We start from the raw sequence: 57,671 nt of genomic DNA on the forward strand, positions 1-57,671 counted from the left end.
CCCCGCGGGGGGGTGGCCTTTTGTCCCCGCCGGCGCCCGGGGGGGGGGGTGGGGGGGGGGGCGGGGCGGGGGGGGGGGGGGGGGGCGCGGGGGGGGGGCCCCCCCCCCCCACGCCGCACCGGTGGGGGTGTCACCACTCCACGCGGACGTCGTACTCCTTCACCCACGCGTCGAACTCGACGAGGCGTTCCATCACGGCCCGCATGCCCCACAGGCCGCCGAGACCGGCGTAGGATTCGATGGGTTTGTCCAGCAGCTTGCGGATGCCCTCGGCCGGCACGAGGTCGAGCACGGGGGAATCGTCCAGCAGGGCCTCGACCTTGGCGCGCAGGGCCCGCACGTACTCGATGTCCTGGGTGGACGGGTAGGGGCTCTTCTTACGCTCCAGCACCGACTCGGGCAGGACGTGGCTCGCGGCGGCGCGCAGCAGGCTCTTCTCACGGCCGTCGAAGGTCTTCATGGCCCACGGCACGTTGAAGACGTACTCCACCAGCCGGTGGTCCGTGAACGGCACCCGGACCTCCAGGCTCGCGGCCATGCTGATGCGGTCCTTGCGGTCCAGCAGGAAGTTCTCCCAGCGGCTGATGTTGAGGTACGACAGCTCCCGCATCCGCGCCTCGTCGGCGGACTCGCCCTCCAGGCGCGGCACTTCGGCGAGCGCCTCGGCGTACCGCTTGGCGACGTACTCGTCGAGGCCGAGCCGGTCCCAGAGGCCGATCTCCTTCATGGTGTCCAGGCCGCCGAGCCGGCGCCAGGCGTCGTACCAGGGGAAGGTGTCGCCCTCCACGGCCTCCTTGTCGAAGAACCAGTTGTAGCCGCCGAAGAGTTCGTCCGCGGTCTCGCCGGACAGGGCGACCGTCACCTGCTCCTTGAGCGCCTTGCACAGGTGGTAGAGGGAGTGCTCCATGTCGCCGGTGGAGATGGGCAGGTCCTGGGCGCACAGCACCCGCTTGCGCACGTCCTCGTCGAGGACGTGGTGGTTCTCCAGCTCGACGATGACGTGCTCGGCGCCGGAGCGGCGGGCGACGTCGATGGCGTACGGCGTGTCGGGGTCCATCCAGATGCCGTTGCCGCGGAAGTTCTCCTCGTTGTTCTTGAAGTCGATGGAGAAGGCCTTGATGCGTTCCTGCTTGCCCTGGTCGCGGAAGACCTTGGCGGCGAGCGCGGTGATGGCGCTGGAGTCGAGTCCGCCGGAGAGCAGGGTGCCCACCTTGACGTCGGCGATGAGCTGGCGTTCGACGATGTCCTCGAGGAGTTCGCGGATGCGGGTGACGGTGGTGTCGAGGTCGTCGGTGTGCGGGTGGGCCTGAAGCTGCCAGTAGGTGCGGGTGGTCTGGCCGCCGCGGTGGAAGCGCACGACGGTGCCGGGCACGACCTCGTGCATGCCCTTGAAGACGGCGTGGCCCGGGGTGTTGATGATGGCGAAGATCTCCGCCAGGCCCTCCGCGTCGACGACCGCCTCGGCGTCGGGGTGCGCCAGAATGGCCTTGGCCTCGGAGCCGAACAGCACGCCGTCGGCCGTCGGGTAGTAGAAGAGCGGCTTGACGCCCATCCGGTCGCGGACCAGCAGCAGCTCCTCGGTGCGCGGGTCCCACACCGCGAGGGCGTACATGCCGTTGAGGCGTTCGGCGAAGTGCTCGCCCCACTCCAGGTAGGCGTGCAGGACGACCTCCGTATCGCTGGAGGTGCGGAACGCGTGGCCGAGGCCGGCGAGTTCCTCCTTCAGCTCGCGGTAGTTGTACACCTCGCCGGTGTAGACGAGGACGGGCAGCCCGTCGCCCTCGCGGGTGACGTGCATGGGCTGGCGCCCGCCCTCCAGGTCGATGATGGAGAGACGGCGGTGGCCGAGGATCGCCTGCGGTGAGATCCACACGCCGCGGTCGTCGGGTCCCCGGCACGCCAGCGTCTCCGTCATGGCCGACGCCGTCCCGCCGTGTGCCGACAGATCGTGGTCGTAGGCGACCCAGCCTGCGAGTCCGCACATCGAAGTCCCAGTCCTTTCGTTTCAGTGGTGGGGTCTGGTCGGGGATCAAGTGGTGGTGGTCAGGGCTGCGGCACCAAGTCGGCCCGGTCCCAGTACGCCAGGTGGGGTTGGGCCGACACCGTGCCGATCCGCGCCACCCGTTCGCCGCCGAGGATCATCACGGTGGGCCGGTCCGGGGTGAACACCGGCCAGGCGGGCGTGTGTGCGCTGCTCGGTGCCGTGCCGCGGGCGAAGGAGGCCACCAGGTCGATCAGCGCGTCGGAGATCCGGCGCTCCAGTGGTCCGTCCCCGTAGGCGGGTGCGTTGACCGGCAGCGCGAACGTGCCGAAGAGGAACTTCGCGACGGCCTCGTGCGGGGTGGTGCCCGCGTACGGCGGTCTGAGCGGGTGGGCGAACTCCATCAGGTACTGCGGCGAGACGGTGGGGTCGCCCTCGCGGGCGTGCCGTTCGGCCAGCCGCACGATCTGGTAGCGGAACAGCCCGTCGCCCCACACCTGCGTCCACACCGACACCGGGTCGCGGGACAGGCCCTGCGCCTCGGACGCCTGCCGGTAGTGGGCGACGCAGTCGTCCACCTGCTCGTCCGTGACCTTGACGGCGCCCTTTTCGAGGACCTCGCGGACCGCCGCGCGCAGTCCGGCCTCGTCGGCCGGGTGCGGGCCGGGGTAGGGGTATCCCGGCCCGGTGGTGAAGAAGGAGCCCTCGGTGCGGCAGTAGATCGGCATCATGGGCACGTCCGGCGTGGGCAGCGCGTGATCGTAGCCGCGCATCCAGCGCCCGTCGACGACCGGTCCCCGGTACTCCCGCCCGCCCTGCACGAAACGCTCGGTGGGGCTGCCCGCGTACACCTCGTCCCAGGCGTCGCGCAGTTCGGCGGCCGGTACGGCACGCAGGCCCGGCACGGTCGTGCCGAAGCGGCGCGCCAGGTGTTCGTAGACCCGGCGGGACTCATCGGGGGTGGTGGAACTGGCGGGGTCCCACACGTGCTTGACGCTGATCGGGACGATCCTGCGGACGATGTCGCGCAGTTCGGGCAACAGGGCGAGCTGCCAGGTGCTGGAGCCGCCCGCCGAGGTGCCGGCGACGGTGATGTTGCCGGGGTCGCCGCCGAACACGGTGGCGTTGTCGCGGACCCAGCGCACCAGCGCGGCCTGGTCCTGCAGGCCCCAGTTGGCGAAGGAGCCGGTGCCCGGGTCGGTGAACTCCTCGTGCAGTCCCCAGCCGAACGCGCCGAGGCGGTAGTTGAAGGTGACGACGACCAGTCGGCCGTGGACGGCGGTGCGCGCGCCGTCGTAGTCGGGCTCGCTGCCCGCGCCGAGCATCCAGCCACCGCCGTGGATGTAGACGAGGACCGGCAGGCGGTCGTCCACGTCCGGGGTCCACACGTTGGCGTACAGGCTGTCCTCGCTACTGCCGGGCAGGTAGTCGCCCTGGAGGGAGGGTGCGGCGAAGCCGGTGGCGTCCCGCACGCCCTGCCACGGCTCGGGGGGCCGGGGCGAGGAGAACCGCAGGGGGCCCACCGGCGGAGCCGCGTAGGGCACGCCCCGGAAGACGGTGAGTCCGTCGGTCCGCTCTCCCGCCACTCGTCCCGCCGTCGTCCGGACGACCACTGTGCGACTGGGCATCTGCTGAACCTCACTTCCCGCCTCGGCGTTGTCGGGGGCGGCGCGCACCATGGGCGCACTGTGATCGTCGCTTTGGTGCCGAGCCGGCCGCCAACCGCCGGTCACTACTCCGTCAAGTCAGGCCGCGTCCGCCGCGCGGGTCCGGGGCGGCGGGCCGCCGGGGCCCGGCACGGACAGCAACCGGTCGGGGGAAGCGGTCAGTTCCCGGCCGGTCAGGGCGCGCAGCGCGCGGTAGGCGGAGGCGTCGCCGGCGAGCACACCGCCGCGTAGGATCCGCCCCTCCGGGTCCAGGACGAGCTTCGCGTACGTGCCGGCCCCGTCGTCGCGCAGGACGTACTCCAGGGCGCCGTCGGTCTCGGCGTGGGCGTCGCCGAAGCTGGCCACGTCGACGCCGAGGAGTTTGAGCTTGGTGGCGGTGTCGGGGTCGGTGAAGGGCGTCACGGGGCGGCCGAGCAACTGGTCGGCGACCAGTTCGGCCATCCGGTAGCCGGGTGCCACCAGCCCGTGGGTGCGGCCCCGGACGGCCGCGCACTCGCCGACGGCCCAGACGCCCGGGTCTCCGGTGCGGCACAGGTCGTCGACGAGGAAGCCGCCGCGTTCGCCCGTCGCGAGCCCGGCGGGTCCGGCCAGTTCGTCGCGGGGGCGCACTCCCGCGGAGAACACCACCATGCGGGCGTCGAGTGCGGTGCCGTCGGTGAGGGCGATCTGGCCGACCCGGCCGTCGGCGGCCGGGTGCACGGCCCGGACGCCGGTGCCGCAGTGCACCCGCAGTCCCAGGCCGGTGACGAGCCGGGTGAGCACGCGTGCTCCCCCGTCGTCGAGTTGCAGCGGCATCAGGCGCGGCGCGAGTTCCACGATGTGAGGGCGTACGCCCAGCAGCCGCAGCGCGTTGGCGGCCTCCAGGCCGAGCAGGCCACCGCCCACCACGACACCGGGCCCTTGCTCGCGTGCCGCCTCGCGGATGGCGTCGAGGTCGTCGAAGGTGCGGTAGACGAAGCAGCCGGGCAGGTCGTGGCCCGGGACGGGCGGCACGAACGGCCGTGATCCGGTGGCCAGCACCAGGGCGTCGTAGCGGGTGACGGCGCCGTCGGAGGTGATGACCGCGTGGGCCCGCCGGTCGATGCCGGTCACCGGGGCGGCCGTGCGCAGCTCCACCAGAGGGTCGGTGAGGAAGGCGTGGCCGGCGAGGGTGAGGTCGGCGGCGCTCCTGCCCTCCAGATAGGACGACAGGGCGACCCGGTTGTAGGCGGGGCGGGGCTCCTCGGCCAGGACGACGACGCGCCAGGTGCCGTGCCGGTCGTGGGTCCGCAGATGTTCCACGAGGCGGTGGCCGGTCATGCCGTGCCCGACGACCACCAGGGTGCGCGGGGTGCGGGTCATGGGTCGCTGTTCCCTCCGGTCGCCGACGCGAGGACCAGGCGCACGTCGTCCGCGCAGCCGCCGCAGCCGGTGGTGGCCCGGGTCGCGGCGGCGATCGCCGCCAGGTCGCGCGCCCCGTCGCGCCAGGCGCGGAGCAGGTCGGCCTTGGTGACGTGGTTGCAGTGGCAGAGCACCGCCCCATCGGGCAGTTCGAGGCGGGCGGGCCGTTCGCCGGTCGCGGTGCCCAGCAGGAGCGCGTACCGGTCGGACGGCACCGGCAGGCCGCGCGTGTACAGCTGGGCGAGCGCGGCGGTGGCGCGTGGCAGGCCGATGAGGACCGCGCCCGCGAGGTGCTCCCCGGACAGGGCGAGAGCGGCGTAGCGGCCCCGGGCGGCGTCGGACAGCGCGATGTGCCGGTCGGCGCCCGGCGGGGCGGGCGGGCCGAGGCAGGCCAGGTCGAGTTCGGGCGCCTTGACCCGCAGGACGGGCGGGCCGGCGCGGTGGCTCGTCTCGTGGCCGGCGAGGATCCGGGCGAGGGTCTCCGCCTGTTCCCAGGCGGTCGTGACGAGTCCGGGCACCTCGCCGCCGAACTCCGCGCAGTCGCCGATCGCGTGGATGTGCGGATCGCTGGTGCGCAGGTGCCGGTCGACCACGACGCCCGTCCGGACGGCCAGTCCGGCGCGCCGGGCGAGCGCGGTCTCGGGTTCGACGCCGGTGCACAGCGCGAGCGCGTCGGCCCGGAGGATCTCGCCGTCGTCGAGGACCAGCTTGCCGGGCCGGTACTCCACGGCGGCGCGCCCCGGGCGCAGGCGGGCGCCGGCGGCGCGCAGGTGACCGGCGACCAGGGCGCCGGCCGTGTCGTCGAGCCGGTCGTCCATGGGGTACGGCCCGGGGTGAACGAGGGTGACGTCGCGGCCGGCGCGCAGCAGCGCGAGGGCGGTTTCGGTGCCGAGGACTCCGCCGCCGAGCACCACCACGGGCCCGTCCGCGAGCCGTTCGACGTCGCCGGGGGTGCGCAGGGTGGTGGCGCCCTCGGTGAGCCGGCCGTCCGCGGTGAGCACGCCGGGCAGCCGCGGGATCCTCGGCCGGGCGCCGGTGGCCAGCACCAGCCGGTCGTAGCCGAGCGTCTCACCGGTGGAGGTGCGGACCAGGCGGCGGGCGCTGTCGACGGCGGTGGCGGTGACGCCCGGCCTGACGCGCACGCCGTCCGGCGGGGCGGGCAGTTCCAGGTCCCCGGCGGTGAGGGTGCCGGCGAGGACGGAGGTGAGCAGAACCCGGTTGTAGGCCGGCCGCGGCTCCGCGCCGAGGACGGTGACCGGGCGCCGGTGGCCGTGCCGGTGCAGTCGCTCGACGAGCCGGTGCGCCGCGGGCCCGTGGCCGACGACGAGGACCTGGTGCGAGTCGGGCATGGCGGACCTCACGACGCGTCGGTGCCGGGTTCGATCCGCACGGCGCAGACCTTGAACTCGGGCATCCCGCTGCGGGGGTCGAGGGCGGTGCCGGTGACCAGGTTGGCCCGGCCGGTCCCGGGATAGTGGAACGGCAGGAACACGGTGTCGGTGCGCATGCTGCCGACCAGCCGCACCCGCGCCACGGTGGTGCCGCGGGCCGAGGTGACACGGGCCGTACCGCCCTCGCGCAGCCCGGCGCGTTCGGCGGTGTCGGGGTGGATCTCGACGAACGGTTCCGGCGCGGCGTCGTTGAGTTCGGCCACGCGGCGGGTCTGCGCGCCGGACTGGTAGTGGGCGAGGACGCGGCCGGTCGTGGCGTACAGGGGGTGGTCGGCGTCGGGGGTCTCGGCGGGGTCGCGGTGGTCCACGTCGGCGAACCGGGCGCGCCCGTCGGGGGTCGCGAAGCCGTCGAGGAAGAGGCGGGGCGTGCCGGGGTGCGGTTCTGCGTCCGGGGTGTGCGGGCAGGGCCAGTGCAGGGTCTCCCCCGCGTCCAGGCGCTCGTAGCTGATGCCGGAGTAGTCGGCCTTGCCGCCGCGGGAGGCGCTCCGCAGTTCCTCGAAGACCTCGCGCGGCGCGGCCGGGTAGCGGTCGGCCGGCTCGCCGAGCCGGACCGCCAGGCCCTGCAGGACCTCCAGGTCGGTGCGCACACCCTGCGGCGGGGGGCGCAGCCGGCGGCGGCGCAGCACCCGGCCCTCCAGGTTGGTCAGGGTGCCCTCCTCCTCGGCCCACTGCGCGACCGGCAGGACGACGTCGGCCATGCGCGCGGTCTCCGAGGGCACGAAGTCGGCCACCACCAGCAGATCGAGGGCGGCCAGCCGGCCGGCGACGTGGGCGGCGTGGGGCGCGGACACGACGGGGTTGGAGCCGAACACCAGCAGGGCGCGCGGGCCGCCTTCGGTGCCGAGCGCGTCGAGCAGCTCGTAGGCGCTGCGGCCGGGGCCGGGCAGGGTGTCCGGTGCGATGCCCCAGACCCGGGCGATGTGGGCCCGTGCCTCCGGGTCGGTGATCATGCGGTAGCCGGGTAGCTGGTCGGCCTTCTGCCCGTGCTCGCGGCCACCCTGGCCGTTGCCCTGGCCGGTCAGGCAGCCGTAGCCGCTTCCGGCGACCCCGGGCAGTCCCAGGGCGAGCGCGAGGTTGATGAAGGCCGCGGCGGTGTCGGCGCCCTTGCTGTGCTGCTCGGCGCCCCGGCCGGTCAGCACGTAGGCGCGGCGCGCTTCGCCCAGCATCTCCACGGCGGCGCGCTGTTCTGTGACGGGGACGCCGGTGACGTGCTCGACTCGCTCGGGCCACCAGGTCACGGCCCGCCGCCAAGCCGCGTCGAAGCCGGTGGTGCGCTCCTGGACGTACTCCTTGTCGCACCAGCCGTCGCTCACGGCGATGTGCAGCAGCCCCAGCGCCAGCGCGAGGTCGGTACCGGGCACTGGTTGCAGGTGCAGGGCGGCCCGCTGGGCGGTCTTGGTGCGGCGCGGGTCGACGACGATCAGGTCCGCCTTGTTCAGGTGCCGCAGCAATGGGGGCATGGTCTCGGCGGGGTTGGCGCCGGCGAGCAGGATCGTGTCCGCCGCGTCGAGGTCGCCGACGGGGAACGGCAGTCCGCGGTCCAGGCCGAAGGCGGCGTTTCCCGCGGCGGCGGCCGAGGACATGCAGAACCGGCCGTTGTAGTCGATCTGGCTGGTCCCGAGGGCGAGCCGGGCGAACTTGCCCAGCAGGTAGGCCTTCTCGTTGGTGAGGCCGCCCCCGCCGAACACGGCGAGCGCGTCCGGGCCGTGCTCGTCGCGGATGCGCCGTAGCCGCTGCGCGACGGTGTCCAGGGCGGTGTCCCAGTCGGCCGGGGCGAGACGGCCGTCCGCGCCGCGCACCAGCGGTGTGCGCAGCCGGTCCCGGGCGTCGAGCACCGCGGGCGCGGTCCAGCCCTTCTGGCACAGGCTGCCGTCGTTGACGGGGAAGTCGGAGGGCTCCACCACGGTCCCCCGGGCGTCGTGGCCGAGGCGGGTGCCGCACTGCAGGGCGCAGTAGGGGCAGTGCGTGGCCACGCTCGTGCGCGGCGCGTTGTCAGGCACGGCTGACCTCCGACGGCTCCGCGGCTCCGCGCCCGGCCCGCTGCGGCTCGCGCGCGTCGCCCGGCGAAGTGCCGTGCATGCCGCGGAGATAGACCAGGCGGGTCACGCTCACGCACACCGCGTAGAAGGCGAGGAAGAACCAGAAGGCCGGCTCGCCCGTGCCCTGGCTGCCGTAGGACGCCCGGAAGGCCAGGTTGACGACGACGCCGCCGAGCGCGCCGACGGCACCGGCGATGCCGATGACCGCGCCGGTCAGGCGCCGGGCGCGGGCGAAGGCCTCGGTCGCGTCGCGGCCGGTGGTGACGGCGGCCTCCGCCTGCCCGGCGAAGACCACCGGGATCAGCTTGTACGTGGACCCGTTGCCCAGGCCGCTGAGCACGAACAGCACCGTGAAAGCGGCGACGAACAGGGCGAGGGACTGCTGGGCCGAGGCCACCAGCAGCAGGCCGGTGCCGGCGCCCATGGCGAGGAAGTTCCAGAAGGTGACCCGTGCTCCGCCCCAGCGGTCGGCGAGCCGGCCGCCGAGCGGCCGGGACAGCGAGCCGAGCAGCGGCCCCAGGAAGGTGTAGCCGACGGCCTCCAGCGCTGTGGAGCCGAACTGGTTCTGCAGCACGAGCCCGAAGGCGAAGCCGTACCCGATGAACGAGCCGAACGTGCCGAGGTACAGCAGCGAGATCCACCAGGTGTGCGGATTGCCCAGCGCCTCGCGCAGCGCGCCGGAGCCGGCCGGGCCGGTGTCGACGTTGTCCATGCCGAGCGCCGCGAGCAGGGCGGCGAGGGCGATCAGCGGCAGGTAGGCCGCGATCACGTAGGCGGGGTGGGTGTCGCCCGCGCCGGCGATGACCAGCAGTCCGACGAGCTGGATCACGGCGACGCCCAGGTTGCCGCCGCCGGCGTTGAGGCCGAGCGCCCAGCCCTGGTGACGCCGGGGGAAGAAGTGGGCGATGTTGGTGGTCGAGGACGCGAAGTTGCCGCCGCCGACACCAGCGGTCGCGGCGATGACCAGGAACACCCACAGGGGTGTGCCGGGCCGCTGGACGAAGTACAGCGCCAGCAGCGCCGGCACGAACAGCAGGACCGAGCTGAAGACCGTCCAGTCGCGCCCGCCGAAGCGGGTCACGGCATGGCTGTACGGCAGTCGCAGCAGCGCGCCCACCAGGGTGGGGGTGACCACCAGCAGGAACTTCTCGCTGGGGGCGAAGCCCAGGCCGATGGCCGGGGACATGAACAGCACCAGGACCGACCACATGCTCCAGATCGAGAACCCGATGTGCTCGCTGAGGACGGACAGGACGAGGTTGCGTCGTGCGACGTGCTTGCCGGTGCGCTCCCAGAACTCCTCGTCCTCCGGATCCCAGTGCTCGATCCGGCGTCGGGAGGCGCGCAGTGCCGTCATCGGGGCAACTCCTCGGCTGGGGGCGGCGGCCCGGCGCGTGACGTCGGGCCGCCGTACGGGGGGTGATGGGGGCGCGGGCCCACAGGGGGGGATGAGCCCGCGCCCCGAGGAGGTGGCGGTGCGGAGGCCGGGGCCTACGAGTCCTTCCGCTCCGCCTTCAGCAGCCGGGCCAGCTCCAGCCGCTTGATCTTGGTGGTGGCGGTCTGCGGCAGGTCGTCGAGCTTCCACTGCACGGGCTCCGCCATCGCGGGCAGACCGGCCACCGCGGACTTCCAGGCCGCGAGATCGAGCGGCTTGTCGTCGCGGGTGCACACCACGGGCAGGGGCTTGCCGTCCTCGTCCGGGACGATGATGACCTCGACGAGCTCCGGGATCCGGGCGAAGAGGGTGTCCTCGATCTCCAGGGTGCTGTCGATGCCCTCGATCTCGTCGACCTCCCGGTCGAGCAGGTGCAGGCAGCCCCACTTGGTGCGGTAGCCCAGGTCGCCCATGCGCCACCACTCGCCGTCGGCCTGCTTCTCCCAGCGCTCGTGCTCCCCGAGGTAGGTGACGATCCGTCCGTCGGAACGCACCTCGATGTAGCCGGGGTTGGACTTGGTGGGCCGCCTGCCGTCCCGGCTGACCACGCGGACGCCCGTCATGCCGGGGAACGGCGAGCCCACGCAGCGGCCGTCGGCGTCCGCGCCGCGCTTCTTCGTGTAGGTGCGCCCGGCGATCGGGCCGACCTCGCTCTGCCCGTACATCTGGATGAACTGCGGCGACTCGCGGCGTGACGCGGTGAGCATCAGGTGCACGGTGCGCGGGTGGATGGCGTCGAAGGTGCTGCTGAAGTACTTCACGTTCGCCAGCGGCCGGCGCGGGTCGTCGACCAGCACCTCCCAGCGCAGGAACGTGTTCGGGTGTGCCTCGATCAGGCCCGGCGGGGCCTGCCGGAACACCTCGGCCACGACCTCCGGGTCGTCGTCCCGGAGGATGATCATCGGGTGTCCCTGGAGGATCGTGATGGGCATGGCGGTGAACATCCGCGAGTGCACGAACGACACGTGGATGGCCACGGGTTCCTTGCGGCTCACCAGGGACGCCACGGTGCCCTGGGGGCGATAGCGCGCCTCGAAGGTGCTCCCGGTGTGGACCGCCAGCTTCGGCGTTCCGGTGGTTCCGGAAGTGTGGGTGACCAGCGTCGGGTGGTCCGGGGGCATGGTCACCGGCGCGACTCGGGTGGAGCCGGCCAGCGAGGCGAGTTCGACGGCGTCCTCGTGGCTGCCGGAGGCCAGGAGCACCTGCCGGGTGAGGCCGAAGATCTCGGCGGGCAGATGGTGGTCCAGCTTGTCCTGGTCGGTCACCAGGTACGGCCGGTCCACGCGGCGCACCAGCTCGCCCACGGTGGCGCCGTCGAGCTTCGGGGACAGCAGAACCGGGACGGCGCCGATCCTGGCTGTGGAGCAGGCGAGGAGCGTGATGTCGAACCCGTTGGTCTTGTGGACGACCACGCGTTCCCCGGGCCGGACACCCGCCGCCCACAGCCGGGAGGCCAGGTCGTCGACGAGGTCGGCGACCTCCGTCAGCGTCATGCGGCGCCCGCGCTCCGGAGCCACGTCGAGCTCATGGTCGAGAATCACGGAATTCGCCGGGTACCGGGCCGCGGCCCGGTCGAACAGCGTGCCCAGCCGAATTCCTTTGTTTCCGATGCGCTGGAGAAACATCTGCCCACCCTCTCATCCGCCGTGACTGTTCCTCAGCCGTGCGGCGTGCCGTTTGAATTCAGGCTCCCGTACGGATTGCCGGGGAAATGTCACTGCTTTTCGATGACGTCCTTGATGCGCTTCAGCGTGGCGTCGAGGTCCTGTTCGAGCTTGGCGGTCCAGTCGGCGACGAAGCGCTTGCGGTCGTCCTCGTCCAGGTCGGCGACGATCTTGTGGATGCCGGCCGTCGCCCGGCCCATGCGGAAGTGGTGGGTGAGCACGCAGCGGTCGCCGGCGGGCGCCATGTCGAAGCCCCAGATGCTCTCCTGGTCCTCGCCGGCGTGGGTGAGCATCATCCATCGGAAGGTGCGGCCGGGATCGGCGGCGGTGATGCGGCACTCGGTGTGCCAGACGCCGCGCACCAGGGGGGCCCAGGCGACCACGTCCTCGCTGCGGAGGTTCTCGCCCCGGAAGACGGCGCCGACGGTCGAGGGTTCACCGGAGACCCACGTACCACCTCGGCATTCGGGGCTCCATTCGGAACTGCGCGGCAGATCACTGACGACGGAATAGACCTCAAGAGGGGTCGCGGAAATGTGAATGTCGGCCCTGAGGTCGAACAGCGGCGACGTGTCGATGATTGACTGATCCATGTGCAGAATTCTGTCGAAGATGTCCGGCGCCGGTCAAAGAGCGGCTTTCTCATTTGTCAGGTCCGGATTCCCGCATTTCACCGGCGCGGTTCACCGCGAGCGCCTCAGGCCTCGGCGCCCACGCTCAGCACGAGTTTTCCGTGCACCTTGCCCTCCTCCAGCCGGCGGTGCGCCTCGGCGGCGTCGCTCAGGTGCAGCCGCTCGATCGCCCGGGGCCGGAGACTGCCGTCGGCGACCAGCCGGTTGATGGCACTGGCGGCCTCGGCGAGTTCCCCGGCGGTGGCGTGCGAGATGGCGAAGCCGTGGATCGAACGGTCCCTCAGGTACAGCGGCCCCACGGGCAGTACGGGCCGGGTGCGCAGGCCGGCGAGCAGCACGATCCGCCCCCGCCCCGCCAGCAGGTCCACGGCGGTCTCCAGGTCGTTCGTGCCGGAGGCGTCGAGGTAGAGGTCGGCACCCGCGGGGGCGGCGGCGCGGATACGCCCGGGCACGTCGGGGTCCCGGTAGTCGACGACGTGGTCGGCGCCGAGGCCACGGCAGTACTCGGCGTCCCGCGCCGAGGCGACGGCGACGACCCGGGCGCCCGCGGCGGCGGCCATCACCACCAGGGCGCTGCCCACGTTGCCGCCCGCGCCGACCACGACGACGGTCTCGCCGGTGCGGAGCCGGCCGTGGGTGAACAGGCCGAGGTAGGCGGTGGCGGCCGGATGCGCCAGCGCCACGGTCTCGTACGGGTCGGCGCCCTCCGGCAGGCGGTAGAGCCGGTCGACGGGCACCACCACCCGCTCGGCGGCCGCCCCCTGACGGCCGTCGTGGCCGAGGCTGTTGCACCACACCCGGTCGCCGGTCCGGAACCGGTGGACGCCGGCACCGACCGCGGCGACGGTGCCGGTGAGGTCCCGGCCTATCACGAAGGGGAAGGTCAGCGGGGTGCGCCAGGCACCCGAGCGCACGAAGGTGTCGACGTGGTTGACGGAGACGGCCGTGACGTCCACGAGGACATCGGTCGGCCCCGGTTCCGGCGTGGGCTGATCACCGTAACGGATGACGTCCGGAGATCCGAGCTGTTCAATGTAGGCAGCACGCATCATGGTCATGGATTCTGGCAAAGAGGCCCGGCCCTCGTCCGCGAGCGGCCCGGACGCCGAGGAGGATCTGTCAGATCGGAAACATGTCTGTCAGATCCGCCCCGCTCAGACCAGGTTGAGACGGGCCAGCTCCCGCCGGGAACCCACGCCCAGCTTGGGATAGGCCTTGTACAGGTGGTGCTCGACGGTCCTGCGGCTGAGGAACAGCTGCGCCGCGATCTCCCGGCTGCTGTTGCCGTCGGCCGCCAGCCGGACCACCTGCAGCTCCTGCGGGGTCAGCCGGTCGAGGACGTTCTCCGCGGTAGCCTTCGCGCCCGTCGTCGCGTCACCCGCAGCCCGCAGCTCCGCCCGCGCCCGCTCCGCCCAGGGCACGGCACGCAGCCGTTCGAAGTTCTGCAGGGCCGAGCGCAGCGAGGCACGGGCCTCGCTGCGCCGGCGGGCCCTGCGCAGCCATTCCCCGTACAGCAGCTCGGTACGGGCCCGCTCGAAGGGCCGCCGGGCCTGTGTGTGCAGCCGGACCGCCTGCCGGTAGTCCTCCTCGCGCCCGTCGACCAGGGCCCGGCACCGGTGGGCCACCGCCCGCGCCCACGGTTGGTGACCGGCCCGCGCCCAGGCCTCGAAGGCGAGCATCGGCCCCTCGGCCCGCTCGTGCTGCCCGAGCCGTACCGCGGCCTCCACCTGATCGGCGACGGTGGCCATGGCCATCGCCGTGTGGCGCTGCGGCCCGGGGCCGAGGGCCCTCTCCAGCCGGCCGAGCGCCGCCTCGTAGTGGCCGCGGGCCAGTTCGAGCAGGCTCAGGGCGCTCTCGCCGGCCACCCGGCCGACGTCGGGGACGTCCCGCGTGAGGTCGCGGCAGCGCTGTTCGTCGCCCTCGATCGCCGCGATCCGCGCCGGGACGCCGTTGAGCCAGGCGACGCGCTCGCGCAGTCCGGTGTCGCGGGCGATTTCCACGGCCTCGGCCACCGATGCCTCGGCGTCCCGGTGCGCGCCGGCCAGCACCTGGCATTCCGCCAGCAGGTGCAGGGCCTGTGGCAGGGCTCCGATGAGTCCCTGCGCGCGGCAGCGGGCCACCTCCGCGGCGGCCTGTTCCATGGCCGCGGCGTCGTCCCCGAGCAGGATCGCACTGTGCAGAGCGCGGGTCCGCGCCGTGTCCGAGCCGTCCTGGCCGGCGGCGACGGCGCGCTCCAGCAGGGGCAGGCCGCGGGCGTAGTCGTCGTCGACGAGGTACGCCATGCCCTCCACCATCGGGTCGTCCTCCCCGAGAGACGCCAGTTGCCGGGCGGCCTCCCGCACCGAGTCCGCGTCACCGGCGAACCAGCCGTACGTGGCGCCGGTGCGCAGCATCGCCGGGCCCAGGCCCGCAGTGGCCCCGTGGGTCCGCCCCAGCAGCAGGCGGGCGGCCTCCCGCTGGTTCCCCGACTCGAACATCACGGCCGCCCGGACAGGGACCAGCCGGGCCAGGTCCTCCGGTTCGGTGGCCGACCGCTCGGCCTGCTCGGCCAGGTCCTGGGCCTGGCCGGCGTGCCCGGCGTTCAGTGCGCAGGCCGCGGCGTCCGTGAGCCGGTGGACCTGCGCGCGGCGGTCGGGGGTGAGCCGGGCGGCCTGCTGGTGCAGCAGCGAGGCCGCGGCGTAGGCGCTGCGGTCGGCGGCCCGCTCGGCGGCGGCCACGAGTTCGGCCGCGACCCCGTCGTCGGGCGCGGTCGTGGCCAGCGGCAGGTGCCGGGCCCGGCAGTCCGGGTCCTCGGCGGCCTCGGCCAGCGCCTGGTGGACGGCGATCCGCCGGGCCAGTACGGCCCCCTGGTAGGCGGCGGTCCCGATCAGCGGGTGGCGGAACACGACGGTGCTCTCGGTCACCTGGATCAGGCCCGCCCGCTCCGCGTCCTCCAGGTCCTCAAGGCCCACGCCCAGCGTACGGGCCGCCTTCATCTGCAGGGGCAGATCGCCCCGCCCCTCGGCCGCTGCGAACAGCAGCGCCAGCCGTGTCCTCTCGGGGAGTCCGGCGATCTGGACCCGGTACGACGACAGCACCCGGTCGGCGACCGTCACGGGTGTGAACCTGCCGGGGTCGTCACGGCGGGCGGCCCCGAACTCGATCAGCGCCAGCGGGTTCCCGGCCGACTCGGCGATCACCTGGTCCCGCACGGCGGGGGCCAGACCCAGGTCGGCGAGGAGGCTCACCGCGTCGCCGGTGTCCAGTCGCGAGGGCCGCAGCTCGGTGAGCCCTGGCGCGGCGAAGCCCTCGTCCCGGGTCGCGAACACCATGGCCACCTGCTCGGCGGCGAGCCGGCGCGCGGCGAAGAGCAGCGCGTCGGCGGTGGCCTGATCCAGCCACTGCGCGTCGTCCACCAGACAGAGCAACGGCCCCTGCTCGGCCAGGTCCGCCAGGAGCGTGAGCACGGCCAGCCCGGTCAGGAATCTGTCCTGCGTCCGGGTGCGGCCCGTGCCGAGCACCGCCCGCAGCGCCTCCGCCTGCGGTTCGGGCAGGGCGTCCAGCCGGTCCTGCACCGGCCACAACAGCTGCACCAGCCCGCCGAAGGCGAGGTCCGCCTCCGGCTCGACCCCGGTGACCCGCAGCACCCGCATGCCGGACGCCGACGCCGACTGTGCCGCCCGGTCGAGCAGGGCGGTCTTCCCGATGCCCGCCTCGCCCCGCAGCACGAGGGCACCGCTGCGTCCCTCGCGGGCCCCCGCGGCCAGATCCTCGAGCGCGTCCAGCTCGGTGGCCCTGCCGTACAGCACGTCGGTGCCCCCAGTCGTGATGCGGCCCACCGGTAAGCAAGCCGTGCCGAAGTACGTATCCGGTTTCAGAAATCTTACCGATTCGGCCGGAGAGCCCCCCTTCCTACGGTGTGGAACAAGCCGGTTCCCCGATGGAGGAGATCGTGAGCCACTTCTTCGAAACGCTGCCCCTGGGAAAGCTGACGCTGCCCAACCGGCTCGTCATGGCGCCGATGACGCGCAGCCGGGCCAGGGACGGCGTGCAGACCCCGCTGGCCGCCGAGTACTACGCCCAGCGCGCCGGAGCGGGTCTCATCATCACCGAGGGCACGCAACCCTGCGTGATCGGGCAGGGATACATCGACACCCCGGGCGTGCACACGCCCGAGCACGTGCAGGCCTGGCGCCGGGTGACCGACGCCGTCCATGAAAAGCAGGGCCGGATCTTCGTACAGGTCATGCACTCCGGCCGGATCGGGCACCCGAGTCTCTACCCCGACGGCGCGCTGCCCCTGGCCCCCTCGGCGGTGGCCTCGGGTGGCCGGATGTACACGCCCGACGGCATGCTGGAGCACCCCACGCCCCGGGCCATGGAGCTGGAGGACATCGCCCGGGCGGTCGAGGACCACATCGCGGCCGCCAAGTACGCGATGGACGCCGGATTCGACGGTGTGGAACTGCACGGAGCCAACGGCTACCTGATCCACCAGTTCCTCGCCGACAACACCAACCTCCGCACCGACGCCTACGGCGGCAGTGTCGACAACCGCATCCGTTTCGCCGTCGAGGTCGCCCAGGCGGTCAGCGACGCGATCGGCCCGGAGCGGGTCGGCATCCGCCTCTCCCCCGCCAACACGGCCAACGGCATCGAGGAGAGCGACCCGGCCGCGCTGTACGAGGGTCTGATCCGGGCCCTGGCGCCCCTCGGCCTGGCCTACGTCCACCTGATGGAGTTCGGCTCCCGTGACGTCACGCGGCTGATCCGGAAGGAATGGCCGGGTGTCCTGATCCTCAACCCGCACGCCACGGGTGAAGAGGCCTCGGTGACGCCCGAGGCCGCCGCCGCGGTCCTGGAGGAGGGCCTGTGCGACGCGGTGAGCATCGGCTCGCTGTGGCTCGCCAACCCCGACCTGCCCGCGCGGATCAAGGCCGGCGGCCCCTTCAACACACCCGACCCGGACACCTTCTACGGAGGCGACCACCGGGGTTACACCGACTACCCGACGCTGGACGGCTGATTCCCGGAGCGGACGGCGGCGGGGCACGCGGTCGGCGCCCGGCCCACCCCACCCCGCTTCCGTCCCGCCCGTTCCCCGACTCCCTGGCCCGGCCGGCTCCTTTTCCCCCGAAGGGCTGCACCGCCGGTCCGGGCCAGGGTGGTTCCAGCGCCGACCGACCGCTTAGGGAGCACAGATGAGCAACTCACTCGCCGAGTCCGGCGCCCCGGGTCCCGCCGCGCCGGGCCGGAAACCCCACAAGAGCGAGGCCCGCGGCCCGTTCCGCGGACCCGCGGCCCTCTGGCTGGCCCTCATGGCCGGCCCGCTGTCCTTCGGCATCGCGGGCCCGGCCCTGGTCCTGGACGACGCCGCGCGGGACCTCGACGTCTCGACAGGGGCCGCCACCTGGACGGTGACCGCGTTCGGCTGGGGCATAGCGGTCGGCACGCCCCTGCTGGCCGGGCTGCTGGACCGCCGGGGGGCGCGCAGCGCGCTCACCGCGTGCGGTCTGCTCGTCCTGCTGGGGGCGGGCCTGGTGGCCGGCATACCCGTGCTGCCGGTCCTCGTCCTGGGCACCGCCCTCATGGGCCTCGGCACGGCCGGCCTCACGGCGACGGCCATGAGCCTCGCCGGATCACCGCGCGTCATGGGACTGGTCACCGCCTCGCTCGCCGTGGTGGGTTCGACGGCTCCGCTGGCCGGTTCCCTCGTCAACGACGTGCTGTCCTGGCAGGCCACCCTCGCCCTGCCGGTACTGAGTGCGGTGGCCGTGCCCTTCGCCGTGGCCCGGTGCCCGCACGGTGCTCCGGCCACCCGGGAGCCGTTCGACCCACTGGGCGCGGTGTTGCTGACCGCGCTGGTCACCGCGTTGGTCTTCGTGCCGCACCAGCCGCTGGTCGCCGGCGTGTGCTCCGTCCTCGCCGCGGCGCTGCTGGCGGCGCGGGTGCGCGCACGGCCGCGGGGCTTCGTCCCCGCCGTCCTGGTCCGCAACCCGGGCTTCCTCGTCTCGGCGGGCCTCGCGTTCTGCCTGGCGGTGGTCAACTTCGGCATGATGTACGCGATTCCGGAACGGCTGGAGGACCACACGTCGTGGTCCACCAGTGAGATCGGCGTCGCCATGGTGTGGCCGCTGCTGCTGGGCGGCGCCCTGTCGTGGTTCGTCGTGGCGGTCTCGGCGCGGACGGGACGCCGGGTGGTGATCATCACGCTGGTCGGCCTCTCGGTCCTGGGAGTGGCGCTGGCGGTCGCCGGCACCTCCGCCGCGGTGCTGCTGGCCGCTCAGGCGCTGACGTCGATAGCGGCGGCATCGGGTCAGGGAGCGTTTGCGGTGCACGCCACCTCGGCCGTCCCCGAGGATCAACGCCCCCCGGCCATCGGCATGTTCAACCTGGCCTATCTCCTCGGTGCGGCATTCGGCCCCGCCCTCGTCTCGCTCCTGGCGCTCTGATCGCCGGCGGTCCGATCCGGGTGCGCCGTCACACCACACAGGTGTGACGGCGCACACCGCGTTTCCCGACCCACCTCCACGTGCACCAACTGGCATAATCGTCAAGGTAATTTATGAAGCAACAGTGCGCCTGCCCGACCGGCACCGGACCGGTCCGCAGGCCACTGGATGACCATGTGGGGGCAGAGGCTGGCTCTCGGCTCGCGGAATGCACACGGGAGTTCTCCCGTTGCACCGATGGAGCTGTGGTCCGTGCGACTCGGCCGTCGTGCACCGTCACTGCCGGCGGTTGGGGAACGAGACACCGGAGGGCCTCGTGTCGCAGAAGAAGGACGAAGCGATGGCCGCCATACGGACCCTGCTGGAGCTGATGGCCGGCGAAGGGCCGGCCGACCGCTTCGAAGCGGCGGTCGAGGAGGCCCGCAGACAGGGCGTGACCGGCACGGACCTGCGCGTGGTGGAACAGAGCAAGCGGCTGGTCCTGGGCATCCAGGCCCGGCTGGAGCGCCGTCAGCAGTGGAGCGCCGACCTGGCCACGCTCGTCGACACGGCCTCCGATCTGGGGAGCCCGCACACCGTCGAGGACACCCTCAAGATCATCACCCGCCGGGCGCGGTTGCTGCTCGGCGCCGACGTCTCCTGGGTCACCCTGCCCGTCGCCGACGACGACGAGGGCTTTCGGCTGCACTCGCTCGACGGTCACGTCACGATGCTGAACGCGCGGCTGCGATTACCGAAGGGAGCCGGGCTCGCGGCCGCCGTACGGGCGCACCGCGCGCCGCTGTGGACCTCCGACTACCTGACGGACGACAGTTTCCGGCACGCCGGCGAGCTCGATCAGTGGATCAGCGCCGAGGGGCTCCACGCCGTCCTGGTCGTGCCGTTGGGCCGGGCCGCCGGCACCCAGGGAACGCTGCACGTGGCGGACCGCAGTGTGCGCCACTTCTGCGCCGACGAGATAGCCCTGGTGAACATGCTCGCCGAGATCGGCGGCGTGGCCCTGGACCGGGCCCTGCACCTGGACGAGACGCGTGAGGAGATGTCGGCCCTGCGGGAGCGGGTGCTGCGCGCGGAGGCCGAACTGGCCGACGCACGCGGACTGGCCGCGGCACAGGGATCGCTGCTCGACCTGGTGGTCGACGGCTGTGACCCGCAACTGCTGGTCGAGGAGTGCCATCTCAGACTCGGTGCTCCCGTGCTGCTGTGCGGTCGGCACGGCACGGCGATCGCCGCGGCCGGGGACCTGTCCGAGCACGCCCGTGAGGAGTTCGCTCGCGTCGCGCAGGACACCGCCCTCCTGCCGGATCCCGCACCCACCTTCCAGGAGGACGGGATCTGGTCCGTGCCGGTCCTCGCCGGCAGTCACCACCTGGGGGTGCTGTACGTCCAGGCCGGTCCCGCGCTCGCCGACGGCACAGCGGAACTGCTGCGGTACGCGGCCCGGGTGGCCGCGGTGCTGCTGTCCCTCCAGGAGGGCGGGAGCGCGGTCGCGGAGGGGCAGTTCCGGGACGAGTTGCTCGGGGATCTGCTGATCGGTGTACCCCGGCCCCGGGAGGTGCTGGAGCGGCGGGCCCGCAGGCTGGGCCTCGGCCGGGATCAGCCGCACGTCGTCGTGGTCGCCCGTCCCGAGGGGGACGCGCAGGCCCACGCGGTGACCCGGGCGTCTTCCTGCGCGCGCCGTTTGAACGGGCTTCAGACGACGCACGAGGGCGACCTCGTGCTGCTGTTGCCGGGCACCGACCCGGGGGCCGCGGCCCGGACGGTGCACGAAGAGCTGTCGTCCCTGCCCGGCGGTCCGCCCACGGTCAGCGGCTCCGGACCCGTGCCGGACCCCGGATCGGTCCTCCAGGGGTACCGGGAAGCAGCCCGCTGCCTCGACGCGATGACCGCCCTGGGCGTCACCGGAACCTCGGCCTCCACCCACGAGATGGGGTTCGTGGGCCTGCTGTTGTCGGAGCAGGTGGACGCCGAAAGGTTCATTCAGAGCACCATCGGAGCGGTGCTCGACTACGACGAGCAGCGCCTTACGGAGCTGATCCGCACGCTGGACGCCTACTTCGACACCGGCGGGAGCCCCACCTACGCGGCCGAGAAACTCCATGTCCACCCCAACACCGTGGCCCGCCGGCTGGAACGCATCGGTGATCTGATCGGCTCCGACTGGCAGAAGCCCGAACGTGCCCTGGAGATCCAGCTCGCGCTCCGGATCTCCCGGATACGGCGGGTACTGCGGGAGCGCGGGAGGCCGGCCGGGGACGCGGCCGGGGATCAGGACGCGTAGTCGAGTTCACCGTCGTCGGTGTCGCCTAGGGCCGCCAGGAGGTGCGCGGCCGACGCGAGGGTGACGTGCCGGTGCCAGCCGCGGTAGGACCGTCCGGCGAAGTCGCGGATCCCCACCCGGTCGGCGCCCCGGACGAAATCCTGGTCGACCCGGCGGACCATCCCCCGCAGCCGCATCAGGAACGCGGGCGGAACCGACGTCAGGTCGGTCAGCCACACCTCGCGCGGCCGGCGCCGGTCGTTGTTCCCCACCCCGAGCAGGAGCAGCTCGCACGGCCCGGTTCCCGTCTGCCGGCGCGAAGCGGCGGGCAGCGCCACCCGTACGGCGGTCACGAGCCCGGAGCGCCGGACCGTCCCCCCGCCGTCGCCCGGCCACACCACCGGGCGCTGCAGGCCCCGGCTCGCGCTCATGATCTGGCGCACCGGCCTGGGGGTGGTGTCGAAGCCCTTCAGGGCGGGGTCCACCACCGACAGGCGCAGGGAGTCGTCCACCCTGAGCATCATCGGCATGCCCCGGCCGAGGATGGCGGACACGGTCGAGGCGACGTCACCGCCGCGGGCGTCCATCACCACGGGGCGGGACGGCAGTTGCCACGCCGCCGCCTCCAGATAGGCCCGGAGCGCGCATTCGCCGAGGGTCTCAGCGGACGCGTTGTCCGGTATCGACGCACGGCGCCGGCGTTCCTCGGCGAACCAGACCGGGGAGAGCTGCAGCCGCCAGTTGACCGGTGCGCTCATCTCCTCGGTGACCGCCCAGACCCCCACGGCCTGCTGGGCGTTGAGCATCTGGCCGTGCTCCGGGAAGAAGCGCCGCTCCACTCCGACGGAGTGCCGCCCGGCCTTCGGGATGACCATGGGCCGCACCACCCACGCCTGTGGCGGGGCGACACTCACCACGTACCGGGCCAGGGCCCGTCGCACCGGCCCCCACTCCCAACTGGAGTCGCTGATGAAGTGATGCAGGCTCTGTTCCGTCGCCTGTCCCCCGACAAGCGCGGCGATGTTGCGTATCGACTTGCGTCCCGGCACCTCCAGCAGACCACGTATGTACTCCATGCCCTTGCGACGTTGGTCGCTGCGCGGCAGGGAGGCGAAGAGCAGTGAGCACAACTCCGGCAGCGACACGTTGCACGGAGGTGCGTACGACGGTTCAAACATGGTCGAACTCTGTGCTTGGTCAGGGCTCAGCGCGACCACACTCATGAACGGACCCTCCATCAAAGGTAGACGAAGACGATCCGAAGGGCTGCCCGTCCAATGTGCGGCAGATGGGCTGCCGGTCCCAGGTACACAGAGCACAGGACTTGTGATGGACGGCGGTGGCCGGACCACCATCGTGTCCCTCTCGCCCCGGCAGCCCTGTCCGTAACGGCCCTCGGGACGGTGTCCGGACCACCGCCCCGGCCCACGGGCCCTTCTTCCGGGACCGTTCCGGGGGGACTTGACAGAATGGCACCGGCATCGGGCGCCGAGTCCCGCAGGCACGTCACCATGGAATTCCGCGCAGCGGCACACACGACGGGGACCCCGGTGTGGTCCCGCTACCAAGGAGGACACCATGAGCGCTGCCCCGGAGCCACGGCCCGTCACCGTCTGGTCGGACCTGGGGTGCCCCTGGGCCACCCTCGCCCTGCACACGCTCCGCACCACGGCCCGGGCACGCGGGCAGGACCTCCTGATCGACCACCGGGCGTTCCCCCTGGAGTTGTTCAACCACCAGCCCACGCCCAAGTTCATCGTGGAGCCCGAGATCGTGGTGATCTCCGCGCACCGTCCCGACCTCGGCTGGCGCCTGTGGGCGGGTCGGGAGTACGACTACCCCTCGACGATGCTGCCCGCGATGGAAGCGGTCCAGGCCGCCAAGGATCCGTCCGTCGGCGGCCTGCGCGGCAGCGACGAACTGGACGCCGGCCTGCGGCACGCGTTCTACGTCGAGAGCCGGTGCGTCAGCATCCCCTCGGAGATCCTCGACGTCGCCGCCCGGTGCGAGCACGTGGACGAACAGGCCCTGGCCCGCGCCCTGGAGCGCGGCGCCGGACGTGCGGAGATCTACGAGCAGTTCCGCACCGCCCAGGGCCCCGGCATCCAGGGCAGCCCCCACCTGTTCGCACCCGGAGGGTACGCGGCCCACAACCCCGGCGCGCACGTGCAGTGGACGAAGAACCCCGACGAGGGTGGCGTGCCCCGCCTCGACCGCTACGACCCGTCGTGGGCCGGGGAGTTGCTCGACCTGCTGGCGGAGGAGAGGCAGCCCACCGGTGCCTGAGACGACGGACCTCAGCATCTCGACGGCCGCGTACGACCGCTTCGCGGCGGCGGCCGCGGCCGAGGGGGTGTCCGTGCGCGCGTACCTGGAACGGATCGCGGACCGGATGGCCCAGGGACTTCCCGGGCATGGTGCGGACCACGCGGCGGCCAGGCCGGAAGCGGACCCGCGGCTGGTGGCGCTGGGGATCGGCGACCCACGGACGGACGTGTGTGACCGGACATAGCCGAAAGGCCGTATCGGCACTCTCCGATACGGCCTCGGGCCTGCTGTCTCAGCAAGTCGGGACGACAGGATTTGAACCTGCGACCCCTTGACCCCCAGTCAAGTGCGCTACCAAGCTGCGCCACGTCCCGGTGCGCCTCGCGCGGGGTGAACCGCGTGATCGCGCAGGTCAACCCTACCGCATGCGGGAAGGGGGGTCAGCCGCGCGGGGGCGGTGGTGTGGTCCGGGTGGCCGGTGCCGGGCGCGGGACGGTCGGGCGGCTGCTCGCCGGGCGGTACGGGTTCGTCCCGGGGGCCACGCCGGCCGCCCATCCGCGCGCCGGTCCAGCCGGCGAGCCCCGCGGTGGACACGGCGACCGCGAGAACGGCCCACCAGGGCAGTTCCGCCTTGGTCGCGTGCCCGGCGCAGGCCGCCACGGCGAGGAGTGCCGTGACGGCACCCCCGGCCGCCTCGACCCGCCGGGTACGCCGGTCCCCCGCCTCGTCCACTCTGTGGCCCCCTTCGCGCTCGGTCGCCCGGGCATCCGCTTCCAGGCATATGCCGCACACCATAAACGGGCTCCAGAGGCACATCCGACCAGGGCGTACGGCGGGATGGGCCACCGGGCGCGCGCTGTCGCGCCGGCGGATGTAAGTGCGCGCCCTGTGCGGAGGCACACGCGATCAGTGCGCGCCGACGAGTGTCCGCTCCGCGCTGTCACCGGTGGTCCTCCATGTGCCGTCATCGGCCTGGCCGCGGTCGCGGCGAGCAGCTGCCCGGTGCCGAGCGGACCCGTGAACCGCGGTTGCGGATCCGCTCGACCGGGAGGCCGTGGTCGGCGCAGGACGCGCCGGCGGGGTGATCGTCATACGGGTCGTGCCGTCCGCCGCCGTGGCATGCGGTGCCACGCTCGCGCCATCACACGTTGTCGTCACCAGCGGCGCGTCCGCGGACCAGGCCCGAGCACTTACGGGGTGCCGCTCAGCCACCGAGCGCGGTGTCGGCCTGCGGCCCCGTCGTCCCCCGGATCTCCAGGGTCGGTGCGGTCAGGTGGAGCCGTCCCTGTCCCCCGGGCCGTTCCAGCCGGTCGAGGAGGAAGCGGGCGGCCCGGCGGCCGACCTCGTGGCCGGCGTTGTCGACGGTGGTGAGCCACAGGTGGCGCAGCCGGGAGATGCTCGTGTTGTCGTAGCCGGCGAGGGACACGTCGTGCGGGACGCGCAGGCCCAGCTCCTCCGCCGCCGAGAGGGCGCCGACGCAGGTGATGTCGTTGACGGCGAAGACGGCGGTGGGGCGGTCGGGACGGTTGAGGAGGCGGACGGCGGCGCGGTAGCCGCCCTCCTCGGTCATGTCGCCCGTCTCGACGACGGCTCGGCCGGCCAGGCCGTGCGCCCGCATCGTCGCCTCGAAGCTGCGGCGGCGCAGTTCGCCGACGGCTCCGTAGCCCGCGAGGTGCGCGATGCGGCGGTGCCCGAGGCCGATGAGGTGCTCGGTGACCAGCCGCGCGCCCCGCTCGTCGTCGCCGGCGACCTGGTCCACCCCGGGCGGCACGGGTTCGCGGGCGCCCGCCAGGACGACCGGCATGCGCTCGGCGACCGCGCCGAGGGCCGCCGGGTCGGGCAGGGTGCCGACCACGACCAGGCCGTCGACCCGCAGGTCCAGGAGCGGGTCGGCCGGGTCCTGGCCGGTGCGGCGGTTGAGGCGGGCGTCGGCGAGCAGCATGTGCAGGCCGTTCGCGTGCAGCAGCGAGTTCAGGCCGTCGAGGAGGTCGACGAACCAGGGGTTGCGCAGGTCGTTCAGCAGGACGCCGACCGTGCGGGTGCGCTGCTCGCTGAGGCTGCGCGCGGCGGCGTTGGGCCGGTAGCCGAGTTCCCGGGCGGCCCGGAGCACGGCCTCCCGCTTCTCGGGGCGCACCTGGTCGGAGCCGCGCAGCACCAGGGAGACCAGCGACTTGGAGACGCCGGCCCGTTCGGCGACGTCGCGGATGGTCGGCGGTCTCATGGGATGGACCGTTCCATGTGGGTCGTGGCCTTGTCAAAGGGTTGACAGGCAGGGGAAACCGCGCTCAGGGTGGGCTGGACAGGTCTGGAACGGTCCAAAGAGGGGCTCTCATGGTGGACACGCTCGGCGTCGCCGTCGTCGGTTTCGGCTGGATGGGGCGGGTGCACACCCAGGCGTACGCGCGCGTGCGGCACCACTATCCGCAGCTGCCCCTCGTCCCGGAGCTGGTCACGGTCGCCGAGGAGGTGCCGGGGCGGGCCGAGGAGGCCGCCGCGCAGTTCGGGTTCGCGTCGACCACGCGTGACTGGCGCGAGGTGGTCGCCGACCCGCGGGTGCGGGCCGTCAGCATCACCGCGCCGAACTTCCTGCACCGCGAGATCGGCGTCGCCATGGCCGAGGCGGGCAAGCACATCTGGATCGAGAAGCCGGTCGGTCTGACCGCAGAGGACGCCCGTGCGGTGGCGGACGCGGTGACCAAGGCAGGTGTGCAGGGCGCCGTCGGCTTCAACTACCGCAACGCGCCCGCCGTCGAGGCGGCCCGCGAGCTGATCGCCTCGGGGGAGATCGGCACGGTCACCCATGTCCGCATCCGGCTGTTCAGCGACTACGCGGCCCATCCCGAGGGCGCGCTGACCTGGCGGTACGAGCGGGAGCGGGGCGGCAGCGGCGTGCTGGGCGACCTGGCCTCGCACGGCGCCGACCTGGCCCGTCATCTGCTGGGCGACATCACGTCCCTGACGGCCGACACAGCGATCTTCCTGCCGGAGCGGGCCCGTCCCACCGGGGCGACGGCGGGCCACAGCCGCGCCTCGGGCGGCGAACCCGGCCCGGTCGAGAACGAGGACTACGTCAGCTGCCTGCTGCGCTTCGCCTCCGGTGCGCGCGGTGTGCTGGAGGCCTGCCGGGTCTCGGTCGGCGAGCAGAACAACTACGGCTTCGAGGTGCACGGCACCAAGGGGGCGGTGTTCTGGGACTTCCGCCGCATGAACGAGCTGGGGATCAGCCGCGGCACGACGTACCAGGACCAGGCCGTGACGACGGTGTACGTCGGCCCGGGCCACGGCGAGTTCGCCGCGTTCCAGCCCGGCGCGGCGAACGCCATGGGGTACGACGACCTGAAGGTCATCGAGGCGTACCGCTTCCTCCGGTCGGTCGCCGAGGGCGCTCCGCACGGGGCGACGCTCACGGACGCCGTGCGGAGCGCGGCCGTCCTGGACGCCGTGTCCCGGTCGGTGGCGAGCGGGGCCTGGGTGGCCGTGGACGCACTGCGGTGACGGTCAGCGGCCTGCGGAGGGGTTGCGGACCCCTCGGGTGAGCGCGTATTTGGCCGGGAAGAGGACGAGCCACCACCACATGGCCGCGGCGCCGATCGTCAGAGCCAGCGGGATGGTGACGAGGAACACCGCCACCGTCGTGGCCATGTCGAGGCCGTAGAGCCGGAAGCCTTCCTCCGGCGCCGCGCCGCCGCGCAGCCAGGGGCGGAGAGCGAGCACGGTGGCCAGCGCGAGGTGGCTGGCACCGAGAGCCGCGACGGCCGCCGCGTAGATGGCGACCGACGCGGGTTCGGCGCCGTAGTCCGAGATCAGCCTGGTGGGAAAGGGCAGCAGAGCCGCCACGCCCAGGCCGAGCACGGTCAGTGAGATCACCTGTCCGTCGACCTGCCGGACGGAGCGGAAGATCCGGCGGTGATCGCGCCAGAAACCGGCCAGCACCACCACGCTGAGTGCGTAGGCCCCCAGGTCCGGAAGAAGCTCGCGCAGAGCGCGGTGGTACTCCGCGGTGCCGAGCCCGCGGGGCACGGCGAGGTCCAGGACCAGCAGGGTGATGGCGATCGCGAACACCCCGTCGGAGAGTGCCAGCAGTCGGTCGGGCGAGCCGTCCGGGGTCGAATTCCGCATGAGCACGACGGTAGGCAGCCGGAGGGCGCCGAGCCGGGTTACACGCAGGGCGGCACCGCCGGTGTCACCGTACGGGCGGGGGCATGTTGTACGGCGTCACCACCTGGATCGCCGACGGCAGCGACGGCCCGGCCGGCGGCAGCGCCCCGTGGGCCCGCATGACGATGTGGCAGGCCTCGCGCACGTCCTGACGCAGGTCGTGGTGGAGCACGGCGGACAGGCGGTGCGCGCGCAGCAGCCGGGTGTTGTCGTGGTCGAGGTCGTGCGCGACGAACACGGCGCACTCGCGGCCCAGGTCGTCGAAGGCCCGCAGCGTGGCGATGTTGCCGCCGCCGATCGAGTACACGGCGCGGATGTCCGGGTCGCGTTCCAGCGCACCCCGGACGAGGTCGTACTGGGTGGCGTCCAGGCCCTGGCCCTCGGCGATCTCGACCAGGGTGCGCTCGGGGTGCCGGGCCCGCATGGCGCTGCGGAAGCCCATCTCGCGCTCCTCCTCGTTGCGGAAGAAACCGCTGCTGAGGCTGGTGAGGATGTTCCCCGGGCGCTCCCCCAGCCACTGGCCCGTGAGATACGCGGCCGTCGCGCCCGCCGCCCGGTCGTCGATGCCGACGTAGGCGAGGCGGGCGCTGGCGGGCAGGTCGGTCACCAGGGTCACGACCGGGATGCCGGCGGCTGCGAGGCGGCCGACGGCGGCGGTGACCTCGGGGACGTCCGGGGCCTTGAGGATCACTCCCTGCGAGCCGCGCCGGGCGATCCGGTCCAGGATCCGCACCAGTTCCGCGACCGGGCCGGTCTCGCGGAAGTGGAAGCGGGAGCGCAGCACGGCCGGGTGCAGGGACGGCAGCTCGGCCTCCAGGGCGGCGCGGATGGCGGTGGTGAAGCGCTCGGGCGCCTGCATCACGATGTCGACCATGAACGTCCGGCCGACGAGCCGGACCTGGGTGCGCTGCCGGTCCAGGTCGGCGATGGCCTGGCGCACCTCCCGGGCCGTGCTCTCGCGCACCCCTCCCCTGCCGTTCAGGACCCGGTCGACGGTCGCCTCGCTCAGGCCCGCCTGACGTGCGATCTCCCGGATCGGGAAGGGGTGGCCCATGCTCCGGCTCCTTGAGGGGTTTTTGATGGCTCGCCGCTGGTTGTTCGAGGGGTTTGTACTGACAAGAATGACAGGGCTGCGTCGCTCCGTGACCCCGAAGGGACGACGATGTCCTTCACTTCCGTACACCGCCGCGCCTGGCTGTCCGAACATGACTGCGACCTCGACGCGTTCCGCGCGCTGGTCGAGCAGGCGACCGATCCCGCCGACTACCCGCACGCCTCGGCCGTGGAGCGGAACGTGCCGGTCTACGACACCGGCCTGCTCGAAGGCGACCGGGTGGTCCAGGCCGAGCTGGTGCGCGCGCTCGCCGACGGGCCCGGCATCGTCGTCTTCCGCGGCGCCTTTCCCGACCCGGAGGTCGTGGACCGCGCCACCGCCGTGTTCGACGCCCTGATCGCCGAGCAGCGCGCCTCGGGCGCGACGGCCGGTGACCACTTCGCGAAGCCGGGCGCCAACGACCGGGTGTGGAACGCGCTGGAGAAGGCGGCCCTGTACGACGCGGAGGCGTTCGCCGACTACTACGCCAACGACGTCCTCGCCCTCGTGGCGACGGCCTGGCTGGGCCCCGGCTACCAGGTCACCTCACAGCTCAACGTGGTCAACCCGGGCGGCGCCGCCCAGACCGCGCACCGGGACTACCATCTGGGCTTCCTCTCCAACGAGGGCGCCGCCGCCTACCCCGGGCACGTGCACCGCCTCTCCCCCGTGCTGACCCTCCAGGGCGCGGTCGCGCACTGCGACATGCCGGTGGAGTCCGGGCCGACGATGTACCTGCCGCACTCGCAGAAGTACGAGCCGGGCTACCTCGCCTGGCGGCTCCCGGCGTTCCGGGCGTACTTCGAGGCGCACCAGGTGCAGCTGCCGCTCGCCAAGGGCGACGCGGTCTTCTTCAACCCGGCCCTCTTCCACGCCGCCGGCACCAACCGCTCGGCGGACATCCGGCGCATGGCCAATCTGTTGCAGGTGTCGTCCGCGTTCGGGCGCGCGATGGAGACGGTGGACCGGGAGGCCGTGGCCAACGCGGTGTATCCCGTGCTGCTGAAGCGAAAGGCCGAGGGCGCGAGCGACGCGTGGCTGGGCAACGTCATCGCGGCGAGCGCCGAGGGCTACCCCTTCCCGACCAACCTCGACAGCGACCCGCCGGTCGACGGCCTGGCCCCGCCCGCGCAGGCGGATCTCGTACGGCGGGCCCTGTACGAGGGGTGGACGCCCGAGGCGCTCCGGGTGGAGCTGCGGGCCGCTACCGCACGGCGAGAGAGCTGAGGATCTCGTGGGACTTCTCGACGACAGGATCGTCCTGGTCAACGGCGGCACTCAGGGTGTCGGCGCCGCCATCGCGCGGGCCGCGGTCCGCGAGGGGGCGGTCGTGGCCGTCACCGGGCGGCGCCCCGAACCCGGCGAGACGCTGGTGGCGGAGCTGACCGCCGCGGGCGGCAAGGCCCTGTACGTGCGGGCCGACCTCTCGGACGCGGAGCGGGCGAAGGCCGCCGTGGCCCAGGTCGTCAAGGCCTACGGCCGCGTCGACTGCCTCGTGAACTCCGCCGGGCTGACGTCCCGGGGGACGCTGCTGGACACCACGCCCGAGCTGTTCGACCAGCACATCGCGATCAATCTCAAGGGACCGTTCTTCGCGATGCAGGCGGCGGTCGCGGACATGGTCGCGCGTGGGGCGCCCGGCACGGTGGTCAACGTCATCACCTCGTCGGCGCACGGAGGTCAGCCTTTTCTGGCGCCGTACGTCGCCGCCAAGGCCGGTCTGATCGGCCTGACCCGTAACGCCGCGCACGCGCATCGGTGGGACCGGATCCGGATCAACGGTGTGAACATCGGCTGGACGGCGACGGAAGGCGAGGACGCGACGCAGCGCGCATTCCACGGCGCCGGGGACGACTGGCGCGAGGTCGCTGCTGCCCGGCTGCCCATGGGCAAGTTGGGCCAGCCGGACGAGATCGCCGACTTCGTGGTCTTCCTGCTGTCGGAGCGGTCCGGGGTGGTCACCGGCTCGGTGATCGACTGGGACCAGAACGTCCTCGGTGGACTCGACTGAGAACTCTCCACAAGAAACCCTCACTCTCTCTAGGAGCAACACCCCATGCGTATCGGAATTCTCGGGCTCGGCCGTATCGGCGCGTTCCACGCCGAGACCCTCTCCGGGCTCGACGCCGTCGAGTCCCTCGTCGTCACCGATCCGTTCGCCGACGCCGCCAAGGCCGCCGCCGAGCGGTTCGGGGCCGAGGTCGTGGACTCGCCGGAGGCCCTGCTGGCCGCCGGCGTGGACGGCATCGTCGTCGCGGCCGCCACGGACGCCCACCCCGCGCTGATCCTGGCCGGGGTCGAGGCCGGCATCCCGGTCTTCTGCGAGAAGCCCGTCGCCAAGACCATGAGCGAGGGCGTCGAGGTGCTGAGGGCCGTGCGAGGCAAGGACGTGCCGATCCAGATCGGCTACAACCGCCGTTTCGACACCGGTTTCGTCAACGCCCGGGCCGCCGTGCACAGCGGCGAACTCGGCACGCTGCACACGGTCCGCTCGACCACGCTCGACCCGGCGCCGCCGCCCGCCGCCTACATCGCCGCCTCCGGCGGCATCTTCCGCGACTGCTCGGTGCACGACTTCGACATCATCCGCTGGGTGACCGGCCGCGAGGTGAGAGAGGTGTACGCCGTGGGCGGCAACCGCGGAGCCGACTTCATCAAGGAGGCCGGTGACGCCGACACCACCGGCGCGATCCTCACACTGGACGACGGCACCATCGCGGTGGTGTCCAACTCCCGCCACAACGCCCGCGGTTACGACGTCCGCATGGAGATCCACGGCTTCACGGACTCCATCGCCGTCGGCCTGGAGGACAAGCTGCCGCTGCGCTCGGTCGAGCCGGGCGTGACCTTCCCGGCGGGCACCCCGCACGACTTCTTCATGGACCGCTTCACCGCGGCCTACCGCGCCGAACTGACCGCGTTCACCGAGGTCGTGGCCGGCACCCGCCCCTCTCCCTGCACGATCGAGGACGCCCTGGAGGCGGGCTGGATCGCCGAGGCGTGCACACTGTCACTGCACGAGCACCGTCCCGTGACGATCGAGGAGGTACGGCAGGCATGAGCGAGAAGGGCCGGGAAGCACTGCGCATAGGAGTGCTGGGAGCCGCGCGGATCACCGAGCGGTCCCTGACCGGCCCGGCCCGGGCGACCGGCCACCGCCTCGTCGCGGTGGCCGCCCGCGACCGTTCCCGCGCCGAGGCGTTCGCCGCCGAGCACGGCGTGGAGCGGGTGGCGGGTTCGTACGCCGAGCTGGTGGCCGATCCCGAGGTGGACGTCGTCTACAACCCTCTCGCCAACGGCCTGCACGGCCCGTGGAACCTGGTCGCCCTCGCGGCGGGCAAGCACGTGCTGTCGGAGAAGCCGTCGGCGAGCAACGCGCGGGAGGCGGCGGAGGTACGGGAAGCCGCCGACAAGGCCGGGACGGTCTTCATGGAGGCCTTCCACTACCTCTTCCACCCGGTCACCCGCCGCCTGCACGAGCTGCTGGACTCCGGCGAACTCGGGGAACTGCGGCACGTCGAGGCGATGGTCGCCATCGCCGCGCCGCCGGACACCGACCCGCGCTGGTCGCTGCCGCTGGCCGGCGGCGCCCTGATGGACCTGGGCTGCTACAGCGTGCACGCGCTGCGGATGCTGGCGCCCTGGGCGGGCGGCGCACCGCGCCTGGCCGGGGCCCGGGGCGGGGAGCGCCCGGGTGCGCCCGGGGTCGACGAGTGGCTGGACGCCGATCTGGAGTTCCCCGGCGGCGCGACCGGCTCGGCCCGCTGCCATATGGCCTACGGCGGGCGGGAGATGAGCATTCGCGTCGTCGGCTCGCGGGGCGAGGCGACGGCCCCGAGCTTCGTGCTGCCCCAGCTGGACGACCGGGTCGTGGTCCGCACCCCGGAGGGCGAGCGCACCGAGCACCTCGGGACGCGCTCGTCGTACACGTACCAGCTGGAGGCGTTCGCCGCCCGGGTGCGTGACGGTGCGGCGCTGCCGCTGGACGCGGCCGACGCGGTGACGACGATGCGGCTCATCGACGACTGTTACCGGGCTGCCGGGTTCGAGCCGCGGCCCCGCACCAGGGTCTGAGCACACGCCGAGCGGGCCGGGGGCGCACCCCCGGCCCGCTCGGACCGTTCACGCGTACAGCGCGGGTCTCTCCACCAGTTCGACCTCGACCCGGCCGCCGTCCTCCAGTGCCCGTACCCCCGCCTCGCACACCGCGGCGGCGGCATAGCCGTCCCAGACGCTCGGGCCGGTGACCTCGCCGCGGCGGGTGGCGTCGACCCAGGCCTGGACCTCCCGGTCGTAGGCCGTCTCGAAGCGTTCGGTCCAGTCCTGGGCGATGGTGCCGCCCCAGCGGCCGGCCATGTTCGTGACCAGGGCGTGGCCGTCGCCGATGCGGGCGGTGCCGCGCTCGCAGACCACCTCGGCCTGGACCTGGTAGCCGAAGCCGCAGTTGACGAAGATCTCCACATCGCAGAGGGCGCCGCCGTCGGTCTCGAAGACCACGAACTGCGGATCGCGCAGCCCGTCGGGGGCGTTGGCGGAGGGCGCCGGGCGCAGCACCGTGACCGCCGTGATCTCGTGCCCCAGCAGCCAGCGGGTCACGTCGGCCTCGTGGGCGACCGAGTCGCTGATGAGCATGGAGCTGGTGAAGAAGGGCGGGCTGGCGACGTTGCGGTGCCGGTTGTGCACCATCAGCGGACGGCCCAGCTGACCTGTCGTCAGCAGGGCCCTCAGCTTCGCGTACTCGGGGTCGTAGCGGCGCATGAAGCCGACCTGGACTCGGCGGTGGCCGAGGCGCAGTTCGGCTTCGAGGACGCGCAGGGCGGAGGCCGCGTCGGGGGTGAGCGGCTTCTCGCACAGGACGGGCAGATCGCGCTCGAAGGCGGCGAGCAGGGTGGCCTCGTGGGCCGGGCCCGGGGAGGCGATCAGGACGGCGTCGACATCGGCGGCCGCCAGCGCGGCGGCCGGGTCGGTGTGGGCGGTGCAGCCGTCGACGCGGGCGGCGACGGCCTTCGCGCGCTCCGCGTCGACGTCGGCGACGGCGACCACCCGTGCTCCGCTGATGACTTCGTGGATGCGGCGCACATGGTCCGCGCCCATCCTTCCGGTACCGATGACCGCGACTCCCAGGGTGGCGCGCTCAGCCATGGCCGTCCGTCCTTTCGGGTCGTCAGGCGCCGCAGGACCTCAGGAACTTGCGGGTGCGCACCGCGATCGGCAGCGGCTTGTCCGGGTCGCAGGGGTACATGTCCTGCTCGACGATGGCGAACAGGTCCACGCCCAGCTTCTGGGCGGCCGTGAGCACCGGACCCAGCTCGGGCACACCGGCGGGCGGTTCGCACATGACTCCGCGCGCCACGGCGGGGCCGAACGGCATCTCGTTCTTGACCACGTCGGCGAGGATGTCCGGATCGACCTGCTTGAGGTGCAGGTAGCCGATGCGCTCGCCGTACGTCTCGATCAGCTTGACGCTGTCGCCGCCGCAGTAGGCGTAGTGCCCGGTGTCCAGGCAGAGGTTGACCGCGTCGGAGTCGGTCGAGTCGAGGAACTGCTCGACGTGCTCCTCGGTGTCGATGTGGGTGTCGGCGTGCGGGTGGACGACGATGTCCAGGCCGTACCGGTCCTTGACCTCACGGCCGAGGCGCTCCATGCCCGTGGTGAGGTTGCGCCACTGCTCGGTGGTGAGCTCCGGGGGCTCCAGGATCTCGGCGGTCTTGTCGTCCCGCCAGAAGGACGGGATGACGACCAGGTGCTTCGCGTCCATGGCCTGGGTGAGGGCGGCGACCCGGCTGACCTGCTCCCAGGTGGAGTCCCACTCGGACGGGCCGCGGTGCAGGCCGCAGAAGATCGTGCCGGCGGAGACCTTCAGGTTCCGCTTGGTCACCTCGTCGGTGAGCCGGGCCGGGTCGGTCGGCAGGTAGCCGTACGGGCCGAGTTCGATCCACGAGTAGCCGGCCTCGGCGACCTCGTCGAGGAAGCGTTCCCAGGGCACCTGCTGGGGGTCGTCGGGGAACCAGACGCCCCAGGAGTCGGGGGCGGAGCCGACCCGGATGCGGTCGAGCGCGAGGGCCATGTCAGGACTTTCCTTCCGAAGACGTGGCTACGGGGGCGGTGAGGTCTCCCGCCTCGGGGAGCTCCTCGACGTCGACGCCGCGTACCTGGGACAACTCGTGCTTGAGGGAGGCCAGTTCGGTGCCGCCGGCCATGTGGTTGGTCAGCTCTTCGAGGGAGACGTCGCTGCGGGAGGCGGACAGTTCCATGGTGCCCAGGCGCAGCACGCTGAAGTGGTCGCCGACCATGTAGGCGTGGTGCGGGTTGTGGGTGATGAAGATGACGCCCAGACCCTTCTCACGGGCGGCGGCGATGTACTTCAGCACCACGCCGGACTGCTTGACGCCGAGGGCTGCGGTCGGCTCGTCCAGGATGAGGACGCGGGCACCGAAGTAGACGGCGCGGGCGATCGCGACGCACTGGCGCTGGCCGCCGGAGAGCGTGCCGATGGGCTGCTCCATGTCGTCGAGGACGATGCCCATCTCACGCAGTTCGTGATCGGCTGTCTTCTTCATCTTCTCGATGTCGAGCCGGCGGACGGGCCAGGGGCCCTTGGTCATCTCCGAGCCGAGGAAGAAGTTGCGCCACACCGGCATCAGCGGGACCACGGCCAGGTCCTGGTAGACCGTGGCGATGCCCTTGTCGAGGGCCTCGCGCGGGGTGGAGAAGCGCACCGGTTCGCCGTCGACGAGGAACTCGCCCTCGGTGTGCTGGTGCAACCCCGAGATGATCTTGATGAGGGTGGACTTGCCGGCGCCGTTGTCACCGAGGACGCAGGTCACTCGGCCGGGGAAGACCTTCAGGTCGACGCCGTGCAGGGCGCGGATGTTGCCGTAGGACTTGCCCGCGCCTCGGAGTTCGACGAGGGGGCGGTCCTTCTCGGGCGGCGTGTCCTTCAGGACGGCCCCGTGGGTGCCGGTTTCGTTGCTGGTCATTGCGGTCACCTCCGGGTCGCCGTGCGCTGGACCCACAGATTGATGAGGACGGCGCCGAGGAGCATCACGCCGAGGAAGGCCTTGAACCAGTCGGGGTTCCAGCCGGCGTAGACGATGCCCTGCTGCACCATGCCGAACATGAAGGCGCCGAAGACCGGGCCGATCGCGGAGCCGTAGCCACCGGTCAGCAGACAGCCGCCGATGACGGCCGCGGCGATGTAGATGAGCTCCTGGCCCACGCCCTCGCCGGACTGGACGGTGTTGAAGGAGAACAGCTGGTGCATGCCGACGAACCAGGCGCCGAAGCCGACCAGCATGAACAGGGAGATCTTGGTGAAGGTCACCGGGACACCGACGGCCCGGGCGGAGTGCTTGTTGCCACCGACCGCGAAGATCCAGTTGCCGTACTTGGTGCGCAGCAGCACCCAGGTGGCCAGGGCCGCGAAGACCAGCCACCACACGACGGTGATCTTGACATTGACCCCGCCGACCTCGAACGTCGACGCGAAGATCTTCTGCGCCTGGGAGAAGCCGTCCATGTCGCTGATGTCGTCGGTGGCGACGTTGCCGGTGACCAGCTTGGTCACGGCGAGGTTCACGCCCTGGAGGATCAGGAAGGTGCCCAGGGTGACCAGGAAGCTCGGGAGGCCGGTCTTGACCAGCATCCAGCCGTTGAACGCGCCGATCGCGAGCGACACGAGCAGGGCGACGATCACGCCCACCCAGACGTTCATGGTCAGCTGGTAGCTCAGCATCGAGGCGGTGAGCGCCGAGGTGACCACGGCGACACCGGCCGACAGGTCGAACTCGCCGCCGATCATCAGCAGGGCCACGGGCAGCGCCATGATCCCGATGGTCGACGACTGGTACAGGATGTTGGCCATCGAGCTGCCGTCGCGCACCGGCGGCGCCGCGAACAGGAAGAACACGAGCACGGCGACGGCGCCGAGGAAGACACCGACTTCGGGCCGGGCCAGCAACCGCAGCGCCAGGGGGCGCTGCCGTGTCCGGCCGTCGGACTGCTTCTGGCCGGGGGCCGGCGGTGTGTCCACCGCCGGCGCAGCCTGTTGGGTCATGCTCATCACCGGGTGCCCTTCGCGGCGAACTCCCCGATCTTGTCGACGTTGGACTTGTCGACGAAGGCCGGGCCGGTCAGCACGGGCTGCTCGCCGCCGCCGCTGTAGTTGCCGTTGTTCTTGTAGAGCCACAGCCCGTCGACGGCCAGGTAGCCCTGGAGGTAGGGCTGCTGGTCGACGGCGAACTGGATGGAGTCGTTCTTGATGCCCTTGATCAGGTCCTTGTTGAGGTCGAAGGTGGCGACCTTCGCCTTGCTGCCGGCGTCGCCGACCGACTGCACCGCGGTCAGCGCGAAGGGGGCGCCGAGCGTGACGACGTAGTCGATGGACGGGTCCTGCTTCAGCTTGGCGGTGATCGTCGACTTCACCGACGGCATGTCGGTGCCGTTGACGTTCTGGGTGTCGAGCTTGCCGTCGAAGGTCTTCTCGACGCCGTCGCAGCGCTGGGTCAGGCCGACGTTGCCCTGCTCCTGGACGACACAGAGGGCGTGCTTGGCGCCGACCTCGTTGAGCTTCTTGCCGAAGGCCTCGCCGGCCACGGACTCGTCCTGCCCGAAGAACTCCAGCAGGTTGAGCTTCTTCCAGTCACTCAGGCCGGAGTTGAGTCCGACCACGGGTATGCCGGACTTCTCGGCCTTGGCTATGACGCCCTTGAGGGCGTCCGGCTTGGCGAGGGTGACGGCGATGCCGTCGACCTTCTGGTCGATCGCGTTCTGGACCAGGGTGGCCTGGTTGCCCGCGTTCGGGTCGGCGGAGTAGACGAGCTCGATGTTGTCCTTGGCGGCGGCGGCCTCGGCGCCCTTGCGCACGGTGTCCCAGAAGGTGTCACCGGGCGCCTGGTGCGTGACCAGGGCGACCGTCATACGGGGCGTGGTCGCCTTGCCGGCGGAGGCGTTCGCGGCGCCTTCCTCCGACTTCTTGCCCCCGGAACTGCTGGAGCAGCCGGCGAGGGTCAGGGCCGCCGCCGCGGCAACGGCGACAACCGGCGCGATCCTGCGGGAGCGGGGGTGAGAAGAGCGGTCCATCTTTCCTGGCACCTCACTGTGCTACTGCGGGGGAAAGGGGAGGGGATCACGAGGGATCCGTGGTCCCGGAGCCTTACGGAGTCCGGATCATGATGCCGCAAACACACTGTTGCGATGCCACGGGATCCAAGTCCTTGCCGCGCCCGCTGTCAATACTTTGTTAAGACATCATTTCACAAGCAGGTCCGAATGTAAGTACAAACTATTGACAGGGCCGTCCTCCGCGCCCTACACCTGTAGGGCGGCAGGTCCCAGGTCATCCACGCCCACGGTGTCAGGACGGCTCCGGACCCGCATCCCCAGTTTCCCGAGGAGGTCGCGCATGGCCGAGCCAGCCCAGTATTTCGACTTGATCACGATGGGCCGCATCGGGGTCGACCTCTATCCCCTCCAGACCGGCGTCCCGCTGCCCCAGGTGGAGACGTTCGGGAAATTTCTGGGAGGTTCGGCGGCCAATGTGGCGGTCGCCGCGGCGCGCCTCGGACGTCGTACGGCCGTGATCACCCGGACCGGCGACGACCCCTTCGGCACCTATCTGCACGAGGAACTGGCGTCCTTCGGCGTCGACGACCGCTGGGTCACGCCGGTCGACGCCTACCCGACGCCGGTCACCTTCTGCGAGATCTTCCCGCCGGACGACTTCCCGCTGTACTTCTACCGCCGCCCCAAGGCCCCCGACCTGGAGATCCACACCGACGAGCTGGACTTCTTCGCGATCCGCGGGGCGCGGATCTTCTGGATCACCGGGACCGGCCTGAGCGAGGAGCCGAGCCGCTCCGCCACGCTCGCCGCCCTCAAGGCCCGCGACAAGGCGGGCATCACCGTCTTCGACCTCGACTGGCGGCCGATGTTCTGGGCCGACCCCGAGGAGGCCCGCCCGTACTACCGCGAGGCGCTGCGCCACGCCACGGTCGCGGTCGGCAACCTCGACGAGTGCGAGATCGCCACCGGCGTGCGCGAGCCGCAGGCCTGCGCCGACGCGCTGCTGGAGGCCGGCGTGGAACTGGCCGTCGTCAAGCAGGGCCCCAAGGGCGTCCTGGCCGTGCACCGCGACGGGACCCGGGCCGAGGTACCGCCGGTGCCGGTCGAGGTGGTCAACGGCCTGGGCGCGGGCGACGCCTTCGGCGGCTCCCTGTGCCACGGCCTCCTGGCCGGCTGGGACCTGGAGAAGACCATGCGGCACGCCAACGCGGCCGGCGCCCTCGTCGCCTCCCGCCTCGCCTGCTCCTCCGCGATGCCCGCCGAGTCCGAGGTCGAGGATCTCCTCGCCACGGTGTCGTCGCCGAGCACGAGTCACTGAACGGAGCCTGCATTGAACATCGGCATCCCCGACCTCACCACGGTCCGGGCCCGCAATCCCGAGGCCGTCGCCGAGGCGGCCGCCCGCCGGGTGCGCCGCCCGCTGATCGGCGACAGCGGCAGGCTGATGATCGTGGCCGCCGACCACCCGGCACGCGGCGCCCTCGGGGTCGGCGACCGGCGCCTGGCCATGGCCAACCGCGCCGACCTGCTGGAACGGCTCTGTGTCGCACTGTCGAGGCCCGGTGTCGACGGAGTGCTCGCCACCGCCGACATCCTGGAGGACCTGCTCCTGCTCGGGGTGCTGGAGAACAAGGTCGTCATGGGCTCGATGAACCGCGGCGGCCTCGCCGGCGCCGCGTTCGAGATGGACGACCGTTTCACCGGCCACCGCGCCGAGGACATCGCCCGGCTCCGCTTCGACGCGGGCAAGCTCCTGGTCCGCATCGACTACGACGACCCGGGCTCACTCACCACCCTGGAGTCCACCGCGCGGGCGATCGACGCCATGGCCGCCCGGCAACTCCCCCTGTTCGTCGAGCCGTTCATCTCCCGGCGGGTCGACGGCAAGGTGCGCAACGATCTGTCCGCCGAGGCCGTCACCCGGTCCATCGCGATCTCCGCGGGCCTGGGCGGCACTTCCGCCTACACCTGGCTGAAGCTGCCCGTCACCGACGACCCGGACGACATGGCCCAGGTCCTGGAGACCTCCACGCTCCCCGTCGTACTGCTCGGCGGCGAGGTCGGCGACGACCAGGAGGGCGCGTACGAACGCTGGCGCAAGGCCCTGCGCCTGCCCACCGTGCAGGGCATGGTCGTCGGGCGCTCGCTGCTCTACCCGGCCGGGGGCAGCGTGGAAGAGGCAGTGGACACGGCCGTCGGTCTGCTGTGAACAGGCCTGCTGAATCCGTCTGTTCCGAGTCGCTCCGCTGTGACCCGAAAGGCACACGATGACGTATCACCTTCCCGCGGGTAAGGCCCTCGGCGGCCCCTACATCGTCGACGTCACACCCGAGAAGGCCGGCTGGGGACACTCCAGTCTGCGGATCCTTGAGCTGCCGCCGGGCGGCACGCACTCCTTCGAGGCCGGCGACAGCGAGTGGATCGTCGTACCGCTGAGCGGCGGCTGCACGGTCGCCGCGGCGGACGACTTCGGCCAGGACACCTTCGAGCTCCAGGGCCGCCGGGACGTCTTCAGCGGCGTCAGCGACTTCGCGTACGTGCCGCGCGAAGCCCGGGCGAGCGTGACCTCCGCCGCCGGCGGCCGGTTCGCGCTGACCGGCGCGCGCTGCACCCGCCGGCTGCCCGCCCGTTACGGCCCGGCCTCCGAGGTGCCCGTGGAGCTGCGGGGCACCGGGAACTGCTCCCGGCAGGTCAACAACTTCGGCGCGGCCGGGGTCTTCGAGTGCGACAAGCTCATCGCGGTCGAGGTGATCACCCCCGGCGGCAACTGGTCGTCCTTCCCGCCGCACAAGCACGACGAGCACCGGCCGGGCGAGGAGTCCGTGCTGGAGGAGATCTACTACTTCGAGTTCGCCGGCCACGACGGCATCCCCGGCCTCGGCTACCAGCGCGTCTCCCCGTCCGGTCCCGGCCGGGACACCGATGTGCTGGCGGAGGTCCGCGACGGCGATGTCGTGCTGATCCCGGACGGCTGGCACGGGCCGTCGATGGCCACGCCCGGCCACCACATGTACTACCTCAACGTCATGGCGGGCCCGGAGGCCGAGCGCGCCTGGCTGATCTGCGACCACCCCGACCACGCCTGGGTCCGCGACACCTGGCCGGACCAGCCGGTCGACCCACGGCTCCCTCTCTACACCGCCCCGGAGACCTCCGCATGAACGCCACCACCCGCCGACTGACGACCGCCCAGGCGCTGGTGCGGTTCCTGTCCGTCCAGTACACCGAGCGGGACGGCGTGCGGCGCCGGCTGATCGCCGGGACCTGGGGCATCTTCGGCCACGGCAACGTGGCCGGTGTCGGCCAGGCGCTGATGGAGGCAGGCATCGGGCCGGGCGCCGTCATGCCGTTCCACCAGGGACGCAACGAGCAGTCCATGGTGCACGCGGCCGTCGGCTACGCCCGGCAGCTGAACCGCCTGTCCGCGCAGGCGGTGACGACCTCCATCGGCCCGGGCGCCACCAACCTGGTCACCGGCGCGGCCCTGGCGACGATCAACCGGCTGCCGGTGCTGCTCCTGCCCGGCGACTACTTCGCCTCGCACGCTCCCGACCCGCTGCTCCAGCAGCTGGAGCACCCGGTCGAGGCCGACGTGTCGGTCAACGACACCCTGCGCCCGGTGTCCCGGTACTTCGACCGGATCACGCGCCCCGAGGCGCTCATCCCGTCGGCGCTCCAGGCCATGCGCGTGCTGGCCGACCCGGCCGAGACCGGCGCCGTCACCCTCGCCCTGCCGCAGGACGTGCAGGCGGAGGCGTACGACTGGCCGGAGGAGTTCTTCGCCGAGCGCGTCTGGTACGTACGGCGTCCCGCGCCGGACCCGGTGGAGCTGACGGCGGCGGTGGAGGCGATCCGCTCGGCCGAGCGGCCCCTGATCGTCGCCGGTGGCGGCGTCCACCACAGCGAGGCCGAGGCGGCGCTGAAGGCCTTCGTGGACGCCACCGGCATCCCCGTCGCCTCCACCCAGGCCGGCAAGGGCGCGCTGCGGTACGACCACCCCGCCGACCTCGGCGGCATCGGCCACACCGGGACGGCGGTCAGCGACGACCTCGCCCGCACCGCCGACCTCGTGATCGGTGTCGGCACCCGCTACACGGACTTCACCACGGCCTCCGGCACGCTCTTCCAGAACCCGGGCGTGCGGTTCGTCAACCTCAACATCACCGGCTTCGACGCGCACAAGCTGGCCGCGCGCACGCTGGTGTGCGACGCGCGGTCCGGCCTCGAAAGGCTGCTGGAGGCGCTCCCCGGCCACCGGGTGAGCGAGGAGTACGCGGCCGAGTACCGCGCCGGCAAGGAGCGCTGGGACGAGGTCGTCGAGGCCGCCTACCGCGCCGACGACGACAGCGCGGTCCCGACGCAGACGCAGGTGCTCGGCGCGCTGGACGCGGCCGTCGGCGACGACGACGTGGTCATCAACGCGGCCGGCTCGCTCCCCGGCGACCTGCACAAACTGTGGCGCTCCCGCAGCCCGCGCCAGTACCACCTGGAATACGGCTACTCCTGCATGGGCTACGAGATCCCGGCCGGCATCGGCGTCCAGCAGGCCGCCCCCGGCACACCGGTGTGGGCGCTGGTCGGCGACGGCACCTACCTGATGATGCCGACGGAGATCGTCACGGCCGTCCAGGAGGGCCTGCCGGTCAACATCGTGCTCCTCCAGAACCACGGCTACGCCTCCATCGGCGGTCTGTCGGAGGAGACCGGCGGCGAGCGGTTCGGCACCGCCTACCGGTTCCGGGCCGCCGACGGCACCTTCACCGGCGCCCCGCTCCCCGTCGACCTGGCCGCCAACGCGGCCAGCCTCGGCATGCGGGTCCTGCGCGCCAAGACGGTGCGCGAGCTGCGCGAGGCGCTGGCCGCGGCCCGTGCCTCCGACCGGCCGACGTGCGTGTACGTCGAGACCGACCCGGCCCCGACCGCTCCCCCGGCCGAGGCCTGGTGGGACGTGCCGGTGGCCGAGACCGCCGCCCGCGAGGCCGCCGTCCAGGCCCGCGAGCGCTACGACCGGCAGGTCGCCGGACGCCGCCGTCACCTCTGAACCCACGCGAACCACCCGCGAACCTCCCGCGCGTTCCCCGCTGAACTCAGGCTCCACGAAAGGCCCCCCGCACCATGAAGACCATCACCCACTGGATCGACGGCAAGCCCGTCGAAGGCACCTCCGGCCGCTTCGGCCCCGTCTACAACCCGGCCACCGGCGCCCAGGAGAAGCAGGTCGCGTTCGCGACCACCGACGAGGTGGACGCCGCCGTCGCCTCCGCCAGGGCCGCCTTCGAGTCCTGGGGCGCCTCCTCGCTCGCCAAGCGCACGGCGGTGCTGTTCAAGTACCGCGAGCTGCTGGACGCCCACCGCGACGAGATCGCCGAGCTGATCACCGCCGAGCACGGCAAGGTGCACTCCGACGCGCTCGGCGAGGTCGCGCGCGGCATGGAGATCGTGGAACTCGCGTGCGGGATCAGCGTCCAGCTGAAGGGCGAGCTGTCCACACAGGTCTCCACCCGGGTCGACGTCGCCTCGATCCGCCAGCCGCTCGGCGTCGTCGCCGGCATCACGCCGTTCAACTTCCCGGCCATGGTGCCGATGTGGATGTTCCCGCTGGCCATCGCCTGCGGCAACACCTTCGTGCTGAAGCCCAGCGAGAAGGACCCGTCGGCCTCCTTCAAGCTCGCCGAACTGGCCTCCGAAGCGGGCTTGCCGGACGGCGTGCTGAACGTCGTGCAGGGCGACAAGACGGCCGTGGACCGCATCCTGGAGCACCCGGACATCGAGGCGGTCTCCTTCGTCGGCTCGACCCCGATCGCCAAGTACATCCAGCTCAAGGCCGTCGAGCACGGCAAGCGCGTGCAGGCCCTGGGCGGCGCCAAGAACCACATGCTGGTCCTGCCCGACGCGGACCTGGACCTCGCCGCCGACCAGGCGATCAACGCGGCGTACGGCTCGGCGGGCGAGCGCTGCATGGCCGTGTCGGTCGTGGTCGCGGTCGGCGACACCGGCGACGAGCTGGTCGGCAAGATCGCGGAGCGGGCGAAGAACCTGAAGATCGGCCCCGGCAACGACCCGGCGTCCGAGATGGGCCCGCTGATCACCCGCGAGCACCGCGACAAGGTGGCGTCCTACGTGTCGTCGGCCGCCGAGCAGGGCGCCCAGGTCGTGGTCGACGGCACCGGCTTCTCGGTCGAGGGCCACGAGGACGGCTTCTTCCTCGGCGTCTCCCTCCTGGACCGGGTGCCGCTGACGGCGGACGCGTACCGGGACGAGATCTTCGGCCCCGTGCTGTGCGTGGTCCGCGCGCAGACGTACGAAGAGGCCATCAAGCTGATCAACGACTCCCGCTGGGGCAACGGCACCGCGATCTTCACCCGGGACGGCGGCGCGGCCCGCCGCTTCCAGCTGGAGGTCAAGGCGGGCATGGTCGGCGTCAACGTGCCGATCCCGGTACCGGTCGGCTACCACTCCTTCGGCGGCTGGAAGGACTCGCTCTTCGGCGACCTGCACATCTACGGCAACGACGGCATCGCCTTCTACACCCAGGGCAAGGTGATCACCACGCGCTGGCCGGACCCGGCGGACGCCGGCGGCATCAACCTCGGTTTCCCGAGCAACTCCTGACGCCCGAAGGAGGGTGCATCCATGGCGAGGACCGGTGGCCGGGCCCGTACCGCTGCCGCGCCCGCGGTCAGCTCGCTGGACTTCGCCCTGGACCGGGGCAGTCCCGTGCCGCTGTACTACCAGCTCGCGCGGCAGCTGGAGGCGGCGATCGAGCACGGGGTCCTCGCGCCGGGGGACCTCCTGGGCAACGAGGTCGACCTCTCGGTGCGCCTCGGCCTGTCCCGGCCCACCGTCCGCCAGGCCATCCAGTCCCTCGTCGACAAGGGGCTGCTGGTCCGGCGGCGCGGGGTGGGCACGCAGGTGGTGCACAGCCAGGTCAAGCGCCCACTGGAGCTGAGCAGCCTCTACGACGACCTGGAGGAGGCCGGGCAGGGGCCCACCACGCAGGTCGTGCGCCACGAGATCGTCCCGGCCTCCTGTGACGTGGCCGCCGCCCTCGGCGTCGCGGAGGGCAGCGAGGTCACCGTCCTGGACCGGCTGCGCTGCACCCACGGCCAGCCGGTGGCCCTGCTGCGCAACCACCTGCCGACGTCCCTCGTGGACCTCGACGACGCCCGCCTGGAGTCGACGGGCCTGTACCGGATCATGCGCTCGGCGGGCATCACCCTGCACAGCGCCCGGCAGCGCGTCAGCGCCCGGGCGGCCACCGCGCGGGAGGCCGCCCGTCTGGACGAGGAGGAGGGCGCGGCCCTGCTCACCATGGAGCGCACGGCGTACGACGACACCGGTCGCCCCGTCGAGTACGGGACCCACCTCTACCGGGCGTCCCGGTACACGTTCGACTTCCAGCTGCTGGTCAGGGCTTGAGACGGCGGGACAGATGGGACAGCCGGGACAGACCTGGTCTTGACTCGCGGGGACGAAGAGGGGCAGAGTCGTACATGTACACCGTAAACGTACGGCGTCCCGAGGAGCGCGCCTCATGAGCGCACCGTCCACAGTCCTGGTCACCGGTGGGGCCGGCTTCATCGGCAGTCACGCGTGCGCTGAACTCCTCGACCACGGTTACGAGCTGATCGTGGTCGACGACTACTCCAACAGCACACCGCAGGTCTTCGCCCGGGTGCAGCGGATCGCCGGACGCTTCGCGGGCGCCGTGTACGAGCTGGACATCCGGGACCGGCAGGCGCTGTCCGCCGTCTTCCACCGGCACAACGTGGACGCCGTCATGCACTTCGCCGGACTCAAGTCGGTGAGCGAGTCGACCCGGATGCCCGTGGAGTACTACGACACCAACGTCGGAGGCACCGCCTCCCTGCTGCACACCATGCACGAGCACGGCGTGCACCGGCTGGTGTTCTCGTCCTCGTGCTCCGTCTACGGCGACGCGGGCAACGAACCCCTGGCCGAGGACACCCCCGCCCACCCCACCAACCCGTACGCGACGTCCACATGGATGTGCGAGCAGATCCTGGCCGACGTCTGCAGCCGTCGGCCCGAGTACGCCGTGCTGTGCCTGCGCTACTTCAACCCGGTCGGCGCCCATCCCAGCGGACTGCTCGGCGAGGACCCGCCCGGCACGTCCGGGAAGCTGATGCCGTCCATGGCACAGGTGGCCTCCGGGCAGCGGGACCGGCTGCGCGTGTTCGGCGACGACTACCCGACGCCCGACGGGACCGCGATCCGCGACTACATCCACATCATGGACATGGTCGAGGCGCTGCGGGTGGCACTGGACCACATCGGCGACGAACCGGGCATGCACGTCTACAACCTCGGCCGGGGCACGGGCATTTCGGTGCTGGACATGATCCATGAGTTCTCGCTCGCGACCGGCCGGAACATCCCTTACGAGATCGCCCCGCGACGCCCCGGCGACGTGGCCGTGTCCGTCGCAAACCCGCGCGCCGCCGCACGCAACCTGGGCTGGCGCCCCACCCGGAAACTGGACGCCATGTGCCGGGACGCCTGGCGGTTCCGGCAACTCCATCCGAACGGCTACACGGACTCCCCGCGACGCCCCGAGCTGAAGGAGTACTGAATGACCGGCGACCAGACCTGACCGCGGACCGGCCATGCCCCCGACATGTCAGCCCCGGCCCGGGGCGAGCGTTCGCGTACGGCCGTTCGAGTCTCCCCTGATGCGAGGAGGTGTGTGCCCCGTGCCGCTGGCCCGCCGGCTGATGGCCGTCCCCGCCACCCTCGCCGCCACGCTGCGGCGGGGAAGCACACGCCGAGGAGGCGAGGCCTACTTCCGCACGCTGCTGGGCAGCACCTCGGATGTCGTCCTCGTCGTCGGCGACGACTCGACCGTCCGCTATGCCAGCCCGTCCGCCCTGGCCGTGTTCGGCCGCTCCGAGGTGGCCGGAACGGCACTGCGGAGCCTGGTCGCCCCGGAGGACCGGGAGCGGGTCGACCGGGCGCTGGCCGCCCTCGGCGACCGAGGCCGGGAGGCCCACGACCACTGGGCGGTGACACGGCGGGGCGGCCGCATCGAGGTGGAAGCGCACTGCCGCGACCTGCGCCAGGACGAGACGGTCGGCGGGCTGGTCGTCACCCTGCGGGATGTGACCGAGCAGCGCAGGCTGGAGCACGAACTCGCCCAACGGGCCTTCCACGACCCGGTCACCGGCCTGCCCGACCGGGCCCTGTTGCTGGAGCGCATCGGCAGGGCCCTGCTGCGCGACCACGGCGCGTCGGCCCTGCCCTGCGTGCTCTTCATCGACCTGGACGAGTTCAGGACCGTCAACGAGACCCTGGGGCACTCGGCCGGTGACCGGATCCTGAAGATGGTGGGCGAGCGCCTGTGGGAGACGCTGCGCCGCACCGACACCGCGGCCCGGCTGGGCGGCGACCAGTTCGCGGTACTGATGGAGGAGGCCCGGCAGCCCCTCGACGCCGAGCTTCTGGCCGCGCAGGTGATCCAGGTGCTGGACCGCCCCTTCCAGCTGCCCGAGGGCTCGATCGGCATCTCCGCCAGCGTGGGGGTGGCCACCGCGCTCGACAGCACCGACCCCGACGAGCTGCTGACGTGTGCCGGACTTGCCGTGCACGCGGCCAAGGCCGCGGGGAAGCGGCAGTGGCGCCGCTTCGTACCGAGACTGCGGGTCCGGGTCGCCCAGCGGCACGACCTCCAGGCGCGGCTGGACGGCGCGATCTCCCGGGAGGAGTTCTCGCTGCGCTATCAGCCCGTCGTGGACATCACGGAGGGCCAGGTCATCGGCTTCGAAGCACTGGCCCGCTGGCCGCAGGCCCGGCACGGGCCGGTCTCTCCGGGGCAGTTCATCCCGCTCGCCGAGGAGACAGGCCACATCACCCCGCTGGGTGCCTGGGTGCTGCGCAACGCCGCCGCCGACATGGCCCGGCTGCAACAGGCGGCCGGCAGCCGGGCCGTAGCGCCGTACGTCAGCGTCAACGTCTCCGGCCGGCAGTGGCAGGACCCGGACTTCCTGGAGGAGGTGAGCAAAGCGGTGGAGACGCCCGGCCTCGCGCCCGGCTCGCTGCAACTGGAGCTCACCGAGTCCGTGCTCGTGCGACGGGACGACCGGCTCGACTCGCTCATCCGCTCACTGAAGAAACTGGGCGTGCGCATCGCCGTCGACGACTTCGGGACCGGCTTCTCCTCGCTGCGCTATCTGCGCGACTTCCCCATCGACCTCCTCAAGATCGACAAGACGTACATCGACGACATCTCGTACGACCCTCGTCAGGCCGCGCTCGTCCAGGGCATCGTTCGCCTCGCCCGGACACTCGGGCTCGAGATCATCGCCGAGGGTGTCGAGCAGCGGGGACAGCGGGAACTGCTGGCCGCCATGGGCTGCCGGTTCGGCCAGGGCTACCTGTTCGCCCGGCCCATGACGTTGGAACAGAGCGCGGTCGCGCTCCGGCGGCACTACGGCGAGGGGCCCGGCCCGGGCGGCTCGTCAAGCAGGCGGTGAAGGTGCCGGGCGGGAAGCCCGCACCGGCTACCGCGTGTCCGGCCGGACGCCGGGGAAAGCCCCGGTTCCGCGCGGCGTCCCCGCTCCCGGCCCACGCGCGTCGCGCGACTGCGCCGCGGACAGGGCGAACGCCGTCTCCGCCAGCGCGAGATGGCTGAAGGCCTGTGGGGCGTTGCCCAGTTGCCGTCCGCTTTCCGGATCCCACTGCTCCGCGAGCAGTCCGACGTCATTGCGGATGGCGAGGACACGCTCGAAGACCTCCCGGGCGTGCGCGGTGTGGCCGGTGGCCGCGAGGGTGGCGGCGTACCACAGCGAGCACGCCACGAACGCGCTCTCGCTGCCGGGCATGTCGTCGAGCCCGTGCCCGTCCTGCGCGTAGCGCAGGAGGAAGCCGCCGTGGTCCAGCCCGCGCATCGCCCGCACGGTGCCGCGCACCCGGGGGTCGGAGGGGGGCAGGAAGCCCAGTCTGGGCATCAGGAGGCTGGAGGCGTCCAGGGTCGGCGAACCGTAGACCTGGACGAAGGACTGCTGTTCGGGATCCCAGCCCTCCCGCAGCACCTGCCGGTGCACGTCGTCCCGCATGGCACGCCATTCGGCCGAGGAGCCGTTGCGGCCGAGGAGCTCCCCCATGCGCACGGCCCGGTCGGCGGCCACCCACGCCATGACCTTGGAGTGCACGAACTGGCGCCGCGGCCCGCGGACCTGCCACAGTCCCTGGTCGGGTTCCCGCCAGTGCCGGAGCAGACAGCCCATGAGCGCCTCGACCAGGTCCCACACGTGCGCCGGCATGGGGATCCCCGCCCGCAGGGACAGGGAGAGCGTGTCCAGCACCTCGCCGTAGACGTCCAGCTGGAACTGGCCGACAGCGGAGTTCCCGAACCGCACCGGCTGTGAGCCCTCGTAGCCGCCCAGCCAGGGCGCCTCGGTCTCCGGCAGCAGGCGCTGGCCGCCGACGCCGTACACGGTCTGCAACTGGGCGGGATCGCCGGCGATGGCCCGCACCAGCCAGTCCAGCCAGGCCGTGGCCTCGTCCCGGTAGCCGCTGCGCAGCAGGCAGGACAGAGTGAGGGTGGAGTCGCGCAGCCAGCAGTAGCGGTGGTCCCAGTTGCGGTCGCCGCCGATGCGGCCGGGCAGTGAGGTGGTGGGGGCGGCGACGATGCCGCCCGTGGGGGCGTAGGTAAGGGCCTTGAGCGTGATCAGGGAGCGCACCACGGCATCCCGCCACGGTCCCTGATAGCGGCACTGCCCGGCCCAGCGGAGCCAGAAGTCGACGGTCTCCTTCAGCGTCGTCTCGGCGGGGACGGTCAGCGGCGCCGGCGGATCGGGCCGGTGCGACGGAGACCAGACCAGCGTCAGCGCCAGCCGCCGGCCCGCGGGGACGGTGAACTCCCAGACCGTGGCATCGGTGTCGCCCAGCGTGCTCACCAGCCCGTCGGCGTCGAGCCAGACGGCGTCCGGCCCGGCGACCGCGACGGTGCGGTTCCCGGCGTCCCGTACCCACGGCACGACCCGGCCCTGATGAAAGCGCAGCCGCAGTTCACTGCGCATCGGTACGGCCCCGGACAGTCCCTCGATGACGCGGACGAGACAGGGCAGTTGGGCGCGTGGCGGCATGAAGTCGGTGACGCGCACGGTTCCGTCCGGGGTCTCCCAGCGCGAGTCCAGGACGAGGGTGTCCGGCCGGTAGGCGCGCTCCGCGCAACGGCCCGGGACCGCGCCGTCGGGTGTCGCGCGGCCCGCGGGGGCGACGCGCCAGCAGCCGTTGTCACTGTTGCCCAGCAGCGAAGCCAGACAGGCCGGTGAGTCGAAGCGGGGCAGGCACAGCCAGTCCACGGAGCCGTTGCGGCCGACCATGGTCGCGGTCTGCAAGTCGCTGAGGAGGGCAAAGTCCTCGATGGGTACGCTCATGATCACCGTCCTCCTCCACCCCGTGGCGACCCTCCTGCGGTGTTTACGACGTATACATACATCGTCGCGCCGATGAACGGCGACCGTCAACCCTTTCCGGACAGCTCTTGACGTATCCGATCGAATCGGCACAAGATGCTCGTATACGTCGTAAACGTACGGCTCTGCAGCTTGAGGCATCGGATCGCGACGGAGGTGACTCCCATGCACACACGCGAGGGGATTCCCCCGTGTCTCAGGCGCCCCCCGGTCGAGCTCGAGATCGTCATCCCCGCCGTCAACGAGGAGCGCCGCCTGCCCCGCACCATCGAGTCGACGGTGGACTACCTGGGGGGACAGACCTGGTCGTCGGCCGTCGTCGTGGTCGACAACGACAGCGTGGACTGCACGATCGACGTACCGGAGCGCTTCGACAGCCCCGTGACCCCGGTCCATGTGATCGGCTGCAGCGAACACGGCAAGGGGGCCGCCGTCCGGCGGGGCATCGTCACCTCGACGGCCCGCTTCGTCGGGTTCCTCGACGCCGACAACGCGACGCCGATCGAGACGCTCGACAAGGTGCTGCCGCTGCTGCGGGACGGCTGCGCGGCCGTGATCGCCTCCCGGCACATCGACGGATCCCGCTTCGAGGTCGAGGAGTCGGCGATGCGCCGGTGCGGCGGCTGGCTGTTCCGCCGGCTGACCCACCTCACGCTGCCGGACATCGCCGACACCCAGTGCGGTTTCAAGTTCTTCGACGGGCGGCTCGCCCGGGACGTGGCAGCGACCTGCCGCGTGGACGGGTTCGCCTTCGACGTGGAGCTGCTCACCCGGATGGTGCGGCTCGGCGGCACGGTCGTCGAGGTCCCGGTCGCCTGGTCGGACATGCCCGGATCGACGTTCTCAGCCCGACGCGACGGCATTCGCTCCATGGCGGACGTGCTGCGCATCTCCCTGACGCGGTGACTCTCCATGACTGCACTCGAGCACCTTGCCCGCACCAACGTCCTCTTCCTCAACTGGCGGGACCCGGCCCATCCGCAGGCCGGCGGAGCGGAGGCGTACTGCTTCGAGATCGCCCGGCGGCTGGCCCGTTCCCACGCGCGTGTGACGCTCTTCGCCGCGCGCTTCCCCGGCGCCCCGGCCGAGGAGTGGGCCGACGGCGTGCGCGTGCTGCGTGGCGGGGGCACCTTCGGCGTCTACCTCGCGGCCGGGCTCCATCTGCTGAGGAACCGTCACACCTACGACGCCGTGGTCGACTTCCAGAACGGCATACCGTTCTTCTCGCCGCTGTTCACACCACGCTGGACCGCGGACGTGGGCGTCATCCACCACATCCACCAGCAGCAGTTCGACCTCTTCTTCCGGTGGCCCATGAACACGGTCGGGCGGTTGCTGGAGAAGCAGATCAGCCGTCTGGTCTACCACGGGCACGCCCTGGTCGTCGTCTCCCCCTCCACTCGTGAGGGCGTGCGCACCGAGCTCGGTTTCCGCAACCCCGTCTACCTCGTGCCCAACGGCAGTCCGCGCCCTTCTGCCGCGCCGGTCGCCCGCGCCACGACGCCGACCGTCGCCGTCGTCACCCGGATGACCCCGCAAAAACGCGTGGACCTCCTGCTCCGGGCCCTGCCCGCACTCCGGGAGCGGTGGCCGGACCTGCGGGTGCACCTGGCCGGGGACGGCGGCGAACTGCCGCACCTGCGTGCGCTCGCCCGCGCGCTCGGCCTCGACTCGACCGTCACGTTCCACGGTCACGTCAGCGAGGAACGCAAACGGGCACTGCTCGGCGGCGCGTGGCTCACCGTGGTGCCGTCCGTCGCCGAGGGCTGGGGCCTGACCGTCATCGAGGCCAACTCCATGGGCACACCCGCACTCGCCTGCGACGTCCCCGGCCTGCGCGACGCCGTCCGCCACGGCCACAACGGCTGGCTGGTCCCGGACGGTGTGCCGCTGTCCGACGCCCTCGGCACGGCCCTCACCGAGCTGGCCGACGCCGGCGTTCGCGACCGGGCGGCCCGGCGCTGCCACGCCTGGAGCGCGCGCTTCTCCTGGGACGACAGCGCCGAGCGGCTCGCCCAGGTGGTCCTCGAGGAGTCCCGGCGCGTGCGCCTGCATCGCAGGTCACGCCGTCGGGCCAGCGACCTGACGGTCCTCACCCGGTTCCGGGCCACGGACGGCGACCATGTCGAGCACACCCTGCAGACCCTCCTGCGGGAGACCGACCGGTGGAGCCGGCGGGGCGACACCTTCCAACTGCTGCTGCACGGCTGCGACGAGCTGCGCGCGTTCCAGGCCCTGCGGCGGCTCGGCGTGCCGGAGGCCGCGTTCCGCCTGGCACACCGGCGCGAGGAACTCGTGAATCCGGAGGCGGGCGAGCCCGATCCGGACGACACGGATTCACCGACCGAGACCGGGCCCGGTGCCCGGGAACGGCGGGGACCCGCATGACCGCCCCCCGTACCACGACGACGCAGCGGCCGGTGAACCGCCCGGACGTCATAACGGCGGTGCACGGCGCCCGCTGGTTCACCGCGGCGGCCGTCGCGGTGGGCGCCGTGAACTACGGGTACGCCCTGGTCCTGACCAGGCTGCTGGACGTCGGCTCCTACGCGCGGTTCGTCGCCGGGCAGTGGCTGCTGCTGAGCGCGGCCACCGTGGCGACGGTGACGGTGCCGTGGGTACTGGCGCAGGCGCTGGCCCGGGCCCGGTCGGACGCCGAGCGTGGCGACGCGGGCCGTTTCGCCGTCATCACGAGCACCTGCGGCGGACTGGTCATGGGCGGTGTCGTCGCCGGAGTGGCGACCCGGTTCGCCGGGCCCGCCACGACGCTGGCGCTGGCGCTGAGCACGCTCCTGATCTACGTGACCACCGTGACGGCGGGCTGGCTGCAGGGCGGGGAGCGGATGCGGACCCTGTCGCTGCTGCACATAGCCGAGGTGCTGGTGAAGATGGCGGCCGGGGTGTTCCTGGTCGTGGTCCTCGGGCTGGGCGACAGCGGCGCGCTGGCGGCCTTCGGGCTGGGCGCGTTGCCGTTCCTGCTGTGGTGGCCGTCCCTGCCGCACGGCAGCGGGCGGCCCTGGCGCAGCGCGTCGGCCAACCGGGACCTGTGGCGGCGGGCGCTCGGCATCGCCCGGCTCCAGGGGCTGGTGGCGCTCATGGCGGCGGTCGACGTGGTGCTGGTGACGATGCTGCCGACCGACCCGTCCCAGGCGGCGAGTTATCAGGCCAGCGTCACCCTCTCCCGGGTACCGCTGTTCGTGGCCAGCGCGGTGTCCATGGCGTTCTTCCCCGCCCTTTCCCGACGGCGGGCCGGCAGCCAGCTCAGCGCCAGCGCCGTACGGATGTACGTCCTCGGGGCCTTGCCGCTCACGGCGACGCTCGCCACCGTGCCGGGCCCCATCCTGAGCACCGTCTTCCCGGACGACTACAGCATGATGAGCACGTTGACGGCCTTCACCGCGCTCACGGGTTTCGCCGTCGGAGCGGTCAACCTGGCCGTCACCTTCTCCCAGGCCGTGGACGACTACGCCTGCGCACGCTGGCAGATCGTCGGCCTGGTGGGTTACACGCTCGCGATTCTGGCCGGCTGGCACATCGACGGCGTCCGGGGCATCGCCGTCGGCGGGACGCTGGGCGCTGCCGGCGCGCTCGCCCTGCTGCTGGGCCGGCTCGTCCACCGCCAGGGGACGGCCTTCCTCAGGCGCACGCCCCTGCTGGAGCCGATGTTGCTCGCGGCGGTGCTGGTGCTGCTGCGCCCGTTCCCGCTGGTGTGGCTGATCGCCGCGACGGCCGTCGGAATACGGGCCGTGGAGCGGTTCCTGCGCCGGCCGGGGGCGCCGGACCCCGCGGCGGACCTGACCGAGGTCACCGCCGGGCACGCGTCGGCGGATCCGTCCGCCGGCCTGACACAGACCACCACCGACCGATCGGGCACAGCCATGACGTACGCGAAAGCCAGCCATCCGAAAGCCGCCGTCCCCGGTGCGGAAGAGACACCCGGCCGCCTGCTCGTCGACGCCGTCTGGCGTGGCGACGCCGGGCCGGCCGATGACGCCGCACTGCGTCGCGCGCTGTCACTCGCCCGCGACAACCAGGTGGAGGGCCGCCTCGCCCGCGCGTACCCGCGGCAACTGGCGGATGTCGTGGCCGAGGTGGACACCGCCAACGAGTTGTTCCGGGAGAACCTGGTGGAGGTGACCGGCCGCCTGCGCGCCGCCGGCATCCCCACGGTGCTCATCAAGGCGGACCTGTCCGGCGACTACGTCTACGGCAACTTCGACCTCGTGGTGCCCGACGGGCGCTGGGAAGCGGCGTGCGACGCCCTGGACGGCTGGTACGTCGAGCGTTCGACGTACTGGCTGGAGCGTTCGACGAAGGTGCTGCTGGAACCGCGCAGCGGACCGGCGGCCCATCTGCACGCCGCCGTGTCGTGGTTCGGCGTGCCGGTGCTGCCCACCCGCCGGCTCTTCGAGCGGGCCGCCCCCGACGGGGGAGCCTGGCTGATGCCCCGCCCGTCGGACGAGCTGCGGATCTGGCTGGCGCACGGCCTGTTCCAGAACCTCTCCCTCGACCTGTCGGAACTGTTCGCGGTGCGGGACCTGCTGGCACCGGACATCGTGGCCGAGGCGCGCCGGGAGGCGGCACGCGAGGGGTGGCTCGCCGGAGGCGACCGCGCACTCGCCGTGGCGGTCGGGGCGATACGCCGACTGGACGAGGGGACGCCGGTCAGGCTGCCGGTGCCGCTCCCGGTGGGCGCGTCACTGCGGGTGGGCGCGGAGCACGCGCTGCATCTCCTGCGCCATGGACGCACCCGTGTCGCGGCACGAGAGGCCGCCCTGCGGGTGCCGCTCGTCGTCGCCAAGAGGCGAAGGATGCTCCTGTCATGAAATGTCGCCCCCTGCTGGTCTGCGTGTCCGGGCCGGACGGCGCCGGGAAGTCGTCGCTGGCCGGGCGGATGGCCACGGACCTGCGCGGTCACGGGTACGTGGTAACGGTCCGGTACTGCTACGGCTGTGTCCTCTGCCGGCGCCTGCCCCAGCGCATGCGGTCGCGGTTCACCGCGTCCCCCGGGAGGCCCGGGTCGATCGCCTCGGGCATCGGCGCGTGGGTGGGCCGGACACATGGCTGGGTGGACGCGGCGGAACTCGCGGCAGTCCTCGCCGGAGCCACGGTTCGGGCACGCCTGACCTCCCGGGGCCGGCCGGCCGCCGTGGTGAGCGATCGCGGCCCGCTCGACGGGCTCGTCAAGTTCGGCCCGGCGCCCGGCTCACGCCTGGCGGCCGCCTTCGCACGGCTGGCGAGGGCGTACCAGGTCAGCCTTCTTCTGGACACGGAACCCGAGGTGCTGGCGGAGCGCGACGACGCGTATGCGGTCGGGCCGCTGGCGGAGGTCCGTGACCGCTACCGGCAGTGGGCCCCCCGGTTGCCGTCCGTCCACCGGGTGGACGCCGGCGCGCCGCCCGGCACGGTCGCCGCCGAAGCGCTGAAGTGTGTCCCGGCGCTGCGGCACGCTTCGGCGGTGCCGGCCGGGCCGCCCCGCGCGCGCTCCGACGGCGGGCGGCACGTGGTGATCTCGACCTTCGACGACCTGCGCAATCCGCACTACCACGGCGGCGGCGCGCTCCTGGTGGACAAGGTCGCCCACCGCCTCGCCGAGGACCACCGCGTCACGGTCGTCACGGTGGCCGCGCGTGGCGGCGTCGAGACCCGCGACGGCGTGCGGTACCACCAGCTGCCGCTCGGCTGGGCCGGACCGCGCCTGGGGCAGCTCCTCTACCATGCGGTGCTGCCGGTCACGGCCCGCAGACTGCCGCACGATGTGTGGCTGGAGAGCTTCACACCGCCCTTCTCCACGGGGTTCCTGCCCCTGTTCTCCCGCGGCCGGGTGGTGGGGCTGGCCCAGTCGCTCAGCGGGGCGGCGATGTCACGCCGCTACCACCTGCCGTTCGCCCTGGTCGAGCGGTTCGGACTGCGGTTCTACGAGGACGTCGTCGTCCTGAACGAGGCCGACGCCGCGACCGTGCGGCATCACGCCCCCGGGGCCGTCACGCACGTCATCCACAACGGCGTCGACCAGCCGCCCGTCGCCCCCCGGCGCTTCGGCGAGGGCGACTACATCGCGTACCTGGGGCGGGTGGACATCGGGGGGAAGGGGCTGGACCTCCTGCTGGCCGCCCACGCCGCCGGCGCGCCGTCGATGCCGCTGCTGGTGGCCGGCGCGGGCCCTCGTGGCGAGGAGGCCGCGCTCGCCACCCTGATCACCGCGACCGGCGCCGACGCCCGGTGGGTGGGCGAGGTGACGGGAGCCGAGAAGCAGCGGTTCCTGGACCGTTGCGCCTTCCTGGTGCTGCCGTCCCGCAGCGAGTCCTTCGGACTCGTGGCGCTGGAGGCCATGGCGTACGGCAAGCCGGTGCTGCACTTCGATCTGCCCAGCCTGCGGTGGATGGACGGCGGTGACATCGCCGTCCCCGCCTTCGACGTGGACGCCCTGGCACGGCGGTTGCGGGATCTCGCGGCGGACGAGCGGATGCGCCGCCGGCTGGGACGCATGGCGCACCGGGCCGCGCAGGGGTTCTCGTGGGAGCAGACGACGGATCAGTACCTGGCACTCGTCCAGCGGATGCTGGGCCCGCCCGGACCGTCCGGGAGTGCCACCGAGGTGGCACCCCCAGAAGCGAAGCGGGAGGGGGCAGGACCATGGCAGCGGATCCGCTGAACACCGCGATCGACGCGGGCACGCCGCTCGTCGTGCTCTCCCCACATCTCGATGACGCGGTCCTGTCCTGCGGTGGGTTGATGTCGCACGCCGCCGGGCGCACCCATGTGCGGGTCGTGACGTTCTTCACGGAGGCCGGCGCCCCGCCGTACACCCTTTCCGGGCGGCGGTACCTGCGGCAGGCCGGGCAGCCCGACGCCGAACGTCTGTACCGGGACCGGCGCGCGGAGGACCGCGAAGTGCTGGAACGGCTCGGAGTGGACTGGCGCCACCTGGGACTGAGCGACTGCCTGTTCCGCCGTAAGCACGGAGCGTCCGGCGGGCGAACACGCTGGGTACCTCGTCTGCTGCCCGAGCCTTGGTACGTCTATCCCACCTACCGGCTGCACGTCTCCACAGGCCGGATCTCCCGGCACGACACCGACACGCTGGGCCACGTGCGAGCGTCGCTGGAACAGTTGGCCTCCCCTCCGCAGACGCTCCTGCTGGCCCCCTCGGGAGTGGGCGGACATGTGGACCACGTGCTGGTGCGGACCGCCGCGGAGCTCAGTGGCCGACCGGTGGTCTACTACAGCGACTTCCCCTACAACCAGCAGCACCGCCCCGACCTCGATTTCGTCCAGCGCAACGCACTGGTGGAGGTGGAGTGGTCACGGCAGCTCGCCACCAAGGTGGAGCTGGTGCGCGGGTACCGCTCGCAGGCGGACGCGCTCTTCCCCGGAGGCGTCATACCCGTGGTGCCGGAGGTCTATCTGCTCGCGGACGGTGACCGGGCGAGCCACAGCCCAGTAAGGGGTGCCCGATGATGACTGTCGTGAGCAAGACCATCCCGGTGTCGGTGGCGCGGTTCCGGACGTGGTGCGCGGGAAGGCTCTGGGCCGTGGCCGGCTCCGCCGCGCTGCTCACCGGGGTGGTGCGCGTGCTCGGGTTCGGGCGTTCGGCGGACGTGTGGGTCGACGAGGTCTACTACTGGCACATCGGTCACTCCGTGAAGGCCGGGGGCTTCCCCCGGTATCGCGGTGACCTGTTCTTCCTGCACCCGCCCGGTTTCTTCTAC

45 protein-coding genes and 1 tRNA gene (1 of these 46 only partly in view) are annotated in these 57,671 nt (G+C 72.2%); 24 read left to right on the plus strand and 22 right to left on the minus strand.

What is annotated here, in order from left to right; all coding sequences use genetic code 11:
• Nucleotides 1–130: 130 nt before the first annotated feature.
• The 10 genes from asnB to ACFZDA_RS12790 form a co-directional block, all read right to left on the minus strand.
• Complete coding sequence (gene asnB / locus ACFZDA_RS12745) at nt 131–1,984, minus strand: asparagine synthase (glutamine-hydrolyzing) (RefSeq protein WP_391079108.1); 1,854 nt, start codon at nt 1,982–1,984, stop codon at nt 131–133.
• Nucleotides 1,985–2,043: 59 nt separating this feature from the next.
• Nucleotides 2,044–3,609 carry a carboxylesterase family protein gene (locus ACFZDA_RS12750; protein WP_391079110.1) on the minus strand — a complete coding sequence of 522 codons (1,566 nt, stop codon included), beginning with the start codon at nt 3,607–3,609 and terminating at the stop codon, nt 2,044–2,046.
• A gap of 117 nt (nt 3,610–3,726) precedes the next feature.
• Entirely contained in the window at nt 3,727–4,989 is a 1,263-nt protein-coding gene (locus ACFZDA_RS12755; RefSeq protein WP_391079113.1) for an FAD-dependent oxidoreductase, read from the minus strand.
• Nucleotides 4,986–6,377 carry an FAD-dependent oxidoreductase gene (locus ACFZDA_RS12760; RefSeq protein WP_391079116.1) on the minus strand — a complete coding sequence of 464 codons (1,392 nt, stop codon included), beginning with the start codon at nt 6,375–6,377 and terminating at the stop codon, nt 4,986–4,988. Before ACFZDA_RS12760 ends, ACFZDA_RS12755 begins: the two co-directional genes overlap by 4 nt.
• 8 nt (nt 6,378–6,385) lie before the next feature.
• Entirely contained in the window at nt 6,386–8,479 is a 2,094-nt protein-coding gene (locus ACFZDA_RS12765) for a molybdopterin-dependent oxidoreductase (RefSeq protein WP_391079119.1), read from the minus strand.
• Nucleotides 8,472–9,875 carry an MFS transporter gene (locus ACFZDA_RS12770; protein WP_391079122.1) on the minus strand — a complete coding sequence of 468 codons (1,404 nt, stop codon included), beginning with the start codon at nt 9,873–9,875 and terminating at the stop codon, nt 8,472–8,474. The genes ACFZDA_RS12765 and ACFZDA_RS12770 overlap by 8 nt, the downstream gene beginning before the upstream one ends.
• A gap of 134 nt (nt 9,876–10,009) precedes the next feature.
• Nucleotides 10,010–11,578 (minus strand): AMP-binding protein, encoded by a 1,569-nt coding sequence (locus ACFZDA_RS12775; RefSeq protein ID WP_391079125.1) that lies wholly within the window; start codon nt 11,576–11,578, stop codon nt 10,010–10,012.
• An 89-nt stretch (nt 11,579–11,667) separates the two neighbouring features.
• Nucleotides 11,668–12,210 (minus strand): SRPBCC family protein, encoded by a 543-nt coding sequence (locus ACFZDA_RS12780; RefSeq protein ID WP_391079128.1) that lies wholly within the window; start codon nt 12,208–12,210, stop codon nt 11,668–11,670.
• Nucleotides 12,211–12,314: 104 nt separating this feature from the next.
• Nucleotides 12,315–13,298 carry a zinc-binding dehydrogenase gene (locus ACFZDA_RS12785; RefSeq protein ID WP_391080124.1) on the minus strand — a complete coding sequence of 328 codons (984 nt, stop codon included), beginning with the start codon at nt 13,296–13,298 and terminating at the stop codon, nt 12,315–12,317.
• A gap of 105 nt (nt 13,299–13,403) precedes the next feature.
• A complete protein-coding gene (locus ACFZDA_RS12790; protein ID WP_391079131.1) occupies nt 13,404–16,037 on the minus strand; it encodes an AAA family ATPase in 2,634 nt (877 codons plus the stop codon).
• 143 nt (nt 16,038–16,180) lie between these two features.
• On the opposite strand from ACFZDA_RS12790, the gene ACFZDA_RS12795 reads away from it, so the two are divergent.
• The 3 genes from ACFZDA_RS12795 to ACFZDA_RS12805 all read left to right on the plus strand — a co-directional run bounded on the left by ACFZDA_RS12795 (nt 16,181) and on the right by ACFZDA_RS12805 (nt 20,961).
• Nucleotides 16,181–17,254: an alkene reductase gene (locus ACFZDA_RS12795; RefSeq protein WP_391079134.1), complete on the plus strand. Its 1,074-nt coding sequence runs from the start codon at nt 16,181–16,183 to the stop codon at nt 17,252–17,254.
• Nucleotides 17,255–17,429: 175 nt separating this feature from the next.
• Nucleotides 17,430–18,680: an MFS transporter gene (locus ACFZDA_RS12800; RefSeq protein ID WP_391079137.1), complete on the plus strand. Its 1,251-nt coding sequence runs from the start codon at nt 17,430–17,432 to the stop codon at nt 18,678–18,680.
• A 316-nt stretch (nt 18,681–18,996) separates the two neighbouring features.
• Entirely contained in the window at nt 18,997–20,961 is a 1,965-nt protein-coding gene (locus ACFZDA_RS12805; protein WP_391079140.1) for a helix-turn-helix domain-containing protein, read from the plus strand.
• On the opposite strand, the gene ACFZDA_RS12810 is transcribed toward ACFZDA_RS12805, so the two are convergent.
• The gene (locus ACFZDA_RS12810; RefSeq protein ID WP_391079143.1) at nt 20,949–22,118 is read right to left on the minus strand and encodes a transposase; all 1,170 of its coding nucleotides are present in this window, start codon (nt 22,116–22,118) and stop codon (nt 20,949–20,951) included. The genes ACFZDA_RS12805 and ACFZDA_RS12810 overlap by 13 nt on opposite strands.
• 400 nt (nt 22,119–22,518) lie before the next feature.
• On the opposite strand from ACFZDA_RS12810, the gene ACFZDA_RS12815 reads away from it, so the two are divergent.
• Nucleotides 22,519–23,226 (plus strand): DsbA family protein, encoded by a 708-nt coding sequence (locus tag ACFZDA_RS12815; RefSeq protein WP_391079146.1) that lies wholly within the window; start codon nt 22,519–22,521, stop codon nt 23,224–23,226.
• Nucleotides 23,219–23,452 (plus strand): hypothetical protein, encoded by a 234-nt coding sequence (locus ACFZDA_RS12820; protein WP_391079149.1) that lies wholly within the window; start codon nt 23,219–23,221, stop codon nt 23,450–23,452. Before ACFZDA_RS12815 ends, ACFZDA_RS12820 begins: the two co-directional genes overlap by 8 nt.
• A 56-nt stretch (nt 23,453–23,508) precedes the next feature.
• Here ACFZDA_RS12820 and ACFZDA_RS12825 read toward each other — a convergent pair.
• From ACFZDA_RS12825 to ACFZDA_RS12835, 3 genes are all read right to left on the minus strand, one after another.
• Nucleotides 23,509–23,582 (minus strand) — tRNA-Pro (locus tag ACFZDA_RS12825).
• Nucleotides 23,560–23,940, minus strand: a complete 381-nt coding sequence (locus ACFZDA_RS12830; RefSeq protein ID WP_391079151.1) for a hypothetical protein — start codon at nt 23,938–23,940, stop codon at nt 23,560–23,562. Before ACFZDA_RS12830 ends, ACFZDA_RS12825 begins: the two co-directional genes overlap by 23 nt.
• 472 nt (nt 23,941–24,412) lie before the next feature.
• Nucleotides 24,413–25,429 (minus strand): substrate-binding domain-containing protein, encoded by a 1,017-nt coding sequence (locus tag ACFZDA_RS12835; RefSeq protein ID WP_391079154.1) that lies wholly within the window; start codon nt 25,427–25,429, stop codon nt 24,413–24,415.
• Between the two features lie 110 nt (nt 25,430–25,539).
• Here ACFZDA_RS12835 and ACFZDA_RS12840 point away from each other — a divergent pair, with 110 nt between their 5' ends.
• Entirely contained in the window at nt 25,540–26,703 is a 1,164-nt protein-coding gene (locus ACFZDA_RS12840) for a Gfo/Idh/MocA family oxidoreductase (RefSeq protein ID WP_391079157.1), read from the plus strand.
• A gap of 3 nt (nt 26,704–26,706) precedes the next feature.
• Here the strand turns inward: ACFZDA_RS12840 and ACFZDA_RS12845 are convergent, their stop codons facing one another.
• Nucleotides 26,707–27,327 carry a TMEM175 family protein gene (locus ACFZDA_RS12845; protein ID WP_391079160.1) on the minus strand — a complete coding sequence of 207 codons (621 nt, stop codon included), beginning with the start codon at nt 27,325–27,327 and terminating at the stop codon, nt 26,707–26,709.
• Between the two features lie 64 nt (nt 27,328–27,391).
• A complete protein-coding gene (locus tag ACFZDA_RS12850) occupies nt 27,392–28,420 on the minus strand; it encodes a substrate-binding domain-containing protein (protein ID WP_391079163.1) in 1,029 nt (342 codons plus the stop codon).
• 108 nt (nt 28,421–28,528) lie between these two features.
• Between ACFZDA_RS12850 and ACFZDA_RS12855 the strand changes: the two genes are divergently transcribed.
• From ACFZDA_RS12855 to ACFZDA_RS12870, 4 genes are read left to right on the plus strand one after another with little or no spacing between them, the layout of a single operon-like run.
• Nucleotides 28,529–29,686 (plus strand): phytanoyl-CoA dioxygenase family protein, encoded by a 1,158-nt coding sequence (locus tag ACFZDA_RS12855; RefSeq protein ID WP_391079166.1) that lies wholly within the window; start codon nt 28,529–28,531, stop codon nt 29,684–29,686.
• Nucleotides 29,687–29,693: 7 nt separating this feature from the next.
• Nucleotides 29,694–30,470 (plus strand): oxidoreductase, encoded by a 777-nt coding sequence (locus ACFZDA_RS12860; RefSeq protein ID WP_391079169.1) that lies wholly within the window; start codon nt 29,694–29,696, stop codon nt 30,468–30,470.
• A 45-nt stretch (nt 30,471–30,515) separates the two neighbouring features.
• Complete coding sequence (locus ACFZDA_RS12865) at nt 30,516–31,520, plus strand: Gfo/Idh/MocA family oxidoreductase (protein ID WP_391079172.1); 1,005 nt, start codon at nt 30,516–30,518, stop codon at nt 31,518–31,520.
• Entirely contained in the window at nt 31,517–32,533 is a 1,017-nt protein-coding gene (locus ACFZDA_RS12870) for a Gfo/Idh/MocA family oxidoreductase (RefSeq protein ID WP_391079175.1), read from the plus strand. Before ACFZDA_RS12865 ends, ACFZDA_RS12870 begins: the two co-directional genes overlap by 4 nt.
• 48 nt (nt 32,534–32,581) lie before the next feature.
• Here ACFZDA_RS12870 and ACFZDA_RS12875 read toward each other — a convergent pair whose 3' ends face one another.
• From ACFZDA_RS12875 to ACFZDA_RS12895, 5 genes are read right to left on the minus strand one after another with little or no spacing between them, the layout of a single operon-like run.
• Complete coding sequence (locus ACFZDA_RS12875; protein WP_391079177.1) at nt 32,582–33,601, minus strand: Gfo/Idh/MocA family oxidoreductase; 1,020 nt, start codon at nt 33,599–33,601, stop codon at nt 32,582–32,584.
• Nucleotides 33,602–33,623: 22 nt separating this feature from the next.
• Entirely contained in the window at nt 33,624–34,526 is a 903-nt protein-coding gene (locus ACFZDA_RS12880) for a TIM barrel protein (protein ID WP_391079179.1), read from the minus strand.
• Between the two features lies 1 nt (nt 34,527).
• On the minus strand, nt 34,528–35,439 hold the full coding sequence (locus tag ACFZDA_RS12885; RefSeq protein WP_391079182.1) for an ATP-binding cassette domain-containing protein: 912 nt from the start codon (nt 35,437–35,439) through the stop codon (nt 34,528–34,530).
• Nucleotides 35,440–35,444: 5 nt separating this feature from the next.
• Nucleotides 35,445–36,521, minus strand: a complete 1,077-nt coding sequence (locus tag ACFZDA_RS12890) for an ABC transporter permease (protein WP_391079184.1) — start codon at nt 36,519–36,521, stop codon at nt 35,445–35,447.
• Nucleotides 36,521–37,540 carry a substrate-binding domain-containing protein gene (locus tag ACFZDA_RS12895; RefSeq protein ID WP_391079187.1) on the minus strand — a complete coding sequence of 340 codons (1,020 nt, stop codon included), beginning with the start codon at nt 37,538–37,540 and terminating at the stop codon, nt 36,521–36,523. The genes ACFZDA_RS12890 and ACFZDA_RS12895 overlap by 1 nt, the downstream gene beginning before the upstream one ends.
• Before the next feature lie 322 nt (nt 37,541–37,862).
• Here ACFZDA_RS12895 and iolC point away from each other — a divergent pair, with 322 nt between their 5' ends.
• From iolC to ACFZDA_RS12935, 8 genes are all read left to right on the plus strand, one after another.
• Entirely contained in the window at nt 37,863–38,840 is a 978-nt protein-coding gene (gene iolC, locus ACFZDA_RS12900) for a 5-dehydro-2-deoxygluconokinase (RefSeq protein ID WP_391079189.1), read from the plus strand.
• A 12-nt stretch (nt 38,841–38,852) separates the two neighbouring features.
• Nucleotides 38,853–39,731 (plus strand): deoxyribose-phosphate aldolase, encoded by an 879-nt coding sequence (locus ACFZDA_RS12905; protein WP_391079190.1) that lies wholly within the window; start codon nt 38,853–38,855, stop codon nt 39,729–39,731.
• 58 nt (nt 39,732–39,789) lie between these two features.
• Nucleotides 39,790–40,683, plus strand: a complete 894-nt coding sequence (gene iolB / locus ACFZDA_RS12910; protein ID WP_391079192.1) for a 5-deoxy-glucuronate isomerase — start codon at nt 39,790–39,792, stop codon at nt 40,681–40,683.
• Complete coding sequence (gene iolD, locus ACFZDA_RS12915; protein WP_391079195.1) at nt 40,680–42,563, plus strand: 3D-(3,5/4)-trihydroxycyclohexane-1,2-dione acylhydrolase (decyclizing); 1,884 nt, start codon at nt 40,680–40,682, stop codon at nt 42,561–42,563. The genes iolB and iolD overlap by 4 nt, the downstream gene beginning before the upstream one ends.
• Before the next feature lie 74 nt (nt 42,564–42,637).
• Nucleotides 42,638–44,134 (plus strand): CoA-acylating methylmalonate-semialdehyde dehydrogenase, encoded by a 1,497-nt coding sequence (locus ACFZDA_RS12920; protein WP_391079198.1) that lies wholly within the window; start codon nt 42,638–42,640, stop codon nt 44,132–44,134.
• Nucleotides 44,135–44,155: 21 nt separating this feature from the next.
• Nucleotides 44,156–44,941, plus strand: coding sequence for a UTRA domain-containing protein (locus ACFZDA_RS12925; RefSeq protein WP_391079200.1), 786 nt, complete (start codon nt 44,156–44,158; stop codon nt 44,939–44,941).
• 115 nt (nt 44,942–45,056) lie between these two features.
• Nucleotides 45,057–46,115 (plus strand): UDP-glucose 4-epimerase GalE, encoded by a 1,059-nt coding sequence (gene galE / locus ACFZDA_RS12930; RefSeq protein WP_391079203.1) that lies wholly within the window; start codon nt 45,057–45,059, stop codon nt 46,113–46,115.
• Between the two features lie 121 nt (nt 46,116–46,236).
• A complete protein-coding gene (locus tag ACFZDA_RS12935) occupies nt 46,237–48,012 on the plus strand; it encodes an EAL domain-containing protein (protein ID WP_391079206.1) in 1,776 nt (591 codons plus the stop codon).
• Nucleotides 48,013–48,039: 27 nt separating this feature from the next.
• On the opposite strand, the gene ACFZDA_RS12940 is transcribed toward ACFZDA_RS12935, so the two are convergent.
• Nucleotides 48,040–49,920, minus strand: a complete 1,881-nt coding sequence (locus ACFZDA_RS12940) for a glycoside hydrolase family 15 protein (protein ID WP_391079208.1) — start codon at nt 49,918–49,920, stop codon at nt 48,040–48,042.
• A 204-nt stretch (nt 49,921–50,124) separates the two neighbouring features.
• On the opposite strand from ACFZDA_RS12940, the gene ACFZDA_RS12945 reads away from it, so the two are divergent.
• The 6 genes in view from ACFZDA_RS12945 to ACFZDA_RS12970 are tightly spaced (at most 8 nt apart) and all read left to right on the plus strand, a layout consistent with a single transcriptional unit that may run on beyond the window.
• Entirely contained in the window at nt 50,125–50,865 is a 741-nt protein-coding gene (locus ACFZDA_RS12945) for a glycosyltransferase (protein WP_391079210.1), read from the plus strand.
• Nucleotides 50,866–50,871: 6 nt separating this feature from the next.
• Entirely contained in the window at nt 50,872–52,347 is a 1,476-nt protein-coding gene (locus ACFZDA_RS12950; protein WP_391079213.1) for a glycosyltransferase, read from the plus strand.
• On the plus strand, nt 52,344–54,785 hold the full coding sequence (locus tag ACFZDA_RS12955; RefSeq protein ID WP_391079215.1) for a hypothetical protein: 2,442 nt from the start codon (nt 52,344–52,346) through the stop codon (nt 54,783–54,785). Before ACFZDA_RS12950 ends, ACFZDA_RS12955 begins: the two co-directional genes overlap by 4 nt.
• Nucleotides 54,782–56,614 carry a glycosyltransferase gene (locus ACFZDA_RS12960; RefSeq protein ID WP_391079218.1) on the plus strand — a complete coding sequence of 611 codons (1,833 nt, stop codon included), beginning with the start codon at nt 54,782–54,784 and terminating at the stop codon, nt 56,612–56,614. Before ACFZDA_RS12955 ends, ACFZDA_RS12960 begins: the two co-directional genes overlap by 4 nt.
• Nucleotides 56,596–57,420, plus strand: a complete 825-nt coding sequence (locus ACFZDA_RS12965) for a PIG-L family deacetylase (RefSeq protein WP_391079220.1) — start codon at nt 56,596–56,598, stop codon at nt 57,418–57,420. The genes ACFZDA_RS12960 and ACFZDA_RS12965 overlap by 19 nt, the downstream gene beginning before the upstream one ends.
• An 8-nt stretch (nt 57,421–57,428) precedes the next feature.
• Nucleotides 57,429–57,671: the start of a phospholipid carrier-dependent glycosyltransferase gene (locus ACFZDA_RS12970; protein ID WP_391079223.1), read on the plus strand. 1,323 nt of this gene lie beyond the right edge of the window; 243 of the gene's 1,566 nt are visible here — the first part of the coding sequence; its start codon is at nt 57,429–57,431; its stop codon lies beyond the right edge, outside the window.

The sequence above is a fragment of the Streptomyces sp. NPDC007991 genome, assembly GCF_042958445.1.
In the GTDB taxonomy this organism is placed as follows: Bacteria; Actinomycetota; Actinomycetes; order Streptomycetales; family Streptomycetaceae; genus Streptomyces.

What these genes read in the sequence shown, in the direction of transcription:
- asnB (WP_391079108.1), bottom strand. Translation starts at nt 1,984, where the DNA reads ATGTGCGGACTCGCAGGCTGGGTCGCCTACGACCACGATCTGTCGGCA.
- ACFZDA_RS12750 (WP_391079110.1), bottom strand. Translation starts at nt 3,609, where the DNA reads ATGCCCAGTCGCACAGTGGTCGTCCGGACGACGGCGGGACGAGTGGCG.
- ACFZDA_RS12755 (WP_391079113.1), bottom strand. Translation starts at nt 4,989, where the DNA reads ATGACCCGCACCCCGCGCACCCTGGTGGTCGTCGGGCACGGCATGACC.
- ACFZDA_RS12760 (WP_391079116.1), bottom strand. Translation starts at nt 6,377, where the DNA reads ATGCCCGACTCGCACCAGGTCCTCGTCGTCGGCCACGGGCCCGCGGCG.
- ACFZDA_RS12770 (WP_391079122.1), bottom strand. Translation starts at nt 9,875, where the DNA reads ATGACGGCACTGCGCGCCTCCCGACGCCGGATCGAGCACTGGGATCCG.
- ACFZDA_RS12775 (WP_391079125.1), bottom strand. Translation starts at nt 11,578, where the DNA reads ATGTTTCTCCAGCGCATCGGAAACAAAGGAATTCGGCTGGGCACGCTG.
- ACFZDA_RS12780 (WP_391079128.1), bottom strand. Translation starts at nt 12,210, where the DNA reads ATGGATCAGTCAATCATCGACACGTCGCCGCTGTTCGACCTCAGGGCC.
- ACFZDA_RS12785 (WP_391080124.1), bottom strand. Translation starts at nt 13,298, where the DNA reads ATGCGTGCTGCCTACATTGAACAGCTCGGATCTCCGGACGTCATCCGT.
- ACFZDA_RS12800 (WP_391079137.1), top strand. Translation starts at nt 17,430, where the DNA reads ATGAGCAACTCACTCGCCGAGTCCGGCGCCCCGGGTCCCGCCGCGCCG.
- ACFZDA_RS12810 (WP_391079143.1), bottom strand. Translation starts at nt 22,118, where the DNA reads ATGTTTGAACCGTCGTACGCACCTCCGTGCAACGTGTCGCTGCCGGAG.
- ACFZDA_RS12815 (WP_391079146.1), top strand. Translation starts at nt 22,519, where the DNA reads ATGAGCGCTGCCCCGGAGCCACGGCCCGTCACCGTCTGGTCGGACCTG.
- ACFZDA_RS12835 (WP_391079154.1), bottom strand. Translation starts at nt 25,429, where the DNA reads ATGAGACCGCCGACCATCCGCGACGTCGCCGAACGGGCCGGCGTCTCC.
- ACFZDA_RS12840 (WP_391079157.1), top strand. Translation starts at nt 25,540, where the DNA reads ATGGTGGACACGCTCGGCGTCGCCGTCGTCGGTTTCGGCTGGATGGGG.
- ACFZDA_RS12845 (WP_391079160.1), bottom strand. Translation starts at nt 27,327, where the DNA reads ATGCGGAATTCGACCCCGGACGGCTCGCCCGACCGACTGCTGGCACTC.
- ACFZDA_RS12850 (WP_391079163.1), bottom strand. Translation starts at nt 28,420, where the DNA reads ATGGGCCACCCCTTCCCGATCCGGGAGATCGCACGTCAGGCGGGCCTG.
- ACFZDA_RS12855 (WP_391079166.1), top strand. Translation starts at nt 28,529, where the DNA reads ATGTCCTTCACTTCCGTACACCGCCGCGCCTGGCTGTCCGAACATGAC.
- ACFZDA_RS12865 (WP_391079172.1), top strand. Translation starts at nt 30,516, where the DNA reads ATGCGTATCGGAATTCTCGGGCTCGGCCGTATCGGCGCGTTCCACGCC.
- ACFZDA_RS12870 (WP_391079175.1), top strand. Translation starts at nt 31,517, where the DNA reads ATGAGCGAGAAGGGCCGGGAAGCACTGCGCATAGGAGTGCTGGGAGCC.
- ACFZDA_RS12875 (WP_391079177.1), bottom strand. Translation starts at nt 33,601, where the DNA reads ATGGCTGAGCGCGCCACCCTGGGAGTCGCGGTCATCGGTACCGGAAGG.
- ACFZDA_RS12880 (WP_391079179.1), bottom strand. Translation starts at nt 34,526, where the DNA reads ATGGCCCTCGCGCTCGACCGCATCCGGGTCGGCTCCGCCCCCGACTCC.
- ACFZDA_RS12885 (WP_391079182.1), bottom strand. Translation starts at nt 35,439, where the DNA reads ATGACCAGCAACGAAACCGGCACCCACGGGGCCGTCCTGAAGGACACG.
- ACFZDA_RS12890 (WP_391079184.1), bottom strand. Translation starts at nt 36,521, where the DNA reads ATGAGCATGACCCAACAGGCTGCGCCGGCGGTGGACACACCGCCGGCC.
- ACFZDA_RS12895 (WP_391079187.1), bottom strand. Translation starts at nt 37,540, where the DNA reads ATGGACCGCTCTTCTCACCCCCGCTCCCGCAGGATCGCGCCGGTTGTC.
- iolC (WP_391079189.1), top strand. Translation starts at nt 37,863, where the DNA reads ATGGCCGAGCCAGCCCAGTATTTCGACTTGATCACGATGGGCCGCATC.
- iolB (WP_391079192.1), top strand. Translation starts at nt 39,790, where the DNA reads ATGACGTATCACCTTCCCGCGGGTAAGGCCCTCGGCGGCCCCTACATC.
- iolD (WP_391079195.1), top strand. Translation starts at nt 40,680, where the DNA reads ATGAACGCCACCACCCGCCGACTGACGACCGCCCAGGCGCTGGTGCGG.
- ACFZDA_RS12920 (WP_391079198.1), top strand. Translation starts at nt 42,638, where the DNA reads ATGAAGACCATCACCCACTGGATCGACGGCAAGCCCGTCGAAGGCACC.
- ACFZDA_RS12925 (WP_391079200.1), top strand. Translation starts at nt 44,156, where the DNA reads ATGGCGAGGACCGGTGGCCGGGCCCGTACCGCTGCCGCGCCCGCGGTC.
- galE (WP_391079203.1), top strand. Translation starts at nt 45,057, where the DNA reads ATGAGCGCACCGTCCACAGTCCTGGTCACCGGTGGGGCCGGCTTCATC.
- ACFZDA_RS12940 (WP_391079208.1), bottom strand. Translation starts at nt 49,920, where the DNA reads ATGAGCGTACCCATCGAGGACTTTGCCCTCCTCAGCGACTTGCAGACC.
- ACFZDA_RS12945 (WP_391079210.1), top strand. Translation starts at nt 50,125, where the DNA reads ATGCACACACGCGAGGGGATTCCCCCGTGTCTCAGGCGCCCCCCGGTC.
- ACFZDA_RS12950 (WP_391079213.1), top strand. Translation starts at nt 50,872, where the DNA reads ATGACTGCACTCGAGCACCTTGCCCGCACCAACGTCCTCTTCCTCAAC.
- ACFZDA_RS12955 (WP_391079215.1), top strand. Translation starts at nt 52,344, where the DNA reads ATGACCGCCCCCCGTACCACGACGACGCAGCGGCCGGTGAACCGCCCG.
- ACFZDA_RS12960 (WP_391079218.1), top strand. Translation starts at nt 54,782, where the DNA reads ATGAAATGTCGCCCCCTGCTGGTCTGCGTGTCCGGGCCGGACGGCGCC.
- ACFZDA_RS12965 (WP_391079220.1), top strand. Translation starts at nt 56,596, where the DNA reads ATGGCAGCGGATCCGCTGAACACCGCGATCGACGCGGGCACGCCGCTC.